This is a genomic window from Streptomyces sp. L500 (assembly GCF_054551825.1).
The window spans coordinates 1-55,399 of the sequence record NZ_JBTOLC010000003.1 but is presented as its reverse complement, the minus strand read 5'-3'; the positions used below and the strand labels follow the sequence as shown (position 1 = coordinate 55,399).

55 protein-coding genes and 1 tRNA gene (1 of these 56 cut by a window edge) are annotated in these 55,399 nt (G+C 71.4%); 38 read left to right on the top strand and 18 right to left on the bottom strand.

Features of this window, described 5'->3' with window-relative positions; translation table 11 throughout:
- Positions 1-144: the 5' portion of a methionine--tRNA ligase gene (metG, locus tag ACX9I7_RS05485; RefSeq protein WP_387577416.1), read on the bottom strand. The gene continues 1,584 nt to the left of window position 1, outside the view; the window shows 144 of its 1,728 coding nt (coding positions 1-144); it begins with the start codon at positions 142-144; its stop codon lies beyond the left edge, outside the window.
- Between the two features lie 127 nt (positions 145-271).
- Positions 272-508, bottom strand: coding sequence for a DUF7848 domain-containing protein (locus tag ACX9I7_RS05480; protein ID WP_387577418.1), 237 nt, complete (start codon positions 506-508; stop codon positions 272-274).
- A 467-nt stretch (positions 509-975) separates the two neighbouring features.
- On the opposite strand from ACX9I7_RS05480, the gene ACX9I7_RS05475 reads away from it, so the two are divergent.
- From ACX9I7_RS05475 to ACX9I7_RS05465, 3 genes are all read left to right on the top strand, one after another.
- Positions 976-1,431 carry a hypothetical protein gene (locus tag ACX9I7_RS05475; RefSeq protein ID WP_459386676.1) on the top strand — a complete coding sequence of 152 codons (456 nt, stop codon included), beginning with the start codon at positions 976-978 and terminating at the stop codon, positions 1,429-1,431.
- A gap of 105 nt (positions 1,432-1,536) precedes the next feature.
- Positions 1,537-2,190: a response regulator transcription factor gene (locus ACX9I7_RS05470; RefSeq protein ID WP_126914959.1), complete on the top strand. Its 654-nt coding sequence runs from the start codon at positions 1,537-1,539 to the stop codon at positions 2,188-2,190.
- On the top strand, positions 2,187-3,284 hold the full coding sequence (locus tag ACX9I7_RS05465; RefSeq protein ID WP_459386675.1) for a sensor histidine kinase: 1,098 nt from the start codon (positions 2,187-2,189) through the stop codon (positions 3,282-3,284). The genes ACX9I7_RS05470 and ACX9I7_RS05465 overlap by 4 nt, the downstream gene beginning before the upstream one ends.
- On the opposite strand, the gene ACX9I7_RS05460 is transcribed toward ACX9I7_RS05465, so the two are convergent.
- Both ACX9I7_RS05460 and ACX9I7_RS05455 read right to left on the bottom strand, forming a co-directional pair.
- Positions 3,226-4,389: a vWA domain-containing protein gene (locus tag ACX9I7_RS05460; protein ID WP_459386674.1), complete on the bottom strand. Its 1,164-nt coding sequence runs from the start codon at positions 4,387-4,389 to the stop codon at positions 3,226-3,228. The genes ACX9I7_RS05465 and ACX9I7_RS05460 overlap by 59 nt on opposite strands.
- A 170-nt stretch (positions 4,390-4,559) precedes the next feature.
- On the bottom strand, positions 4,560-5,912 hold the full coding sequence (locus ACX9I7_RS05455) for a carotenoid oxygenase family protein (protein ID WP_459386673.1): 1,353 nt from the start codon (positions 5,910-5,912) through the stop codon (positions 4,560-4,562).
- Positions 5,913-6,235: 323 nt separating this feature from the next.
- Here ACX9I7_RS05455 and ACX9I7_RS05450 point away from each other — a divergent pair, with 323 nt between their 5' ends.
- Positions 6,236-7,540 carry an alpha/beta hydrolase gene (locus ACX9I7_RS05450; RefSeq protein ID WP_459386672.1) on the top strand — a complete coding sequence of 435 codons (1,305 nt, stop codon included), beginning with the start codon at positions 6,236-6,238 and terminating at the stop codon, positions 7,538-7,540.
- Between the two features lie 7 nt (positions 7,541-7,547).
- Here the strand turns inward: ACX9I7_RS05450 and ACX9I7_RS05445 are convergent, their stop codons facing one another.
- Both ACX9I7_RS05445 and ACX9I7_RS05440 read right to left on the bottom strand, forming a co-directional pair.
- Positions 7,548-8,615 (bottom strand): alpha/beta hydrolase, encoded by a 1,068-nt coding sequence (locus tag ACX9I7_RS05445; protein ID WP_459386671.1) that lies wholly within the window; start codon positions 8,613-8,615, stop codon positions 7,548-7,550.
- An 89-nt stretch (positions 8,616-8,704) separates the two neighbouring features.
- Positions 8,705-9,694, bottom strand: a complete 990-nt coding sequence (locus ACX9I7_RS05440; RefSeq protein ID WP_387577434.1) for a ScbA/BarX family gamma-butyrolactone biosynthesis protein — start codon at positions 9,692-9,694, stop codon at positions 8,705-8,707.
- A gap of 254 nt (positions 9,695-9,948) precedes the next feature.
- On the opposite strand from ACX9I7_RS05440, the gene ACX9I7_RS05435 reads away from it, so the two are divergent.
- From ACX9I7_RS05435 to ACX9I7_RS05425, 3 genes are all read left to right on the top strand, one after another.
- A complete protein-coding gene (locus tag ACX9I7_RS05435; RefSeq protein ID WP_459386670.1) occupies positions 9,949-10,731 on the top strand; it encodes an HAD family phosphatase in 783 nt (260 codons plus the stop codon).
- 17 nt (positions 10,732-10,748) lie between these two features.
- Positions 10,749-11,522 (top strand): SDR family NAD(P)-dependent oxidoreductase, encoded by a 774-nt coding sequence (locus tag ACX9I7_RS05430; protein WP_459386669.1) that lies wholly within the window; start codon positions 10,749-10,751, stop codon positions 11,520-11,522.
- A gap of 198 nt (positions 11,523-11,720) precedes the next feature.
- Positions 11,721-12,395 carry a ScbR family autoregulator-binding transcription factor gene (locus ACX9I7_RS05425; protein ID WP_459386668.1) on the top strand — a complete coding sequence of 225 codons (675 nt, stop codon included), beginning with the start codon at positions 11,721-11,723 and terminating at the stop codon, positions 12,393-12,395.
- Positions 12,396-12,608: 213 nt separating this feature from the next.
- Here ACX9I7_RS05425 and ACX9I7_RS05420 read toward each other — a convergent pair whose 3' ends face one another.
- Positions 12,609-13,208 carry a TetR/AcrR family transcriptional regulator gene (locus ACX9I7_RS05420; protein WP_459386667.1) on the bottom strand — a complete coding sequence of 200 codons (600 nt, stop codon included), beginning with the start codon at positions 13,206-13,208 and terminating at the stop codon, positions 12,609-12,611.
- 262 nt (positions 13,209-13,470) lie between these two features.
- Between ACX9I7_RS05420 and ACX9I7_RS05415 the strand changes: the two genes are divergently transcribed.
- The 3 genes from ACX9I7_RS05415 (at position 13,471) to ACX9I7_RS05405 (ending at position 15,067) form a co-directional block, all read left to right on the top strand.
- Positions 13,471-13,791 (top strand): hypothetical protein, encoded by a 321-nt coding sequence (locus ACX9I7_RS05415; protein ID WP_459386666.1) that lies wholly within the window; start codon positions 13,471-13,473, stop codon positions 13,789-13,791.
- A gap of 160 nt (positions 13,792-13,951) precedes the next feature.
- Positions 13,952-14,389, top strand: coding sequence for a rodlin (locus ACX9I7_RS05410; protein WP_358623773.1), 438 nt, complete (start codon positions 13,952-13,954; stop codon positions 14,387-14,389).
- A gap of 231 nt (positions 14,390-14,620) precedes the next feature.
- Positions 14,621-15,067, top strand: coding sequence for a rodlin (locus ACX9I7_RS05405; RefSeq protein ID WP_387577443.1), 447 nt, complete (start codon positions 14,621-14,623; stop codon positions 15,065-15,067).
- Between the two features lie 69 nt (positions 15,068-15,136).
- Here the strand turns inward: ACX9I7_RS05405 and ACX9I7_RS05400 are convergent, their stop codons facing one another.
- Together ACX9I7_RS05400 and ACX9I7_RS05395 are read right to left on the bottom strand one after the other, a co-directional pair.
- The gene (locus ACX9I7_RS05400) at positions 15,137-15,403 is read right to left on the bottom strand and encodes a hypothetical protein (protein ID WP_358623777.1); all 267 of its coding nucleotides are present in this window, start codon (positions 15,401-15,403) and stop codon (positions 15,137-15,139) included.
- Between the two features lie 154 nt (positions 15,404-15,557).
- Positions 15,558-15,968, bottom strand: a complete 411-nt coding sequence (locus ACX9I7_RS05395; RefSeq protein WP_459386665.1) for a helix-turn-helix domain-containing protein — start codon at positions 15,966-15,968, stop codon at positions 15,558-15,560.
- A gap of 240 nt (positions 15,969-16,208) precedes the next feature.
- Here ACX9I7_RS05395 and ACX9I7_RS05390 point away from each other — a divergent pair, with 240 nt between their 5' ends.
- From ACX9I7_RS05390 to ACX9I7_RS05370, 5 genes are all read left to right on the top strand, one after another.
- On the top strand, positions 16,209-16,424 hold the full coding sequence (locus ACX9I7_RS05390) for a hypothetical protein (RefSeq protein WP_387577447.1): 216 nt from the start codon (positions 16,209-16,211) through the stop codon (positions 16,422-16,424).
- A gap of 67 nt (positions 16,425-16,491) precedes the next feature.
- Positions 16,492-16,710: a hypothetical protein gene (locus ACX9I7_RS05385; RefSeq protein WP_126914943.1), complete on the top strand. Its 219-nt coding sequence runs from the start codon at positions 16,492-16,494 to the stop codon at positions 16,708-16,710.
- A 124-nt stretch (positions 16,711-16,834) separates the two neighbouring features.
- Positions 16,835-18,919, top strand: coding sequence for a hypothetical protein (locus ACX9I7_RS05380; protein WP_459386664.1), 2,085 nt, complete (start codon positions 16,835-16,837; stop codon positions 18,917-18,919).
- Between the two features lie 30 nt (positions 18,920-18,949).
- On the top strand, positions 18,950-19,585 hold the full coding sequence (locus tag ACX9I7_RS05375) for a hypothetical protein (RefSeq protein ID WP_387577451.1): 636 nt from the start codon (positions 18,950-18,952) through the stop codon (positions 19,583-19,585).
- Positions 19,586-19,680: 95 nt separating this feature from the next.
- Entirely contained in the window at positions 19,681-20,400 is a 720-nt protein-coding gene (locus ACX9I7_RS05370) for a nucleotidyl transferase AbiEii/AbiGii toxin family protein (RefSeq protein WP_387577453.1), read from the top strand.
- A 22-nt stretch (positions 20,401-20,422) separates the two neighbouring features.
- Here ACX9I7_RS05370 and ACX9I7_RS05365 read toward each other — a convergent pair whose 3' ends face one another.
- A complete protein-coding gene (locus tag ACX9I7_RS05365; protein ID WP_459386663.1) occupies positions 20,423-22,375 on the bottom strand; it encodes a serine/threonine protein kinase in 1,953 nt (650 codons plus the stop codon).
- A gap of 135 nt (positions 22,376-22,510) precedes the next feature.
- On the opposite strand from ACX9I7_RS05365, the gene ACX9I7_RS05360 reads away from it, so the two are divergent.
- The 15 genes from ACX9I7_RS05360 (at position 22,511) to ACX9I7_RS05290 (ending at position 41,051) form a co-directional block, all read left to right on the top strand.
- Positions 22,511-25,432: an AfsR/SARP family transcriptional regulator gene (locus ACX9I7_RS05360; RefSeq protein WP_459386662.1), complete on the top strand. Its 2,922-nt coding sequence runs from the start codon at positions 22,511-22,513 to the stop codon at positions 25,430-25,432.
- A 154-nt stretch (positions 25,433-25,586) separates the two neighbouring features.
- Positions 25,587-27,407, top strand: a complete 1,821-nt coding sequence (locus ACX9I7_RS05355) for a type IV secretory system conjugative DNA transfer family protein (protein ID WP_358623805.1) — start codon at positions 25,587-25,589, stop codon at positions 27,405-27,407.
- Between the two features lie 15 nt (positions 27,408-27,422).
- Complete coding sequence (locus tag ACX9I7_RS05350; protein ID WP_459386661.1) at positions 27,423-28,451, top strand: hypothetical protein; 1,029 nt, start codon at positions 27,423-27,425, stop codon at positions 28,449-28,451.
- Positions 28,448-29,125 carry a hypothetical protein gene (locus ACX9I7_RS05345; RefSeq protein ID WP_459386660.1) on the top strand — a complete coding sequence of 226 codons (678 nt, stop codon included), beginning with the start codon at positions 28,448-28,450 and terminating at the stop codon, positions 29,123-29,125. Before ACX9I7_RS05350 ends, ACX9I7_RS05345 begins: the two co-directional genes overlap by 4 nt.
- Complete coding sequence (locus tag ACX9I7_RS05340) at positions 29,125-29,619, top strand: hypothetical protein (protein WP_459386659.1); 495 nt, start codon at positions 29,125-29,127, stop codon at positions 29,617-29,619. Before ACX9I7_RS05345 ends, ACX9I7_RS05340 begins: the two co-directional genes overlap by 1 nt.
- Positions 29,616-30,596 carry a hypothetical protein gene (locus tag ACX9I7_RS05335; RefSeq protein ID WP_459386658.1) on the top strand — a complete coding sequence of 327 codons (981 nt, stop codon included), beginning with the start codon at positions 29,616-29,618 and terminating at the stop codon, positions 30,594-30,596. The genes ACX9I7_RS05340 and ACX9I7_RS05335 overlap by 4 nt, the downstream gene beginning before the upstream one ends.
- A 232-nt stretch (positions 30,597-30,828) precedes the next feature.
- On the top strand, positions 30,829-32,052 hold the full coding sequence (locus tag ACX9I7_RS05330; protein WP_459386657.1) for a conjugal transfer protein: 1,224 nt from the start codon (positions 30,829-30,831) through the stop codon (positions 32,050-32,052).
- Positions 32,053-32,160: 108 nt separating this feature from the next.
- Positions 32,161-32,394 (top strand): hypothetical protein, encoded by a 234-nt coding sequence (locus tag ACX9I7_RS05325; protein ID WP_459386656.1) that lies wholly within the window; start codon positions 32,161-32,163, stop codon positions 32,392-32,394.
- Complete coding sequence (locus ACX9I7_RS05320) at positions 32,391-33,044, top strand: hypothetical protein (protein ID WP_459386655.1); 654 nt, start codon at positions 32,391-32,393, stop codon at positions 33,042-33,044. Before ACX9I7_RS05325 ends, ACX9I7_RS05320 begins: the two co-directional genes overlap by 4 nt.
- Positions 33,045-33,056: 12 nt before the next feature.
- Positions 33,057-35,621, top strand: coding sequence for an ATP-binding protein (locus ACX9I7_RS05315; protein ID WP_459386654.1), 2,565 nt, complete (start codon positions 33,057-33,059; stop codon positions 35,619-35,621).
- Positions 35,618-36,166, top strand: a complete 549-nt coding sequence (locus tag ACX9I7_RS05310) for a hypothetical protein (RefSeq protein WP_459386653.1) — start codon at positions 35,618-35,620, stop codon at positions 36,164-36,166. The genes ACX9I7_RS05315 and ACX9I7_RS05310 overlap by 4 nt, the downstream gene beginning before the upstream one ends.
- Before the next feature lie 35 nt (positions 36,167-36,201).
- Positions 36,202-38,277 (top strand): hypothetical protein, encoded by a 2,076-nt coding sequence (locus tag ACX9I7_RS05305; RefSeq protein ID WP_459386652.1) that lies wholly within the window; start codon positions 36,202-36,204, stop codon positions 38,275-38,277.
- Positions 38,274-39,062 carry a hypothetical protein gene (locus ACX9I7_RS05300; RefSeq protein WP_459386651.1) on the top strand — a complete coding sequence of 263 codons (789 nt, stop codon included), beginning with the start codon at positions 38,274-38,276 and terminating at the stop codon, positions 39,060-39,062. The genes ACX9I7_RS05305 and ACX9I7_RS05300 overlap by 4 nt, the downstream gene beginning before the upstream one ends.
- Positions 39,063-39,066: 4 nt before the next feature.
- Positions 39,067-40,278, top strand: a complete 1,212-nt coding sequence (locus tag ACX9I7_RS05295; RefSeq protein ID WP_459386650.1) for a peptidase M23 — start codon at positions 39,067-39,069, stop codon at positions 40,276-40,278.
- Between the two features lie 62 nt (positions 40,279-40,340).
- Complete coding sequence (locus ACX9I7_RS05290; protein ID WP_459386649.1) at positions 40,341-41,051, top strand: hypothetical protein; 711 nt, start codon at positions 40,341-40,343, stop codon at positions 41,049-41,051.
- Between the two features lie 105 nt (positions 41,052-41,156).
- Here the strand turns inward: ACX9I7_RS05290 and ACX9I7_RS05285 are convergent.
- A tRNA-Gly gene (locus ACX9I7_RS05285) sits at positions 41,157-41,227 on the bottom strand.
- A 519-nt stretch (positions 41,228-41,746) separates the two neighbouring features.
- On the opposite strand from ACX9I7_RS05285, the gene dcd reads away from it, so the two are divergent.
- Positions 41,747-42,322 (top strand): dCTP deaminase, encoded by a 576-nt coding sequence (dcd, locus tag ACX9I7_RS05280; RefSeq protein ID WP_189455697.1) that lies wholly within the window; start codon positions 41,747-41,749, stop codon positions 42,320-42,322.
- 44 nt (positions 42,323-42,366) lie between these two features.
- Positions 42,367-42,864 (top strand): phosphoribosyltransferase, encoded by a 498-nt coding sequence (locus tag ACX9I7_RS05275; RefSeq protein WP_358623881.1) that lies wholly within the window; start codon positions 42,367-42,369, stop codon positions 42,862-42,864.
- A 132-nt stretch (positions 42,865-42,996) separates the two neighbouring features.
- Here ACX9I7_RS05275 and ACX9I7_RS05270 read toward each other — a convergent pair whose 3' ends face one another.
- From ACX9I7_RS05270 to ACX9I7_RS05260, 3 genes are all read right to left on the bottom strand, one after another.
- Complete coding sequence (locus tag ACX9I7_RS05270; protein ID WP_459386739.1) at positions 42,997-43,908, bottom strand: Yip1 family protein; 912 nt, start codon at positions 43,906-43,908, stop codon at positions 42,997-42,999.
- A 139-nt stretch (positions 43,909-44,047) separates the two neighbouring features.
- On the bottom strand, positions 44,048-44,560 hold the full coding sequence (locus ACX9I7_RS05265; RefSeq protein ID WP_459386648.1) for a MarR family winged helix-turn-helix transcriptional regulator: 513 nt from the start codon (positions 44,558-44,560) through the stop codon (positions 44,048-44,050).
- Positions 44,561-44,676: 116 nt separating this feature from the next.
- On the bottom strand, positions 44,677-46,947 hold the full coding sequence (locus ACX9I7_RS05260; RefSeq protein WP_459386647.1) for a (Fe-S)-binding protein: 2,271 nt from the start codon (positions 46,945-46,947) through the stop codon (positions 44,677-44,679).
- Positions 46,948-47,236: 289 nt separating this feature from the next.
- On the opposite strand from ACX9I7_RS05260, the gene dnaK reads away from it, so the two are divergent.
- The 4 genes from dnaK to ACX9I7_RS05240 are packed head-to-tail and all read left to right on the top strand — an operon-like array spanning position 47,237 to position 51,414.
- The gene (dnaK, locus tag ACX9I7_RS05255; RefSeq protein ID WP_358623890.1) at positions 47,237-49,087 is read left to right on the top strand and encodes a molecular chaperone DnaK; all 1,851 of its coding nucleotides are present in this window, start codon (positions 47,237-47,239) and stop codon (positions 49,085-49,087) included.
- On the top strand, positions 49,084-49,737 hold the full coding sequence (grpE, locus tag ACX9I7_RS05250) for a nucleotide exchange factor GrpE (protein ID WP_358623892.1): 654 nt from the start codon (positions 49,084-49,086) through the stop codon (positions 49,735-49,737). The genes dnaK and grpE overlap by 4 nt, the downstream gene beginning before the upstream one ends.
- A gap of 33 nt (positions 49,738-49,770) precedes the next feature.
- Complete coding sequence (gene dnaJ, locus ACX9I7_RS05245; protein ID WP_126914929.1) at positions 49,771-50,949, top strand: molecular chaperone DnaJ; 1,179 nt, start codon at positions 49,771-49,773, stop codon at positions 50,947-50,949.
- Between the two features lie 3 nt (positions 50,950-50,952).
- The gene (locus ACX9I7_RS05240; RefSeq protein WP_387577822.1) at positions 50,953-51,414 is read left to right on the top strand and encodes a heat shock protein transcriptional repressor HspR; all 462 of its coding nucleotides are present in this window, start codon (positions 50,953-50,955) and stop codon (positions 51,412-51,414) included.
- Between the two features lie 57 nt (positions 51,415-51,471).
- Here ACX9I7_RS05240 and ACX9I7_RS05235 read toward each other — a convergent pair whose 3' ends face one another.
- On the bottom strand, positions 51,472-51,903 hold the full coding sequence (locus tag ACX9I7_RS05235; RefSeq protein WP_387577820.1) for an ATP-binding protein: 432 nt from the start codon (positions 51,901-51,903) through the stop codon (positions 51,472-51,474).
- Positions 51,904-52,140: 237 nt separating this feature from the next.
- On the opposite strand from ACX9I7_RS05235, the gene ACX9I7_RS05230 reads away from it, so the two are divergent.
- A complete protein-coding gene (locus tag ACX9I7_RS05230; protein ID WP_387577818.1) occupies positions 52,141-52,992 on the top strand; it encodes a helix-turn-helix domain-containing protein in 852 nt (283 codons plus the stop codon).
- Positions 52,993-52,995: 3 nt separating this feature from the next.
- Positions 52,996-53,187 (top strand): DUF397 domain-containing protein, encoded by a 192-nt coding sequence (locus ACX9I7_RS05225; RefSeq protein WP_387577816.1) that lies wholly within the window; start codon positions 52,996-52,998, stop codon positions 53,185-53,187.
- Here ACX9I7_RS05225 and ACX9I7_RS05220 read toward each other — a convergent pair.
- The 3 genes from ACX9I7_RS05220 to ACX9I7_RS05210 form a co-directional block, all read right to left on the bottom strand.
- Positions 53,184-53,711, bottom strand: coding sequence for a putative immunity protein (locus ACX9I7_RS05220; protein ID WP_459386646.1), 528 nt, complete (start codon positions 53,709-53,711; stop codon positions 53,184-53,186). The genes ACX9I7_RS05225 and ACX9I7_RS05220 overlap by 4 nt on opposite strands.
- Before the next feature lie 24 nt (positions 53,712-53,735).
- Positions 53,736-54,140: a pyridoxamine 5'-phosphate oxidase family protein gene (locus ACX9I7_RS05215; protein ID WP_459386645.1), complete on the bottom strand. Its 405-nt coding sequence runs from the start codon at positions 54,138-54,140 to the stop codon at positions 53,736-53,738.
- 62 nt (positions 54,141-54,202) lie between these two features.
- Entirely contained in the window at positions 54,203-55,267 is a 1,065-nt protein-coding gene (locus tag ACX9I7_RS05210; RefSeq protein WP_459386644.1) for a fibronectin type III domain-containing protein, read from the bottom strand.
- Positions 55,268-55,399 lie beyond the last annotated feature (132 nt).

Here is a 55,399-nt window from a genome sequence, read left to right as displayed (position 1 = left end):
GGCGCAGATGTAGAGGGCCTCGCGGCCGGTCTGCCGCAGGAAACGCGCGTACACGTCGGCCGGGAGCATGGACCCCACCATGTTGCCCAGGTGCTTGATCCCGTTGATGTACGGAAGGGCGCTGGTGATGAGGTGTCGAGCCATTGCGGCTGCTCCCTGGTCGCTGTGTGGCTGAGGCTTGGATGCACCTTTAGCGTATCCGAGCGCCGGAGGGGGGCCGCGCTGCTTTTATGACGGCTGTGTCAATGTCGGAAGGCCCCGTTCCTCCTGCTCACGACTCCATCCACGTGCGCCACGGCCTGGTGATCGTCTCCCGGAAGGTGTGGTGCGAGGGGTGCCGTCCCACGTGCTGGAACGTCCACCGCTGCCCCACCGCCGCGTCCTCGCTCGTGTCCGAGCTCGACCCGCACACCGCGCACTGCATCGCGTACGAGATCGGCTCGGCGTCCGGCTCCTGGTCCGGCGCGAGCGTCCAGGTGCCGAAGAGGAACACCGTCCGCGCCGTCACGACCGCCCCTCCTCTCCGCGTCCCTCGCCGCCGCCCCCGGGCGGACCGGCCTCGCTCTCCGTCGCCGGCCGCGCGTGCTCGGGCGGACAGTTCCACTCCAGACCCCCGCGCGGCGGACGTAGCTGTACGTGACCGGCATGGTGGTCCATCACTTCGCCGAGCCGTCCGGTGCGGATGTCGACGGCGTAGGTGCCACAGGGAATCTCATCGTTCACGCCCTTATCCATGCCCACTCGCACGTCCCCTGATCGGTTATTGAATGGTTGCGGAGAGTGACGCGCGGTTCAAGAGGGCGGGGGTGTCAACCGCCGGTGTCGCGGGGGTGATTCCCCGCGTCCGCACGGAAGGTGACGATGAGTGGTCGAGTGACTCCTGACAGGTACACTGAAACGGTCATATCGGGGGGCGTGACGACGCGGGGGTTCGCGCGCCTCCTCCCATGTACCCGTGTGTTGAGGAGCAGAGAAGTGAAGCGCACCATCCTCCGGGCCGCCGTCGTCCCGGTCCTGGCCGCCGTCGCCTTCGGCATCGCCGCCCCGTCGGCCTGCGCCGCGACCGCCCCGACGAAGGCGGCCGACGCGACCTCCGGCCCGTCCGTCACCGTCGGCAAGATCTTCCTCGGCAAGGGCATAGTCGCCTCCGTCGACGTCTCCTTCGACTACGTCTGCACGGACGCCACGGACCACGTGGCGGTCGAGCTCGTCTCCGGGCCGACCACGCTGAAGGCCACCAAGGCCAAGGGCGCGCTGGAGTGCGACGGCGCCAAGCACACGAGCTTCGTCGAGTGGGCGGCCCGCACCGTCGCCACGGACACCCCGGCGAAGGCCACGGCCGGCCTCTACACCAAGCAGGGCGGACTCCAGGCCCGCGTCTCCGAGAAGACGATGAAGCCGGGCTACGGCCTCCCGCCGTTCGGCAACTGACCGCCGGACCCGGCGACGGAGAGGTTTCCGAAACACCCCGTCCGGTAGACCCGCATCCTGGAAGGAAGGGGGCGTACCGGACGAGAGGAACGAGGAGCCACCGTCATGCGAGTGCTCGTCGCCGAGGACGAAGAGGTACTGGCCGAACTCGTGGCCACCGGGCTGCGGAGAGCCGGGTTCGCCGTGGACACCGTCTACAGCGGCGACGCCGCGCTGGCCTACCTCGGGCTGTATGACTACGACGTCGTCGTCCTCGACCGGGACCTGCCCCGGGTGCACGGCGACGACGTCACCCGGCACCTCGTCGCCGCCGGTTCCCGCACCCGCATCCTGATGCTCACCGCCGCCGGCTCCATGGAGGACCGGGTCGCCGGGCTGGACCTGGGAGCCGACGACTATCTCCCCAAGCCGTTCGAGTTTCCCGAGCTGGTCTCCCGCGTACGGGCGCTGCGTCGCCGCAGCGCCCGTCCCGCGCCTCCGCTGCTGCGCAAGGCCGGGCTGAGCATGGACACCGTGCGGCGCACCGCCAGCAGGGAGGGACGGGAGCTCGAACTGTCGCCCAAGGAGTTCGCGCTCCTCCAGATCCTGCTGGAGGCCGACGGTGCCGTCGTCAGCGCCGAGGAACTCCTGGAGCGCGCCTGGGACGCCCATGCCGACCCCTTCACCGGAGCCGTCCGCGTCGCCATGAGCAAGCTGCGCGGCAAACTCGGGGACCCGCCGCTCATCCGCACCGTGCAGGGCGTCGGGTACGCGCTGTGAGGCGGCCCGTCCTCACGGCCCGCGCCCGCATCGCCGTCGCGTTCGGGGCGGTGTTCGCCGTGCTCGGCACCGGCCTGCTGGTCACCGTGAACGTCCTGTCCCGGGCGGGCACGCGGGAGCGGGCCGGCCGCATCGCCCGGCTGGCGGTGCCCGCCGAGAGCGGGCCCTGGCCGGTCCACGGGCAGCCGCGGGAGACGGTGGGCACCGCCACGATCTACCGGCTGTCGGGCGACGTCAGCGAGGCCGCCTCCCACGAACTCGTCCTCTGGTCGGCCGTCGCCCTCCTGCTGACCGCGCTGCTCGCCCTCGGCGTCGGCTGGTGGACGGCCGGGCTGTTCCTGCGGCCCGTCCAGGGGGCGCTCGACGGCCAGCGGCGGTTCATCGCCAACGCCTCGCACGAACTGCGCACCCCGCTGGCCACCCAGCGGGCCGCCGTCCAGGTCGGGCTGGACGGCGATCCGTCCCCGGAGGACCTCGCCCGCACCAGGGCGACGCTCCTGGAGGCCAACCGCCAGTCCGAACGCCTCATCGACGGGCTGCTCCTCCTCGCCCGCAGCGAGCGCGGCCTGGAGAGCCGCGAGCCGCTCGACCTCGCCGAGGTCGTCCGCGAGGAAGCCGCCGCCGTCGCCGGGGAGTCGGCGCGGGCGGGCGTCCGGGTCGCCCTCCACGCCGACGGGCCCGTGCCCGTCTCCGGCAACCGCGTGCTGCTCGGCCGGCTCGCCGGCAATCTGCTGCGCAACGCCGTCGGTTACAACCACCCCGGCGGCAGCGTGGACGTCACCGTCGCCCCGGGCCGGCTGACCGTCGTCAACACCGGGCCGCCCGTGCCCGCCAAGGAGGTACCGGGGCTCTTCGAGCCGTTCCGCCGAGGCCGGGGCCGGGAGCGGCTGGGCGGCGGGTCCGGGCTCGGGCTGTCCATCGTGCGGTCGGTGGCCCGGGCGCACGGCGGTACGGCGAAGGCCGCCCCCAACGCGGGGGGCGGCCTCCGGGTGGTCGTCGACCTGCCGGCCGGGCGGCCCGGCGCGGAGCGAAGGGCTAGCGGACGATTCCGGCGGCGCGTGCTTCCGCCAGCCATTCGGGGAACTCGACCATGAGCTCCGTGTAGAGCTCGTCGTCCTTCAGCAGCCGCGGTTCGAGGCCGGCGTGGAAGAAGCCGGCGTTGTCGACCACCCGGCGCTCCGGCACGGGCAGGTCGTCGAGACGGCGCAGGAAGTCGAAGCCCTTGCCCTCGGGGTCGCCGAAGCCCACGAACTGCCAGAAGATCGGCAGCCCGGCCGCCTCGCACAGCGCCCGCTCGGCGGCGGGCTTGCTGTAGGGCGCGCCGTCGGTCTGGAAGATGACGAACGCGGGGTCGGTGGCGCCGGACGCCTTGTAGTGGCTGATGACGGCCTCGATGGCCCAGTGGTAGTTGGTGCGGCCCATGTGGCCGTAGGACTCGTGGAGTTCCTGGATGCGGCCGCGGTAGTCGCCGAGGTCGAGCTCGGCCGTGCCGTCGACGTCCGTGGAGAAGAAGACGACGGGGACGACGCCGTCGTCGTCGAGGTGGGCCGCCAGGCCCAGCGCCTGCTCGGCGAGGTGCTGGACGGTGCCGTCCTTGTAGTAGCGGCGCATGGAGCCGGAGCGGTCCAGGACGAGGTAGACCGCCGCCCGTTGGCCGGCCAGCCCCTGCTTCCGCAGCGAGACGCCCGCCGACTTGTAGAGGCTGACGAGGCCGGGCGCGGTCTCCTGGACCTTCGTGAGGCTCACGGCCGCCGTCTCCGCGGACACGGCGGGCACGGCGGGCGCCTCCGCCGTCAGCACGGTCGCCTCCGCCGTCAACACGGGCGCCTCCGCCGTCATCGCCGGCGCGGGCTCCGGGTCCGGGCCGGGGGGCGGTTCGGGCACCGGGTGGGGGTCCGGCCGGGGCGTCGGGTCCGGCTCGGGGACGGGCTTGGGCTTCGGCATCGGCGCCGGCGACGGCTCGGGCTCGGGGATCGGCTCCGGCCGGGCGGGCCCGGGGGTGGGGATGGGTCCGAGCGGGCCGGGGTCGGGAACGGTCGAGCCGGCGCGGTCGGCGGTCTCGGCGGTCGGTTGGGCCGGGACGGACACCGGGTTCGCGGTGTGGTCGGGGCCCGCGTTCTGCTGGGGGAGGCTCGGTTCGTCGCGTCCGGCGGCCTTGGCGCGGCCGAACGCGTTCCGCAGCAGACTCCGAATGCCCATGGGGAGATGCCCTTCGTGTGTCTCAGGTCGTGTGTCTCGGGTGCGAGTGGTGCCGGATAGGGGAGATATATGTCCGTACTGCTCGTAAAAGTCCGCATGCTTGACGACTACGTAAGGCTAGCTGTCAAGTCCGGTCCAGTACGTTCACACCCGACACGCCGTGGTACGTGTCATGGGCAGTCCGGGATCCAGCTCCCGTGGAAGCCCAGCGGCACCCGGCCCGGGAGGTGCACCCGGGCCACGGGGCCGGCCGCGAAGTCCTGGGCCGCCAGGACCACCAGCTCGCCTGCCCCGCGTTCCGGGTCGTACGCGTAGGCCAGCACCCATCCCTCGTCCTCCGCCGCCCCGGGCGCGGCCGGGACGAACACGCCCTCGCCCACGTCGCCGCCCGTCGGCACCTCGAACTCCTCGCTCGTGCCGCGCTCCAGGTCGTATTTGATGAGCGCGGTGTCCCGCCCCGCCACCCGCTCCCGCATGACGTAGCCGAAGCGGTGGCGGACGGTGAGCCGCCGGGGGTCGACGCGGGGGTACTCCACCGGCCGGTCGTCCAGCGGGAGTCGGCGCACGGTGCCCGCGACGGGGTCGACGGTCCAGCGCTCCAGGTGGGCGAGGTGATCGCCGGGCAGCGGCCGACGACGGTCGAAGTACCGGTCGTAGACGGCGAGATGGACGGTGATCCGGCCGTCGTCGCGCTGGTACGCGTTCATGGGGTGGAAGACGAAGCACGGCTCGGTCTCCAGCCAGCGCGTCTCCGCGGCCCCGCCGTCGCGCGGCAGGAGCCCGAGCCGGGCCGGCCGGTCCGGGACCCAGCGCGGATGGGCGCCGCCGTCGCGCGGATCCCGCCCGAAGACCACCGGCAGGTCGTACAGCAGCACGTACCGCTCGGTGAGCGAGAAGGCGTGCATCATCGGGGAGCCCTCGACGGGGATCTCGACGTGCCGGCGCACACAGCCGTTCCGCCCGGCGACGACGTACTGCACGTACGGCCAGGCCGGGCAGTACGCCACCGCGTGGAGCTCGCCGTCGCGCGGGTCGGTCACCGGGTGCGCGGAGAAGCCGCCGGGCAGGGTGCCGTGGAAGTCGAACGGGCCGATCGTATGGAGCTCGGGATCGAGCTCGTAGGGGAGCGCCCCGCCCTCGACCAGGGCCAGGCAGTGCCCGGCGAAGGACTGGATGTGGGTGTTGGGCGCGAAGTCCAGGCCCCGGTGGCGCGGCCCGTGCAGCAGCTTCTCACCGAGCCGCCCGGCGACGGCGTCGGAGCGCACCCAGCGGTTGCGGTACCACTCGGCGCGGCCGTCGCGCAGCCGGACGCCGTGGATCATGCCGTCGCCGCCGAACCAGTGGTAGCCGGCCGGATCGTCGACGTGCACGGGGTTGGGGCCGTTGCGCAGATAGCGGCCGCGCAGCGACTCGGGCAGCCGGCCGGTCACGGGCAGGTCGTAGGCGGTCGTCTCGTCCGTCACGGGGGCGTAGAGCCCCCCGAGGTACGGGTTGCCCACCGCGGCGTCCGGATTCCGGTTCATGCCGTCCCACCTCCACCGGCCCGGTCCCCGCCGCCCCCGGGCGGTGCCCCCGTCGCTCGGCCGTGATTCCACCAAACAGCGGAAGGAGGCGTTCGGCCAGTCTCCATCCGACCGTCGATCCGTCTTCACCGGACGCGGGTAACCGCCCGAAGGGGGCTTTCGTTCTCGGGAACGCCCGGGGAAGCCCAGGACAAGGGCAGGGCAAGAGCAGGGCAATAAATGAGGTCAGGGCAACCCTCTCCGCCCGTTCCGGCCTCTTTATCCGTGACTATTACCGGACCGCACATGAGTACCCACCACGGGGGCAGGGAGTTGAGAGGCGCATGGGCCTGACCAGCAGGTCACTCTTGTACACGGTGGTATTCGCCGCCGTGTTGTGCGTGGGGCTCACCGTCTGGATCTGGCCCCGGCTGGCCGGCCGCGGGGTCCGGCCGGTGCTGGGACGGCTGGGGGTCATCGCGACCACCCAGCTGACGATCATGGCGTCGCTGGCGCTGGCCGTGAATTCCTGGGGCGGCTTCTACGGGACCTGGAATCAGCTCCTCGGGCGGGTCGACAAGGCCCCGGTCAATGTGAACGAGATGGGCCGGAACGGGCCGTACGCGACGGTCGGCGCGTCGAAGGACGGGCTCGTGCAGCCGGCCGGGCCGCAGGGGCTCGACAAGGTGGGCGGAATTCCGCGCGGTCCCGCCGACAAGGAGGGGAAGGTCCAGTCGGTCCGTATCGTCGGACAGCGCTCGCGGGCCATCAATCCGGCATTCGTCTATCTCCCGCCGCAGTACTTCCAGAAGCAGTACGAGCGGCACCGCTTTCCCGTCATGGTCGTGATCAGCGGTTATCCCGGCGGGATCATGAATTTGGCCCAGCACCTCCAGGTGCCGCAGACGGCGGGCCGGCTGCTGAAGGAGAACAAGATGCAGCCGACCGTCATCGTGATGCTCCGGCCGACGATCGCCCCGCCGCGCGACACCGAGTGCGTGGACGTGCCCGACGGCCCGCAGGCGGAGACGTTCTTCACCAAGGACCTGCCCGACGCGCTCAAGACCACCTACCGCGTCGGCCACGACCCGAGCGCCTGGGGCGTCCTCGGCTACTCCTCGGGCGGCACCTGCGCGCTGGAGCTCGCGATGCGCCAGCCCGACGTCTACCCCGCGGCCGCCGCGCTCTCCGGCGACTACAAGGTCGGCAACGACCTCACCACCGGCAACCTCTTCGGCTCCGGCCCGGACGCCAAGCGCAAGCAGCAGGAGCACGACCTGATCTGGCGGCTGGGGAACATGCCCGCGCCCCGGGTGAACGTGCTGGTGACCAGCAGCAAGAAGGGCGAGAAGAACTACGCCGAGACCGAGAGGTTCCTGGGGGCCGTCAAGCAGCCGATGACCGCCTCCTCGATCCTCCTCCCGGAGGGCAGCCACCACTTCACGACGTGGCGGCGGGAGATCGGCCCGGTGCTGGAGTGGATGAGCCAGCAGCTGACGTTCCCGCAGGACACGGCGGACAAGGCGAAGCCTTCCGGGAAGCCGGAGCCTTCGCAGACCCCGAAGCCCTCACAGGAGGCCAAGCCCTCGGAGGCTCCCAAGCCTTCCGAGGCGGACAAGCCCTCCGACGGCCCCGAGGCGGCGGAATAGCCCGCCGCTAGCCGCCCGGCCCGCCCCGTAGCTGCGCGCCCAGCCAGGCGAAGGCCGCCGGGTAGAGGTTGATCCAGGTGCCGTAGTTGTGGCCTCCGGACGGCAGCAGCATCGTCCTCAGCCGGACCTTGCCGCCCGCCGCCTCCCGCTGGAACTCCTCGACATAGCGCGGCGGGCTGTCCCGGTCCTGCCGGGACGTCGCCACGAACAGCCCGACGTCGGCGTCGGTGTGCCGCACCAGCCACGTCGGGCTGTTGCGTTTCCGCAGCCCGGGGTCGGGGATCGCGCCGCCGTCGCCGTTGAGCGGGTCCGGGTCCAGGGCCGCGCCCGCCGCGTACGCCCGGGGGTACTGCAGCGGCAGCTTGGCCGCGCAGTAGCCGCCGGTGGAGATGCCCAGCACGCCCCAGGACTCCGGGCTCCGACCGGTGCGGAAGTGGGTGCGCAGCAGCTCGGGCACGTCCTCCGACAGCCAGGTCGCCACCTTGCGGCCGGGCACGTCGGAGCAGTCGGTGTCCACGCCGCCGGGGTTGATGATCGGCACGGCCAGGATGAACGGGCGGGTCGCGCCCTCCCTCAGCAGCCGCTCGTACGCGCCGGGCATCCGGCCCAGCTCCATCCAGGACTGCGGGGAGCCGGGCACCCCGTGCAGCAGCACGACCACGGGAAAGGCGGTGCGGCGGTAGCGCGCCTGTCCGTACTGCGGCGGCGTCCACACCAGGACCTGGCCGGAGAGCTGGGAGCGCGAGCCCCGGAAGTACGTCTCCTGCATGCCGTAGTCGGCCTGGCCGAAGCGCGCGCGGTGGGCGGGCGGGCCGGGCATCGAGACGGGCCCGGTGCTCTTGCGGCCGAGGAGGTCGTCCCAGGAGGCGTAGAGGCCGTAGCTGGAGTTGATCGAGACGGCGACCACGCAGATCGAGGTCGCCTGGCAGAGGCCGATCAGCAGCACCCGGCCCAGCCAGCGCAGCGGCACGGGCCCCGGGACGCGCGACCACAGCAGCAGCGTGGCGACCACGGCGAGCACCGACGCGACGATGAGCAGAACGAGGAACGCGGTGCTGGTGAGACTCAGGCCCATCCCGCGGACGCCCCTTCGGCTCGTCGGTCCCGATGGCGGGACGACCTTAATGGAGCGGCTGGGGGAGCGCCGGAGAAAACGGCGCAGGGTTACTCGGAAGGGTTGACGGCCGTATCGCCGGGCGGAGCGGGGGCGTTCCGCGGGCGTATGGAGGTCAGCGCGCAGGTGAACAGCAGCTCGTCGTCCTGGTGTCCCCGGACGACGGTGGTGGCCGGCCCGTTCCGCCCCCCGGCGGCGGTCTCCCGGGCGGCCTCTATCCAGATGGGGCTGTCCAGCTCCGCGTAGCGGTGGAAGCTGCTGGTGAGTTCGGTGGGGAGGATGACCGGGTCCGGAGAGAGGACGGCGGCGGCCTGACGGGCGGCCTCCAGCAGGACCATCCCGGGGACGTGGTCGACGGGGTGGTCGAAGAGGACGGGATGGCGGCCGTCGGCGCGCAGCCGCCAGCGGGCGGCGCCGGGCGCGTCCTCCTCGGCGAGCACCACGTCGAACGGGGAGCGCCGGCCGACGCGCCGGGGACGCACCGGGGCGCCCAGCACGGGCGGTGTGCCGGGTATCCGGTCGCCGCGCAGCCGGCGGTAGACCTCCGGAGAGGTACAGGTGTACGACGCGCTGCCGGTGGCGGCGACCGCCCCGTCCCGGCGGATGACCACGTCGTACCGCATCCCGCCGAAACTCCGGCCCTTCCTGCGGATTTCCGAGCATTCGACGTCCAGCACCAGTTCGGCGGGGGTGGACTCGAGCGCCGTGTGCCGGGGGCGCAGTGAGTAGTCCAGGTGCCACATCAGGAACTGGAATCCAAGTGGTACGTCGAATTCCGCGTGGGCGAGCAGCGAACCGATCTGCCGTACGGTCTCGGCGACCAGCATGGGATCGTGCTGCACCCCCCGGAGCGGGGAGAAGAAACTGTGGCCGCGCGGCCATTGGGCCCAGACCCGGAACCGGTTCGCCTCGACCTTGCGCCAGCCCGTGAGCAGGACCTCGGCGACCGCCGCGCGGTGGACGTACTCGCGCGGCACGGTGGTGGTCAGCCGTGGCAGGGCCGGGGCGAAGGACGCCGGCGCGGAGGTGGTCTGGGACAAGGTTCCCCCTCGGATCGGCATGCAGCGCCCAGGATCGACTGCGGGTGTGTCAAGGTGCGTGCTCTCAGGGCTCCTCGAGCGGCTGACGGCCCCCCGGTCAACGCCCTTCGGGGGGTCAAGATACAAGGCGGGTGACGGCCTTTCAGCGCCGATGTGATTTACCTCTCTCACCTGGGGCAATCGCGGTGCGTCGCTTTGTAATTCGAGGGCACGTTCCCCCCGTCCGCTCTTTCGTTCGACAATGGAGGCCGATTGTGGTCGAGTCCCTGCGCCGGATACGGCTGGCCGCCGTCAATATCGACGGCGTCCTTCTCAACGACACGTTCAGCCCGGTGATCCACCGGTTCGTCACCGACCGGGGCGGCCGGTACACCGCCGACGTGGAGTACGCCGTCTTCTCCCAGCCCCGGTTCGTGGCGGCCCGCGCGCTCGGCGCGGCTGCCGGGGTGGACTGGGCGCCGGAGAAGGTGCTGGAGGTCTACTTCCGGGAGCGTGCCGCGTATCTGGAGCACGAGCCGGTCCGGCTGCTCGACGGCGCCGTGGAGCTGCTGCGCCGGCTGCGCGCCCTGGGCCTCGCCACCGTCTGCTACGGCGGCCTCGACGCCGCTCACTTCGACCGCCACCTCGGCGCGTACGCGGACCTCTTCGACGGCCCCCGGTACGTCTGCACCAACGATTTCCGGCCGGGCGTCAAGGAGATCACCACGGATATCTTCGGGCTCGGCCTCGACGAGGCGGTGTTCGTCGACGACGTGGCCCGGGTCGCGGAGACGGCGCGTGAGCTCGGCGTCGCGTTCATCGGGCACCCCTCCGGCTTCGCCCACGGCCACCAGGGCGAGTTGATGCGGGCGGCGGGCGTACGGCACCTGGTCGGCTCGCTCGCCGCCATCGACGAGCCGCTGCTGCGCACCGTCGACGCGGAGGCCGCCGCCGGCACGTCGTGGGCGGCCGCCACCGGGCCGGGCGACGCCGAACGGACCGGCATCATGGAGCCGGTTGACGGTGCCGCCCCCGACGGTACCGCTGCCGGAGCGTGAGTGAAGGGGTTCCCTTGATGAAGAGTGACCAGGGATTGCTGCGGGACCGGATCGCCTTGATCACCGGTGCCAGCAGTGGCATCGGCGCGGCGGCCGCACGGGTCTTCGCCCGCGAGGGGGCGACCGTCGTGCTGGCCGCCCGGCGCGAGGACCGGCTGCGCGAGCTGGTCGCGGAGCTGCGCGAGGCGGGGGCCGAGGCGGCGTACGTGGTCACCGACGTGACGCGGCGCGAGGACACCGCCCGTGCGGTCGCCTTCGCCGTGGAGCGTTACGGAAGACTTGACTCCGCTTTCAACAACGCGGGTTGGGGCGCGGGCCGCACTCCGCTCCACCTGATGGACGACGACCTCTACGACGCCGTCATGGACGTCAACGCCCGGGGCACCTGGAACTGCCTGCGGGACGAGATCGCCGCCATGCTGGAGTCCGGCGACGGTGGTTCCATCGTCAACAACAGCAGCGTGGGCGGGCTGTTGGCCACTCCCGTGGCCGCGCCGTACGTGGCCGCCAAGCACGCGGTCATCGGATTCACCCGGGCGGCGGCCGCCGAATACGCGGAGAGCGGCATCCGGGTGAACGCCGTGGCCCCGGGCACCACGCGCACCGAGGTGGTGGCGGAGTGGTTCGAACGGAACCCGGGAATCGAGGCGGCGTTGCACGCGGCGTCCCCGCAGCCCCGTACCGCGGAGCCGGAGGAGATAGCGGAGGCCGCGGCCTGGCTGCTGAGCGACCGATCGTCCTTCGTCACCGGCACCACCGTGCCCGTGGACGGCGGTTTCCACATGGTGTGACACGGGAGTTGGGCGCCCGGCCGTGGCGCCCCGGACGAATTGGTATCGAGTGTATTGCGCCATGTTGCCAGACGGCTCTTGATAGGATACGTACTCGCCGGTTTGATTTCCGGGGCGACCGCGGCACGTATGGCCGGCGACATGTCGCCCTCGCCGCCGGGACGCGGCGGAGCTATCTCATCGATCCGGAGGCAGACCGTGGCAAAGCAGGACCGCGCGATCAGGACTCGCCAGTCCATTCTGGAAGCGGCCGCGGTGGTGTTCGACGAGCGGGGTTACGACGCCGCCACCATTACGGAGATCCTGGCCCGGGCCGAAGTGACCAAGGGGGCGCTGTATTTCCACTTCGCCTCCAAGGAGGAACTGGCGCTCGCCGTGATCGACGCCCAGATGATGACGGACATGCCGGCCGCCGAGCCGGGCCGCGCCTCCAAGATGCAGGAATTGGTCGACATGGGGATGATCTTCGCCCATCGGCTGCTCGTGGACCCGCTGTTGCGCGGCAGCGTCCGGCTCACCCTCGAACACGGTTCGACGAACCTCAACCGCAGCGGCCCCTTCCACGGTTGGACGGAGCTCCACACGCGCGTCCTGGCCGAGGGCAAGGAGCGCGGCGAGGTGCTGCCGCACGTGGTCCCGGCCGATACGGCGGAGCTGATCGTCGGCGCGTACGCCGGCATCAACACCATGTCCCAGGCCATCAACAACCGCGCCGACCTGGAACGTCGCGCCACGATCCTCTATGAGCACGTGATGCCCAGCGTGGCCGTGCCCTCGGTGCTGGCCCGCCTCGACATGGCCCCGGGGCGCGGGGCCCGCGCCCTGGCCGAGGCGGAGGCCGCCCTGGAGGCCGCGCCGGCCGGGGTGGGCTGAAAGCGGTCGTCCCCGGTCTTTTTCACCGGGGTGGAGTGTCTTATTCCGTAAATAGGGTGCCGCAGGGCACCCGTTTCTCTTAAGCTGGCCGGAAAGTGACGGCCGAAATCATTCGTCAGCGGTAGAGCAAACCGACGTGACGGTATTGAACGGTGTATTGGCCAGCCACTTTTCCCAAGCGGCCGGCCCGACTTTTCCCCTCGCCGAGCCGCGTCAGCCCGCGGTGACGGCCGGCGTGGCGGCCTCGCGGGCGGTGGAGTCGAGGATCTCCAGTGCGACCCGCAGGACGGCCTCCCGCTTGTCCTCCCGGTCCCCCGGCAGCGCGTCCATGGTGAGCGCGCCGAAGTGGACGGCCAGCAGGGCGCTGGAGAGGCGCACCCGGGTGTCCAGCGGCGCCTCGCCGTCGTGGAGCAGCCCGGAGACCGCCGTCACCCGCTTCCGCAGCGTCTCGCCGATGGCGAGCTCCCGCAGGGTCGCCTGGTTCTCCTGGAGGATGTGGTAGATCGGCGCCGCCTCGCGCAGGGCCGCGCTGTAACGGCGCAGCAGCTCACGCTTGGTGGCCAGGGTGGCGGGCTGCTCCCGGCCCCAGGCGATCAACTCGTCGACCGGGCGGCCCAGCTGGTCGGAGAGGGCGCCGAGGATGTCCTCCTTGGTCTTGAAGTGGTAGTACAGCGCGGCCTTGGTGACACCGAGCTCCTCGGCGATCTCCCGCAGCGAGGTCTTCTCGTAGCCGCGCGAGACGAAGAGACCGAGGGCCGTCCGCTGGATGCGCTCGCGGGTGTCGCTCTTGCGTGGCTGGGGTGTGCTGCCCATGGGCTCACTCTCCTGCTGGTCCGTGGTGCGCTTTCTTTATGTCCCTAACTAGCCCGTCGGCAAGTAAGTAACGGGTGCCCCGCCTCATCGGTGCCCTTGTGGCGGCCGGGACAGGTGCGACGCAGGGAATCTAGCCGGACGGCAGGCAAGGCGAAACCATACTTGACGCCCGGCTAGGGGCCTCCTACGCTTCCGGCCTAGCTGACTAGCCTGGCGGCAGGTACGTAAATGTGACTGGACCGAGGGGATGGTGCGCGTCGACATGGCACGACATGTTGCTGCCGCGATCGACTACTACGCACACGACTACTACGCGACGGGTCTCGCCGCGGCCGGTGGTACGCGTCATGACGCGCCCGCGCCGGACGACCGGGCTCCGGCCGGCCGTTCCCCGGCGGAGCCCCTGCCCGCGGTATTCGAGGGGCTGAGCGTCCCGGTGCGTACGGCGGCCTCGCTGCTGGGGCTCTCCCCGTGGACCGTGGCCCATCTCATCGAGCGCGGCGAACTGCGCAGCGAACGCGGCGGGCAATACCGGTACGTGACCCTGACCAGCATTTTTTCCTATCGACGAATGACCCGTTGAGGGCCTTTTGGTTTTCGCTATGAACGCCGATGTGAACGCCGATCGGAGCTAGCGCGTCTCCACTGGATCGAACGAGTGAAACCCCGCAACCCAGGGAATGGGCCGGAGTTATTCAGAACGCTTTCTCTGTGGGGGCGCTACTCGATCGAAAGGCATAGACGTGCTCAAGAAGGTTCTCGCCACGGCCGCCCTGTCGGCTTCCGCGGTCGGCGCCGTCGCCTCGCCGGCGATGGCCATCGGAAACGACCAGGATGTGCTCAACGCCAACGGCGCCAGGACGGGTTACGGCAACACGGCCACCGGCGGCAAGGAAAGCCCGCAGATGAGCCTGATCCAGGGCACGCTGAACAAGCCGTGCATCGCCATCGGCAAGCTGGGCATCCAGTCCGTCCTCGCGCTCATCAACATCGGCGTCCAGGACATCCCGATCCTCACCTCGCAGCAGCAGCAGCAGTGCACCGACAACTCGACGATCAACGACGGGGACGACCCGCTGTCGCACATCCTCGACGAGATCCCGATCCTGTCGGGCAACGGCTCGGGCAACAGCGAGGGCGGCGAGGGCGAGGAGTTCGAGTCGCACGAGCACGGTCACTGACCGGACCGTCCGGCCACGGACAAGAGTCCCTCTGCGGCGGGTGTGCGGGACCCGCCGCAGAGGGACTCCCCCTTTTTCCGGGGGAGTCGGAGCCCTCTCGGGGAATTCCGTCCGGTGTGCTGATATACCGTTCCGCGCTGGGCCGAAGGAATGAAGGCCGATAACCTTCGCGATCGCTCCGAGTTAGGCAGTGAGTTCAGGAAGTTCGTCGACCGGAGCTGAGGGAAGAACGTGTTCAAGAAGGTTGTGGCCACGGCCGCGCTCGCGGTTTCCGCGGTCGGCGTGTCGTCGGCCCCCGCGTTCGCGCAAGGCGGGGGTGACGCCAGGGACGTCTACAACGCCAACGGCGCCATGCAGATGTACGGCAACACCTACACCAGCGGCTATATGAGCCCGCAGATGGGTCTGATCAACGGCTCGTTCAACAAGCCGTGCATCGCCATCGGGAAGCTGGGCGCCCAGTCGGTCCTCGGCCTGCTCAACGTCGGGCTCCAGGACGTCCCGATCCTGTCGTCGCAGCAGCAGCAGATGTGCACCGAGAACTCGACGATCAACGACGGGGACGACCCGCTGTCGCACATCCTCGACGACATCCCGATCCTGTCGGGCAACGGCTCCGGCAACGAGGGCGGGCTCTTCGGGGCGCTCGGCGGCCGTGGGCACGGTCACGGCCACTGACGGCCTCGCCTGACCCGCCCGCGCGGGAGCCGCCCTCCGGTCTCGGGGCCGAGGGCGGCTCCCGCCGTTTCAGCTCTCGTGGTAGATCGTCAGCACCGCGCCGCCCACCTCCACCCGGCGGTGCCCCAGCCGTTCCCCCCGGCGCAGCGCGCGCAGGCAGTCGCGGAACATGGCCATCTCCTCGCCGGTCAGCACCGCGGCCGCCAGGTCGAGCAGTTCGGCGACGCTCCGTTCGGTGAGCACTTCGGGCAGTTCACCGGAGAGCAGGACCACGGATTCCCCGCAGCGCCCCCGGACGACGGCGTTGGACGTCGAGGCACCACTGACAACGAGCACACATTCCCCCTGGCTTCGGGCAGACCGAGACGATAGCCCGGTGGGGACGCGCTCCTCGGGCGGATGCGAATATTCGCCGGGTTCCGGTGATCCGGGAACCGGGCGCATCGCGGCCGACGTCCGTATACGGAACTCCCGCTGGCAAACGGGCAGTTCAGCCCCCGTTCGGGTGATCCTTGGGCGCACGTTCGAGCAGCGACTCGACCAGGGCCACCACATGCCGGCGGTCGTCGGAGGACAGCCGCTGGACACTCGCGATCAGCAGATCGACCTCCGGGTCCGCCGGCGCGGTGCGCTCCTTGGTGTCCGGAGCCGGCTCGGGGGTCGGGTAGAGGTGGATCCCGCAGGCCTCGGCCGCCGCGCGGCGCAGGGTGTCCAGGGGGAGCTCCAGACCGCGCGACAGTCCTTCGAGCGTGGCCGGCTGCGGCATCCGCACCAGTCGCTCGGCCGTCGCCAGGTGGTGCACGGTCGAGCGCGGAACGCCGCCCCGGCGGGCGACCTCCCCGTAGGACCACCCCTGCCGGTCCAGGCGCTCTTTGATGATCTGGCTCAGTGCGTTGGTCACTGAAGGTCGCTTCCTGCTCTCGGCTGGCTCGGGCGCGCTCGGGTGAACCGATTCTACGGAGGACGTCCAGAGAGGGATCTCCGGGAACCGCTTGCGCGGCGTCGGCGGACCCCACTACTGTCCAATCTCGTTGGACAGCTTGTCCGACCGCATCGGACGCGGGCCGGGGGGTCCTGCCCGGGTCCGGACGCGACACCTCGGTCCGTCGTCGTACGGACCACCATCCCGAGGGGGACGACCATGCTCGATGTGCACGAGCTCGACGCCGAGTCCGCTGAGCTGCTGCCCGGCCGTGAGGCCCTGGGGAAGCTGAAGTTCAGCTTCTCCCGCACCACGACCGTCACCAAGCACATCGCCAACGTCTCGGCGCACAACACGTCGACGGCGCTGAACGTCTGCTCGCCGGAGGCCGTCGCCCAGTCGGCGGCCACGCAGACCATCGCCATCCAGCAGTAGTCGGCAGCGGTAGTCCAGCAGTAGTACCGCACATCGTTCACACGTCGTGAGAGAGAAAGGCACTGCCATGAGCATGAACGCGCACGAGCTCGAAGCCGAGTCCGCCGAGCTGCTGCCGGGCCGTGAGGCCCTGGGGAAGCTGAAGTTCAGCTTCTCCCGCACCACCAGCGTCACCAAGCACATCGCCAACGTCCACGCGCACAACGAGTCGCTCGCGGTGAACGACAGCTCGCCGTTCGCGGTGGCGCAGTCCGAGGCGGCGCAGTCCATCTCCATCAAGCAGTAGGCCGGTCCGGCCCACGCGCTCGGCGGACCGCGTCCAGGGGAAGCGCGGTCCGCCGATCCCCAGGGGGGGCTTGGGGGTTGGGGACAACGGTGGATCGGTCGGAATTCGTCCAGGGGGAGACAAGATGACGGTGGTCGGGGACCACGAGGCCGGCCGTAGCCGCCATCGCCGTACCACGGGCACGACCACGACGATCCACTTCGACACCGGGGGGACCGAGGTCCGGACAGGGGACAACGGAGCCCCGGTGCCGGGTCCCGGTGGCTTTCCGTACGCCCTGTCACCGGCGTACGAGGAGGGGGAGGCCACCGGGACCCCGCTGCCGCCCCTCGCGGGGCGGCCCGCACCGCCGCCGCCCGAAGCGGGAGCCGTCGTCCCGCGGCTCAGCGCCGGGCTGCGGCTCCACGGCGAGTACCAGGGCTCGGGGTTCACCGAGCCCAAATACATCGCCCGCCGCGGCGACGGCCAGGTGGTGCAGCTCTCCCGGCTGCTCCACCTGGTCGCCTCCGCCGTCGACGGGCGGCGCGACACTTGGGAGATCGCCCGGGAGGTCAGCGCCTCGTTCGGCCGCGAGGTCAGCGCCGAGAACATCGGCTATCTCGTGGAGAACAAGCTCCAGCCGCTCGGCATCACCGTGCCGCCCGGCCAGGAGACCGACGAGGTCGACGGCCCGCGCTCCGACCTGCTGCTGGCCCTCAAGGGCCACCGCGTGATCTTCGACGAGCGGCGGGTCGCCGTCATCGCCCGCTCGCTGGCCTGGCTCCACCGCCCGCCCGTGGTGGCGGTCGTGCTGGTGCTGGCCCTGGCCATGGACACCTGGCTGTTCGGCTTCCACGGTGCGATGACGCCCGTGCTCAACGTCCTCGACCAGCCGCTGCTGCTGCTCGTGGTCTTCGGGCTGACCGTCGCCTCGCTCGTCTTCCACGAGTTCGGCCACGCCTCGGCCTGCAGATACGACGGCGCGACACCCGGCTGCATCGGCTGCGGCCTCTTCCTGATCTGGCCCTCGATGTACACGGACGTCACCGACGTCTACCGCATCGGCCGGGCCGGGCGGATCCGCACCGACCTGGGCGGGGTCTACTTCAACGTCGTCTTCATGCTGCTGCTGACCGGGACGTACTTCGCCACCGGCCAGCCCTTCCTGCTCTGCGCGGTCTACCTCGGCCACTTCGAGGTGCTCGAACAGCTGATGCCGGCCGTCCGGCTCGACGGCTACTTCATCCTCGGCGACCTCGCCGGAGTGCCCGACCTCTACGGCAAGATCAAGCCGATCCTGCTGAGCGCGCTGCCCTGGCGCGGCACCGACCCCGCCGTCGCCGACCTCAAGCCGAGGGCCCGGGCCGTGGTCACCACCTGGGTGCTCACCATGGTCCCGCTGCTGGCCGCCGAGGTCGCCTACGCCCTGTGGAACCTCCCGCGCCTGGTCGCCACGGGCGTCCGCTCCCTCACCCAGCAACTCATCGGCACGTACGAGGCGTTCGCAGACGGGCAGTGGGCCGCCGGGCTCGCCGGTGTGCTGGGCAGCCTGATGCTGATCGTGCCGCTGGCCGGCATGACGTACCTGTCCGTCCGGCTCTCCGGACGGCTCGGCCGCAACGCCCTGCGCGCCACCTCCGACCGCCCCAAGCTGCGCGCCGCGCTCGTCCTGGGCGTCGCCGCCGTGGCCACGACCCTCGCCTTCGCCTGGACCAGCGGCGTCACGCCCAAGCCGCTGCCGCCCAAGCCGCCGATCGCGCCGATCCTCCAGCCCAACGTGCCCACCGTGGCGCCCGTGCCGGAACCGGGCGAGGCCGCCGCGCCGCTCCCCGTCCCCGGGCGCACCCCCGGCGGTGCCGGCCCGGACGCGGCCACCCCCGTGCTCTCCCCGCTGCCCTGGCGCACCCCGCCGGCCGCGCCGGGGCTCCCCTCGCCGCCCCCGTCGGCCTCCCCGGCCCCGGCCGCCCCGGCGGGCCGGCCCGCACCGGCCCCCAAGCCCTCCGCGGTCCCGGGCCCGGTCGTCCTGGCGCCCACCACCGCGCCCCCACTGCCCCCCTCCCCGGCACCCAAGCCGGCGCCCACCCCGGCCGCGACCGCGTCCCCGTCGGCCGCGTCCGTGCCGCCCGCCCCGGCCCCCGCGCCGACGGGCACCCCGGCCCCGGCACCCACCACCGCGGCCCCGGCGACCCCGGCGCCCTCGCCGACGGCGACGCCGGCCGCGACCCACTGATCCACCCGTCACCGTCGCTAGGAGCACTCCATGAACGCCTACCTCTCACGCCACTTTCTGCGGATCGGTCTGCTGGCCGCCGGTCTCGCCGCGGCCGCCACCGGCCCGGCTCAGGCCGCCGAGGCCGTCGTCGTCACCCAGGACGGCGTCCGGACGACCGCGAACCACCGCCACCACGTCGACTACCGCGACAGCTTCACCGTCCACCAGTTCGGCTCGGTCGCGGCGGCCCGCGTCGGCAACCGCGCGGACGCCAAGTCGGTGGGGTGCACCGCCGACGACGCCTGCCGCTCGGTGGCCCTGTCCTTCCAGGTCGTCACCCTTTCGGGGGAGGACGTCCGGCTCACCGCGGTCAACAACGGCCACGCCGTCAACGAGCACTGCGACGGCTGCCAGACCCTCGCGGGCGCCTACCAGTTCGTCGTCTCCACCGCCACGCCCGCCCGGCTCACCGCCGACGCCCAGCACCGGCTCGCCGACATCCACCGCAGGCTGGACGCGCTGGGCGCCTCCCGGCTGCCCGCCGCCGAGCTCAAGCGCCGGGCGGACTCCCTGGCCGACGAGGTCAAGGCCCTGCTGTCCCGGCCCGGCTCGCTGACCGCCGCCCACCCGGCGCGCCCGTCCGTGAAGGTCCACCGGCAGCTGGACGGCTGGCCGCAGCACTGACGTACGCGGGCCACTCGCGGGGCGCGGCACGACCGCGCCCCGCGCGGGCACGCGGAGATCATTCTTTGATCGTTCCCTGGGCGATAATCACGGTCATGGAAGCGGATGGCCGTGCGCCGATCGCCGGGTCCCTCCGGCGGCTGATCGCCGATCTCGTCACGGCGGGGGCGGCGTATCCGCTCGTCCTGACCGGCGGCCTCGCCCTGCGGGCGCTCGGCCTGGTCGACCGGCCCGTGCGCAACGCGACGCTCGCCACCGACAGCCAGGAGCCGCTGCCCGACCTCGTCGTGGCCCTGCGTGCGGCCCTCGCGGAGCGCGGCTGGCGGGTGGGGCACACCGAGGCCGATCCGCTGTCGGCCCGCTTCGCGGTGACCGACCCGGAGACCGGGGAGGAGCGTGCCGTGCTGCTCCTCAAGGAGACGGTCTGGCGCCCGCTCGTCACCACCGGGCTGGGCCCCTGCCTGGCGGCCGAGGACGTCGTCGGCACCAAGGTCCGCGCCCTGGCCGCCCGGGGCTTCGCCCGCGACTTCATCGACGTCCACGCCGCCTCCGCCCACTGGCCGCCCGCCGAACTCGAGGAGTTCGGCAGGCGGCACGCCTGGGACGACGCCTTCGACCCGGCCGACCTCCGGGCCCGGCTCGACGGCGCCGACTGGATCGACGACCGCGAGTTCGCCGCGTACGGGCTCGCGGACGACCGGATCGCCGAACTGCGCGCCTGGGCGCGGGTTTGGTCCGACGACATCGGCGAACGGTTGCTGGAAGAGGCGCCGTACGAGGACGAGGAGCAAGACGAGGGCCAGGACGGGACCTAGCCAGCGGAGGGAGTCGTTCCGCTCACGGGGAAGAGTCCTTCGTCGGGTAGCTGTCGGCGTCCACGGCCGTCCACAGCTGACCGGAGCCGCCGTCGCACGGGCTGATGTAGGTCAGGACGTGCAGGCCGGCGGCGGTCAGGCACTCCTGGTTCTCCACGTTGATCAGCCGGTAGCCGGCGCCCTCGGGGACGACGCGCCACCGCTGGTTCGCCGCGGCGCCCTGGGGCGTTCCCCAGATCTGGGCCATGCGGTTCTCGCGGTTCATGTCCAGCACCTTCCCGTCGGTGGCGACGTTGGTGAAGGAGTAGCTGTCGTCCCCGTACTTGGTCGGCCGCCACTGCTGGGCACGGCTCGCGTTGATGTCCCAGGTGCCGACGTGATTGCCGTCGATGTTCCGGCTGTTGTCGTTGTCGAGAGCCGTGAAGCCGTTGCGCCACTGCACCTTCGCCGGCAGGGCGGCCGTCCCGGGCGGGTCCGGCTTCGCGGGGTCGGGCTTCGAGGGGGCCGGCTTGGCGGGGTCCTTGTCCTTGGCGGGGGCCGGGTCCTTGGAGGGGCCCGGTGCCGGTCGGCCGGCGTCGGGCCGGGAATCCCCGCCCGTGCCGTCGCCCGTCCCCTTCCGATGGGGCTGCGCGGTGGCCGCCGGGTCGGGGACGGTGTAGCCGACGCCCGGCGAGGAGGGCCGCGTCAGGTCGGGCGTCGCGCCGCCGGACGCGGAGGGCGTGCCTCCGGAGGGGGTAGGGCTGCTCCCGGGATGGCCGGAACTCGCGCTCGGCGAGGCGGCGGGGGAGGCGGACGCGCCGGGCCCGCCGGGCGCGGCGAGCGCCCGGGGCGCGGCGGGGGAGACGCCCGGACGGACGCTCCCGGCGTCCTCGGCGGTCGCCCGCGCGCGCCGCTCGCCGCCGTCCCGCAGGACCAGGGGGACGGCGACGGCGGTGGTGCTCGCCGCGATGCCCGCCACCACGAGCGCCCACACGAGGACCCGCCACCGGGCGCCACCGATCCTCGTGGCGGCCACGGTCCCGGAGGTGGACGACTCCGTGACGGAGGACTCCGCGGCGGACGACTCCGCGACGGAGGACTTCGTGGCGGAGGACGGCTTCGAAGCGGGGGCCGCGGCCGAGGAACCGTACGAGGAGAAGACCGCCACCGCGTCCCGCACGGCGGCCAGTTCACCGGCCATCGCGGCAGCGCTCTCCCACCGCTCCTCGGGCGCTTTGGACAGCGCACGTCGCACGACTTCCCGCACCGGGACCGGGATGTCGTCCGGCAGTTCCGGCGGGGGCTCCGTGAGGTGCTTGAGGGTGATCTCGAAGGCGGTCGCGCCGTCGAACGGCACCCGCCCGGCCAGCATCTCGTGGAGGACCACGCCGACCGAGTAGAGGTCGGCGGCGGGGGTGACCCGGCCCCGGGCGGCCTGTTCGGGCGCCTGGTACGGGGCGGTGCCCAGCCGCGTGCCGGAGGCGGTGAGGCGGGGCGAGAAGTCGGGCAGCGCGATGCCGAAGTCCGCGACCAGGACCCGGTCGTCCCGCAGCAGCAGGTTCGACGGCTTGATGTCGCGGTGGACGATCCCGGCCCCGTGGGCGGCGCGCAGGGCCTCCAGGACCTGTACGGCGAGGTCCAGCGCCCGCTCCGGGGCCAGCGCGCCCTCGCGGCGGAGCAGCGCGTCCAGCGACTCGCCGGTGACCAGCTCCATCACCAGGAACGCGGTGGGCTCGCCGGTGCCCCCGGCCTCCGGGGGCTCCTGCCCGTAGTCGTACACCGAGACGATGCCGGGGTGGTTGAGCTTGGCCATGGCCGTCGCCTCGGAGCGGAACCGCTCGGCGAACGTCGTGTCGTCCTCCACCGGCGAGCGGAGCAGCTTCACGGCGACCTGCCGCTCCAGGACGGAGTCCCACCCCGTCCACACCGTCCCCATGGAACCGCTAGCGAGCCGTTCGGCCAGCGTGTACCGCCCGGCAAGGGTTCTACCCCGCACTTTTCCCCACCCTGTACGACCGCGTTCGAAAGTAGCCGAAAAAAGCCAAAGGAAACTGAAAGGAAATGATCGGTGCGGCCGGGGGTGCAGAATACCCTCCACTTACAGGAAATCACGACAGGTATGGCTGAATTCATGGCAATCGGAACGAGCGCGCCGGAAGCGCCCGAGGGGCTGTGCTTCTCCGTTCTGGGCCCGCTGCGGGCCTGGCGGAGCGGGGCCGAACTGCCGCTCGGACCACCGCAGCAGCGCGCCATGCTGGGCATGCTGCTGCTGAGCGGGGGCCGGACGGTCTCGGCCGACCGGCTCATCGACGCCCTGTGGGGCGAGGAGCAGCCGCACTCCGCCCTCGGCACGGTGCGCACCTACGCCTACCGGCTGCGCCGGGTGCTCGGCGCGGACGTCCTGACCTCCGAGTCCGGCGGCTACCGGCTGCGCGTCGCCGCCGACCGCGTGGACGCCACCCGGTGCGAGGAGCTCGCCGCCGAGGCCGCCGCCCGCCGCGCCGACGGCGACGCGGAGGGCGCCCTGCGCCTCCTGGAGCGGGCCCTGGACCTGTGGCGCGGCGACGCGCTGCTCGCCCTGCCCGGCCCGTACGCCGAGCGGCAGCGCACCCGCTGGAACGAGCGCAAGGTCGAACTGCTGGAGAACCGGCTGGAGATCGACCTCGAACAGGGCCGCCACCGCGAGGTCGTCGAGGAGCTCGCCGGGCTCACCGCCGCGTACCCGCTGCGCGAGCGCTTCGCCGAGCTGCGGATGACCGCCCTGTGCCGGTCCGGCCGGCAGGCCGACGCGCTCAAGGCGTACGACGAGGCGCGCCGGGTGCTGGCGGAGGAGGTCGGGGTCGACCCCGGTCCGGCCCTGCGCGAGCTCCACCGGCGCGTGCTCGCCGCCGACCCGGCCCTGGTGCCCGTCGTCCCGGCGCCGCGCACACCTGACACCCGGCCCCTCGACGGCCGGCGGCCGGCCCGCGCGGAGGCGGCACCCGCCCCCTGGCCGCTGGCACCCCGGCAACTGCCCTTCACCGCGTCCGACTTCACCGGCCGCGAGGCCGAGACGGCCACCGTGTCCGAGGCGCTGCTGCGGCCCGACGGCATGCCCGTGGTGGCGATATCCGGCCTCGGCGGCGTCGGCAAGACGGAGCTCGCCGTGCGCACCGCGCACCGGCTGGCCGACGCGTTCCCCGACGGCCAGCTCTACGCCGTCCTGCACGACGACGACGGACGGCCCACCCCGCCCGAGGAGATCCTGGAGGGCTTCCTGCGCGCCCTCGGGGTGCCCGCCCAGGCGGTGCCCGCCGGGCTCACCGAGCGGACGGACCTCTTCCGTTCGGCGGTGGCGGGCCGCCGGGTGCTGATCGTGCTCGACAACGCCCGCAACACCGAGCAGATCCGCCCGCTGCTGCCCGGCGGCCACGGCTGCGCGGTCCTGGTCACCAGCCGCACCCGGCTCGACCCCCTCCCCGGCATGCGCTTCGTCGCCCTCGGCGTGCTCACGCCCGAGGAGTCCCTCGAACTCTTCACCCGCGTCGTCGGCGCGGACCGGGTCGACGCCGAAGCGGAAGCCGCGCGCCGCGGCGTGGCGGCCTGCGGCCACCTCCCGCTCGCCATCCGTCTCCTCGCCTCCCGGCTCGCCTGCCGGCCCGCCTGGCGGATCGGCGGCGTCGTCGAACAGCTGGAGGACGAGCACGACCGGCGCCGCCTGGACGTCCTGCGCTCCGGCACCGTCGACGTGGAGACCGCCTTCCGCTTCAGCTACGAGCAGCTGGACGCCGCGCAGGCCCGCGCCTTCCGCCTGCTGGCCGCGCTCCGGCTCCCGAACCTCCCGCTGGACGCCGTCGCCGCCGTCCTCGAACTGCCCCGCTACGAGGCCGAGGACCTCGCCGAATCACTGGTGGACTGCTCCCTGCTGGAGACGCCCGCCCCCGAGCGCTACGGCTACCACGACCTGCTGTCCGCCTTCGCCCAGAAGCTGTGCGGCCCGGAAGGGGAGCCGGAGCACGTCCGCGCGGCGCTCGGCCGGGTGGTCCGCCGCTACCACGGCGACCCCGGCGCCGACCCCTGCGACGTCGCCGCCGTGCTCCAGCGGTACGCCGAGGGGACGCCCACCGCCGGGCCGGAGCTCGGGCCCGCCGCCGAGCTGCTGCTCGACAGCACCCTCCGGCACGACTGCGGCCACGCCACCCGCCGGCTCGGCCGGGCCGCCCTCGCCCTCCTCGGCGCCGCCCTCGCCGACGGCGACCCGGCCGTCGAGGCGCGCGTCCGCCTCGCCCTCGGCCGGCTGCTCCTGGAGATGGGCACCGCCACCACCCCCGCCCTCGCCGAACTGATCGCCGCCCGCGACCTGTGCGTCCGCCACGCCCTGCCTCCCGTCGTCCACGCCCACGCCCACAGCGCGCTGGGCGCCTGCTTCGCCCGGGCCGGCCGGCACGAGGACGCCGCCGACGCCTTCCGGGCCGCCGCCACCCTCCACGACGCCCTCGGCTCGACCGCCGCCGTCGTCCCCGAACTCCTGGGCCTCGCCCGGTCCCTGGCCACCGGGGGCCGCGCCGACGCCGCCGGGAACGCCGCCGCCACGGCCCGCGCCCTGTGCCGCACCCTGAACGACAGCGGCCTGGAGGCCCTCGCCCTGAGCACCCTCGGCACCCTCGCCGAGGAGCGCGGCGACCTCGACGGGGCCGCCGGCCACTTCCGCGGCGCCCTCGCCCTGCTGCGCCCCGAGGAGCTCCGCCGCACCGGCCGCACCCTGATGAGCCTCACCCGCGTCCTGCGCGCCGTCGGCCGCGCCGCCGAGGCCGCGGACGCCGCCGCGCGCGCCGTGGACGCCTTCACGGCCGACGGCGACCAGTACGGCGCGGGCCTCGCCCTCGCCGAACTCGGCCACGCCACCGCCCGCCTCCCCGAGCCCGAGACCGCCCGGCTGCACTGGTCGGAGGCGCACGCGGTGCTCGCCCGCATCGGGGCCCCGGAGGCCCGCACCCTGCGCGAGCTCAGCGGCGACCTCGACCGCTCGGTGCGCACGGAGCCCTGGCCGTCGTGGACCCCGGTGCGGGGGTGAGCCCCGGGCCCAGGGCTTCCGGGCCAGGGCCGCCGACGTCGCGACAGCGCGGACCCTCGCCCTCCCGCACCCCTGACCAGGGACTTTCGCTGGATTGACGGGTGTTACCGTCTGGGCTCCGATTCAGGACCGCAGGCGAGGACGGGGGTCGCGCGTGGCGAACGCACGGGAAACGGGACGGAAGAGGGAAAAGGGCACCGGACCCCAGGGCGAGATAGCCCTGGTGAAGGGCGTCGCCGTCGTGGCGGGGCTCCTCGCCACCTGGCACCTGGCCCTCGTGACGACCGCCGACGGCATGGCCGTGACGGACGTCGCCGCCACCGTCAAGGCCCTCGCCCTCCACCATCCGCTGGACGGCCTGGCCGAGGACGGCATCCGTGCCGCCTCGCCCGCCGTGACCGTATGCGTCTGGCTGGCCTTCATCGCCCTGCCCATCGCGCTGATCGTGCTGGGCGCGCGAGCCCGCGCCCGCCGCACCCACGGCGCCGGCGGCGAGGGCCTGGCCTCCGCCGTCGAGGCCAGGCGCGACCTCGGTGAGGCCCGTGCCCGGGCCGCCGCCGCGCAGACCCGCGGCTCGACCTTCACCGGCAAGGACGGCCGCCACGACACCAAGGCCGTCGCCCGCGCCGAACTGCGCGAGTTCGGCTGGCGGATGGGCCGGCAGCTCGGCAGCGGACAGCCGCTCGTCGCCACGCCGGAGGACTCCATCGCCGTCATCGCCCCCTCCGGCGGCGGCAAGTCCCGCAACGTCGTCATCCCCGCCTGCCTCGACGCGCCCGGCCCACTCGTCGTCACCTCCACCCGCGCCGACGTCCTCGACGTCATCGCCCAGCCGCGCTCCCGCCAGGGCAAGGTATGGGTCTTCGACCCGCTCGACACGGTCGGCTGGCCCGAGCGCATGGTGTGGGACCCGGTCGCCGGCTGCCAGGACGGCGAGACCGCCACCTCGCGCGCCCTGTCCTTCTCCGTCGGCATGGGCGCCGACGACGGCTCCTCCACCAACGCCGGCTTCTTCCAGCAGACCGCCTCGTCCGCCCTCACCCGCCTGCTCCACGCGGCCGCGCTCGAAGGCCGCACCATCGAGCACGTACTGCGCTGGGCCACCAACCTGGAGAAGGCCAGCGAACCCCGCGCCATCCTCACCGACCACCCCGGTGCCGAGCCCGGCTGGGACGTCCTGCTGCGCTCCGTCTCCACCGGCGCCGACGAGACCGTCGCCTCCACCCGGCAGACACTCGCCGCCCAGCTCGAACCCCTCGCGCTGCGCAAGGTCCTGCGTTGCGTGAGCCCTCAGGAGGGCGTGCCGGTCTTCGACGCGGACCGCTTCGTCGCCTCCCGCGACACGCTCGTCCTCATCAGCGACTCCAACGCCTCCACCAACGTCTCGCCGCTCACCACCATGCTCCTCGGCGAGGTCGTCGACGCCGCCAAGCGCCGCGCGCCCCGGACCCCCTCCGGCCGCCTCGACCCGTTCCTGCGCCTGGTGCTGGACGAGGTCGCCAACGTCGCCCCGCTGCCCAAGCTCCCCGCGCTCGCCTCCGACGCGCGCGGCTACGGCATCCACCTCGTCTACGCCCTCCAGTCCCTCGCCCAGGCGGGGCAGCGCTGGGGCGACAAGGAAGCCGCCACGCTCCTCGACAACGCCGCCGCGACGATGGTGATGGGCGGCCTGAAGGATATCGAGGCCCTGCGCCGCTTCTCCGAGCTCATCGGCGAGACCGAGATGGCCGAGCTCTCCACCTCCCGTGACACCCAGCGCCTCTTCGGCTACAGCACCTCCGAGGTCAAGCGCGAACGCCGCATCCTGCGCCCCGAGGAGATCCGCCAGCTCCCGCACGGCCAGGCTCTCCTCCTCTTCCGCGGCGCCCCGGGCGTCATCGTCGAGCTGGAGCCGTGGGACCGCAGCCGCGACGGCCAGGCGCTGCGCGCCGGCGAGCAGGCGACACGCGCGGCCCGCATCGGCGGACCGCTGTAAGGGGGGGGACGGCACGTGGACGACGCACTGAAGGTCTCTGACTTCGCCGCCTATCGGGCGGATCTGGAAGAGCACATCAAGAAGTTCGCGCAGGGGGTGAAGCGCGAACAGGGCGAGGTCGAGGAGATTCTCGGTGAGATCCTCGACCGTCTGAGCGCGCTGGAGGCGACGGCCACCGGCGCGCCCACCGGCGGCCACCTCCCGTGGTCGCTGCGCGCCACGGAGCGGGACTGGCAGGACCTGGCCGACTGGATCGACTGGCTCGGCCGCCACTACGCACCCCAGCTCCACCTGCGCATCTGGCCCTGTTGGCCGGCGCACGGCGGCGTCGTCGAGGAGCTCGCCGCCCTCCGCGCCGCCTGGTGCGCGGCCGTCGAGGCCGACGCCGACCCGGCCCGCGTCGGCTCCGAGCTCGCCTACTGGCACCAGATGTGGCTGTGGCCCACCGTCGAGCGCATCCGGCACAACTACATGTTCAGCGAGTGCGAGACCGACCACGCCCAGGACCGCCCCGGCCGCCCCACGAACGCGGACGCCCTCCGCGCGCGCGTGGCCGAGGCCGAGACGGAGCGGCTGCGCCTGGAGAACGCCCGGTACGCGTTCTTCGCGGAGGTCCCGCAGGGCTTCACCACGGACCGCCCGGACGGACTGTGGCGCCGCGCGGGGGACGACTGGGAGTTCTTGTCGCTGCTCGACTGGGAGTGGCACGGGGTGGAGAAGCCGCCCGTGAAACGGGAGATCCTGCACCCGCTGCCGACCGAACACGCGCTGGAACTGGCGGCGGACCGCCAGTCCTGGGCCACCTACTGGGCCCACTACACCGACGAGTCCGACTGGCGGGCCGGCGCCCCGCCGACCACGGTCGTCCGGCGCCGGCGCAGCCCGGAGCGCGTCCTCGACGAGGCGTACGGCCCGGACGGCGCCTGGGAGCCCACCGACGCCGTCCACGACTTCCTCAGCGCCCGGCCGTCCGACCCCCCGCACCTGGTGGAGATCGACACGACGGAGGCGGCACGGCTGGCGAACGGGGACCTCGGACTGTGAGCACCGACAAGCCGGTGGGCGCTTGGCAGGACGCCCGCCCCGACGACGCCCGCACCCTGTCCCTGACGGCCGAGGAGAACGCCCTCGTCACGGCCCGATGGGAACGCGCCCGCGCGGTCCACCCCCAGCTCGACGCGGTCCTGGAGGCCCTGGCGGCCCGCCTGGCCGGACCGTACGGCGCCCGCCTGGAGGGAAAGCGGTACCGGCTGAAGTCCCTCCTCGCCTTCCGCCGTCGGGCGGCGGCCCGCAAACGCCTCGGCGTCGACGTCGCCGCCGTCACCCGCAAGGTCACCGACCTCAACCGCTACACCCTCGTCCTCGCAACCGATCACTACACGGCGGGCGTCCAGCAGACATACGCCCTCCTGCACGAACAGGGCTTCGAGCTCGTCCCCGGCTCGGAACGGAACACCTGGGAGGACCCCCTCTACAAGGGATTCCGGGCGGCCTGGCAGCGTCCGGGCGGAGAGCCACGATTCGAGATCCGCTTCCATACGGCGGAGAGTTATTCGGCCCAGTCCGAGAACCAGCTCCTTTACGATCTCTACCGCTCGGGCCGGGTCCGGGACGCGCGCGAGGTGCCCGGACCGGAGTTCTCGAAGGCACGGGAACGGGCGGCGGAGCTGGTGCAGAGCGGGCGTTACGGCATGTCAACCGGAAAGGACGGTCACTGATGGGTGATCAGAGCAATTACGAGTACTTCGTCAAGGCGACGCAGCCGTACACGCCGGAGCGGCCCTCCAGCCTGTGGCGCCGGTCCGGGGACGAGTGGGAATTCCTCTCGCTCCTTGACTGGGGTTGGCACAAGGTCAAGGGCACCATCGAGCATGTGCCGGGGCCGGAGGCGCTGCACCCGGTGACCGCCGAGCGGGCCGCGGAGCTGGAGGCGGACCGGCAGGGCTGGGTCACCTACTGGGCGTTGTACTCGTCCGAGCGCAGGTGGCGTGCCGGCAAGGGCCCCACCACGGTCGTCCGACGTCGGAGGAGCCCCGAGCGCATCTTCGACGAAACGTTCATGCAGGGCGACGTGTGGGAGCCGGACAGCGCGATCTTCGAGGCGTTCGACGCCCGGCAGACGAACCCTCCGCACCTGGAGGAGATCACGGTCGACGAGGCTGAGCGGCTCCTTCAGGAGCTGCGCGGGGTGCTGGGGGCCACCGAGCTGTGAGCGGCTCAGACGTCGGAGCGTGGCAGGGATCGGCGGAAAAGGCCGAGGACCACCTGAAGCTGACGGCCGACCAGAACCGGCTGATCACCGCCCGCTGGGAAGCCGCCAAGGAGGCGCGCGGCCGGCTCGACGGAATCATGCAGGGGATCGAGCACCAATCGGCCGAGCGGGGCGGCAGGCTGGAGGGCCTGGAGCATTCCCTGAAGGGCCTGGACTCCTTCCGGCGGAAGGCCGCCGTCACCGTGAAGCGAAACGGTGGCGACGCGCAGGAAGTCTGCGAGGAAGTCGACGACCTCAACCGCTACACGCTGACTTTCGAGGCGGACGAATACGTCCAGGGCACGAAGCAGGCCTACGCGGAGCTCCGGGAACGCGGCTTCGAGACCGTGTCCGAGTACAACACCTGGGAAGACCCGGTGTACAAGGGCGTGAACACCGCGTGGGAACACCCGGAGACCAAAGAGAAGTTCGAGCTCCAGTTCCATACACCGGAGAGTTTCAAGGCGAAGTCGGACAACCACGAGCTCTATGAGCTGGCCCGCTCGGGGAAGTTCGAGGAATTCAATACCAAGAAGGATCCGAAGCGTTCCGAGGCCTACCAGGAGGCATCGGATCTCCTCCAGAACGAGCGGTACGAGAACGTCCGCATCCCGCCGGGCGTGGAAGAGCTGAACGAGCGCAAGATCCGGGCCACGCTCAATCCGGAGCTGGACCCCGAGGTCATCGAGCACGTCCGGCGCATGGAGGCGGACCTCAAGGCCACGCACGCCGCCGAGGCCGCGGCCAAGGCCCAGCAGCACCAACCGGCGAGCTCCCTCGCCAACGGCCTGGGTGAATCGCTGGACACCGGTGGTCCGGGGCTGCGCGACAGACTGGGCACGAGGGCCGAACAGCCACAACTCCGCACCGAGGCCCGGCCCACCGTCGCCGACCCCGTTCCCACGCAGTCGCGCGGGCGTGGCCGGTCCATGTCGTAGGGCCTGAGCAACAGAATGGCTACAACGTGTCGGCCCCGGCACGCCCGTGGGCGTGAACCGAGGCCGGGCGTTTCCGACACAGTCCATCTTGTCGGAGCTCTGCACCAATCGAATCGGTCAGATTTGGTAACTGTTCTGCTACTACTTGTCAAATGAAGCCATTTGACGATCAGTAATCAGCCAACGTACTGTCCTCGCACTCAGGCGTTGTACGGGGGAAGGGTCGCCAGGGTTGAGCACATTCAAGACGGTCGTGTGGCGAATACTGAATCTGCCGGAGCCGCGCGACAAGGCTCCGGCAGCGCCGACTGATGACATGCTCGCGCCACAGACGACCCCGGCGGCCCAGCCCTCCGCCACACCCGCGCCCACCCCCGCGCCCGCCGGCCTCCAGCAGTGGACGGACGCCGCGGCGCGCCTCCAGTCGCAGACGCCCGGCCCCACCCGTACCGAGCCGGCGGCGCCGGAGAGCGCGCCCAGGACCGCCCCCGGCAGCCAGGTCCCCTGGAAGATCGAGGACGAGAAGAGCGGCTCCAAGTTCGCCGTGAAGGTGGGCCGCGGTGTGCTCTGGGGTGTCGTCGCCCTCGCCGCGATCACCGGCATCCGTTCGTGGTTCTGGACCCCCGCCCCGCCCAAGCCCGCCCCCACCAAGGTCGACAGCGGTCCGCAATACCCCGTCCAGGAGGCCCAGGCGGTCGCCGCGCGCTTCGCGCGCTCGTATCTGACCTGGGACGAGGCCGACCCGCAGGCGCGGGTCGGCGCCCTGGCGCGGGACATGCCCAGGGGGGCCGAGACCGCCGCCGGCTGGAACTCCAAGGGGCACCAGGAGGTACTCGTCGTCCTGCCGAGCACCGTTTCCGTGCTCGGCGACAAGCGTGCCCGCGTCCGGGTGGACCTCCTGGTGAGCGGCCCGGCGCCGACGGACTCCGCCCCGTCCGACAAGGACAAGGGCGACAAGAAGGACGAGCCCAAGAAGGACGACGCCAAGAAGGACGCCAAGCCCGCCTCCGCCACCCGGTGGATGGGTCTGGAGGTTCCCGTCGTCCAGGCGTCCGGCCGCGTCGTCGTCACCGGCGAGCCCGGCATCGTCGGCGTGCCGAACAGCGGCCCGTCCGTACCCGCGCCGGCCGCCAAGAGCAACGACATGGAGTTCAGCGACAAGACCCGCGGTGTGGTCGAGGAGTTCTTCTCGAAGTACGCCGCGGGCGAGTCCGACTCGGTCGCCGCGCCGGGCGCCTCCATCCCCGCCCTGCCGTCCGGCATGACGCTCGGCACGATCCGCAACTGGACCGTGGACGAGGGCAGCGGCACCGACCGCGTCGGTACGGCCGTCGTCATCTGGAACGTCGGCGGGGCCGAGATCGAGCAGACCTACCGGGTCAAGCTCACCCGCGTGGCCTCGGCGCAGGCCGAGCGCTGGCAGGTCGCCGAGGTCCACGGCGGATTCACGCCGTAGCCGGTCCGGCCTGCCGCACCGCCGATACCCCTTTCCTCTTCGCCGGTCCGCCGGCCTTCCATCCATTCACCGCTGCCCGTCTCACCGTCTCATCATGGGGGAATACCGATGCAACTCGCGCTGACCACTGGGGCCGAACTCCAGACCTGGGTGATCATGGTCGCCGGAAACATCTTCCTGATCGTCCTTGCGGTCAGGGCCGTCGGCCACTACGCGAAGCGTGAATGGGGCGAGCTCCTCGGCCACTTCGTGGCCGGAGTGGTCGTGGCCGGCTTCGTCTTCTCGTCGGGAACCGCGAAGACCATGCTCATCGCGATCTGGAACAAAGTGGCCGGTTCATGAGGGTGGGGCACACCTTCACCCGCCACTTCGACCTGGAGACGCGGCAGCACGAGCTGTTCGGCATGGACCTCGGCGAGGGCCCCTCGCGGCGCGTCCTGGTGACCGGTGCCGTGATCTACACGGTGTGGGTGGGTGGGCTGCTGCTCATCCTCGGATTCCCGTCGAAGTTCTTCTTCACTCTCTACTTCGCCCCGCCCGCGCTCATCACCTTCTATGGCGCGCAGCGCTCCCGGCGTAACGAGCGGCGGTGGAACCTGACCCAGTGGGCCCTGGCCGTCCGCTATCTGACGGTGGGCCACCGTCCCGTCATCAACGGCGGCCGTCGCGCGGCCGACCGCAGCGAGTGGCTTCCGCTCCGGGCCCGGCTGGGCGAGCGGACGGACGAGTTCCTGGCCCTCCCCGGCATGGGCGTGTTCGAGGGCGCCCTCGGTGGCGAGGAGCCCAGGCCGACGGCGGGCCGCCCGGCGAAGCTCGACGCCCGGCCCCGGCTCTACGGCCCGGACCACGTCTACCGCGCGCGGATGCGCGGCCTCTCCGCGAAGGAGCGCAAGGCCGCCGAGCGGGCGGCGGCTCAGCAGAACGGCCCGCACGCGGCCCATCAGGCATGGACGGGCAGTGCGGCGCACCGGCCCGGCCCCGAAGGCACGTAAAGGTACCCGACAGTGAAGTTGTTCAAGGGCATCGCCCGTTTCCTCGGCGTCGAGGGTGACCGTTCCGCTCCACCGCCCCGCTACGTCGCCCTCGCGGACGGCCTGATCGTCACCGAGACGCACGCCGAGGCGTGGTTCGTCCTCGCGGGCTCCAACACCGACCTGATGTCGGAGAGCGCCCGGGACGCCGAGCACGACCAGGCCAGCAGCGCGCTCGCCCGCACGCTCTCCGGCTACGACTGCCACCTCAGGGTTCTCTGGGCGCCGCTGAACTCCAACGAGTACCGAGAAGAGGCGGAGAGCCTCTTCTCGGCCGGCGACTACGCGGCCTGGGCGGAGACCCGCATCGAGCGCCTCGACGACCTGGAGCTCCCCACCCGGCTGCTGCTGCTCGGCGTCCGTATCCAGGAGCGCTCCACGCAGGCGAAGGCCCGGGGCAGCCGGGGCGTCCAGGAGGCCATGGGCATCGGCTCCACGTCCGTCTCCCCGAAGGAGCTCGCGCGGCTCGACGCCCTCACCCGGCGCCTGGGCCGCCAGCTGGAGACCACGCCCTGGAAGGCCCAGCCGGCCACCGTCGAGATGCTGGCCTGGATGATCGCGCGCGAGCAGCGCCGTGGCGCCCCGCTGCCGACGCCGGACGGCGACGGCACGATCACCGGCGCCAAGCTGGCCCAGCTCACCCGCGGCCGGGTGCTGCCCTACCCCGACCACCTGCGCATCGTCGACCAGCGCGGTGAGACGTCCGCGTGGACGGCGGTGCTGACCATGGACGGCTTCCCGGAGGAGATGGAGTCCCCGGGTGCCGGCGAATGGCTGCGGGCGGTCGCCGAGATCACGTACGTCCCCGAGTACACGGACGACGACCTCGACCGCGACATCCACGTCAAGCCGGTCAACGCCGAGCCGTCCGTCCGCTTCAAGGTGCTGCACAAGCGGGACGCGCTGAAGCAGATCGACGAGGTCCGCCGGCTCGCCAAGGAGCAGCGGCAGAGCGCCGCCAAGCACTCCGCCGGCGAGACCGCGCAGGAGATCGAGGAGACCGAGGAGACGATGACGGCCCTCTCGCGCGACATGAAGCGCGAGGACGTCACGCTGCTGGAGGACCACCCCCGCCTGATCATCAGCAGTGACGTCTCACTGGAGGACCTGCGCAACCGCTGCGACGCGGTCATCGGCTTCTACGGCGGACTGGGAATCGAGGTCAGCGTCGCCGCCGAGGAGCAGCGCGAGCTGTGGCTGGAGTCCCAGCCCGGCGACATGCTGCGGGTGCCGGACCTGGTGCACACCCGCACGGTCGGCGCGTTCGCCGGCTCCTGGTTCTGGGGCGGCGCGTCGGTGGGTGACGACACCGGCCCGATCATCGGCTATCTGACCGGTTCGACGCCCGGCGTCGTGCGCAACGACCTCACCGGCGGCTCCGAGCGCGGCGACGCCACGACCACGGCCTTCATCGGCCGGAGCGGCCGCGGCAAGACGACCGCCATGATGCTGTCCCTGCTGGACTCGGGCTTCCGCGGCTCCTTCGTCCTGGCCCTGGACTTCAAGGGCGACATGGGCGGCCTCGTCTCGGCCGGCCGGCGCTACGGCCTCAACGCCCACCTCATCGAGACGGGTTCGCAGTTCGCCGGCGTCGCCGACCTGTTCACCCTGCTCTCCGGTGAGAGCGCCGAGCGCGCCCAGACCGAGGTCCCGGCCCAGCTGGGTATCGCGCTGCCGCAGCACCTGCGGATGCGCGGCGCGGAGACCCCGATCCAGAGCGCGGTCAACGAGGTCATCGCCGAGGGCGACCCCGCGACCTGGAAGGTCATCGAGCGGCTGCGGAAGTCGGACGACGAGCTGAGCCGCGAGGCGGGCGACGCGCTCTACGAGCTGTCGCTGACGGGCCTGGGCGCGCCCTTCATGGGGCGGCCGTCCGGCACCACGCTGATCACGCCGACCCCGGGCATCTGGGTCGTCCAGGTCCCCGGCATCACCCTGCCGTCGCCGGACGACGACCGCGACGACTGGTCGGTGCACCAGCGCCTGTCGGTGGCCCTCGTACACTCGCTGCTCGCGTACGGCATCAGCATGGCCGGCCGGAAGGACCTGCGGGGCCTGCGCAAGGTCGTGGCCGTGCCGGAGGTGCACGTCCTGACGGCGACCCGCGAGGGCAGCTCCTTCCTCCAGTACATCGCCCGTGTCGGCCGCGCGCTGCACACCGCGCTCGTCGTCGACACCCAGGACCCGGAGTCGCTGGCGAGCCTGACGGGTCTGGTGGAGCAGATGACCACCGTCTTCGGCTTCCAGCTGACGACGGCCGAACAGCAGGACGCCATGGCCGCCCTCCTCGACCTGCCGAAGGGCGATCACACGCGTCAGCTCATCCAGGCGATCGGCGTCGACGTGACGCAGGAGATCCGCCACGGCCACTGCATCATGCGCGACCGGCGCTTCAGCAGCGCGACGGTGCAGTTCGACGTGCCGTCGCTGGAGATTCTCGAGCTGCTGAACACGACGCCGAAGACGACCGGTATCGGGGCGGAACCGCCGCCCTCCGTGTCCATGAGCAAGTCCGAACCTCAGGAGGCAATCGCATGAAGCGGATGACGGCCGCGGCCGTGGCGGTCGCGTCGGTCCTGGTGATGACCGGGTGCTCGTCGTCCTCGGACGGCGGGAAGGACGGCGGGGACGGCAAGAAGCCCGGCGCGGGGGCGTCCAAGGAGCCGGAGGCCTTCGGCAAGGACGAGGCGGCGATGAAGGCCGTGGCGGTCAAGTACCGGCAGGCCGTGCACCAGCGGGACTGGCGTCAGGCGTGCGAGTTGTCCACCCAGCAGGGCCGGGACGGCAAGTCGGTGGACGACTGCGCGAAGGCCAACATCGCGGGCGATGGTGACGCCAGCCCGGCCACGGTCGTCGTCGAGGGAACCCCCGAGACCGTTCCGGCGATCGACCGCTACCTCGCGGGAACCGGCCTCATGGTGACGACCACGTTCACCAACAGCGAGGGCCGTCACGCCGAACGGGTCGCCCTGCGCATGGTCAAGGAGGGTGCCGCGTGGCTGGTCGAGCAGGACGCGGACATCTATGACTCCGAGATGCGGCATGCCGACCCCGTGCGCGACGCCCTCATGAGGTCGAAGTGAGGATTCCGCGGCTCCGTACCCTCGCCATCCCTCTGGTGGGGACACTCACCACCCTGATGGTGACGGGCGGCGCCGCCTCCGCCAAGGACACGTCCAAGTACAACCCGGCGGGCATGGGCGTACTGCTGCCCTCGCCCAGTACCCGCCCCTCCGGGCAGTCGGGGACGCTGTTCGAGCGCTACAGCGGCAGCGGTCTCTACCAGCTGGATTGCCAGCTGGGCTGGGACGAGATCGGCTACCAGATCCAGCAGGGCATCGCCGTCATCTTCATGGGCCTGACGGTCCTGGTCGGTCTGGCGGCCGTGGTCGTCGTGCAGTGGGCCATCAAGTTCACCTCCGTCAAGGAGCTCCAGGAGGCGATCACCCACGCCATCTCGGGCGCCGCCGGAGCCGTCTCCGAGACACTGCTCCCCACCGCCCTGGCGGTGGGAGCGCTGGTGGCGTGGGTCAATCACAGAAAGGCCGGGGGCAGCGCCCTCAGCCAATTGGGCTGGGTGGCCGCGTCGGGAATCCTGTCGGCGTCACTGCTGACCACGCCACAGGCGTGGGTGGGCGGAATCGACTCCGTGCGCAGCATCGGTAGTTCCGTCGCCATGGAGGCCACCAGCGCCGGTATGGGCAAGGAGACCAAGGAGCCCATCGACATCGGGGGCGATGTGGCCTTCAACGGTTCGACGCAGGACAACATGCTGCGTCAGTCGGCGGACGCCATCTGGCGTTCGTACGTCGTAACGCCCTGGTGTGTTGCCGAGTTCGGAAACATGAACGTGTGCAAGGAGTACGCCCAGAAGCTCTGGGACGAGAAGGGCGATGACACAGGTGCCCGCGAGGATTGGCTGAGTAAACACGTCTGCTCCGACTGCGTCGGAGACCCCGCCGTCAACTGGCGCAAGGGCAAGAACGCCGGCCGCGTCCCCGTCACCATCGCCGCCTTCGTCTGCGTCGTCCTCTTCGCAGCCCTCGCCATCGCGCTCGCCTTCGCCTCCCTCGCCTCGCTCATCGGGGCGCTGATGCTGCTCCTGGCAGGGGTGATCTTCGCCTGTATGTGGGTGATCCCAGGCAGACCGAGACAGTGGGGAATCCGCTGGTTCGACATGCTGCTGGGCTTCACGCTCCAGTCGTTCGTCAGCACGATGGTGCTCGGCTGTGTGCTGATCCTGAACACCGCGAGCGTCTCCATGATCGGCAAATACGGCTGGTTCGCCTCGGCGGGCATCAGCATCACCAGCGCGATCGTGGCGTTCAAGTTCCGCGGCGTCATGGAGAGCATCGTCGGTGTCACCGGCGCCATGAGCCCGGGAGCCTCCGCGTTCGGTTCGGCGATGGCGCGCGGCGCCGGAAGGCTGGCGGGGCGGGCCGGGGGCTGGACGGCCAAGAAGTCCCTGCGCGGCGCCGGAATGGCGGGCAGGGGCGCGGGCCGGATGGCGATGGCCGGTGCGCGGAAGGGCGCCCAGGCCTTCGACGAGAAGGTCTCCCACATAGGCAAGGCCGCGGCCATGGGTTCCTGGATGGCCAAGAACCCCGCCGTGCCGCTCAGCCCCGGCACCGGCGTCAAGTCCCGGGGCGGCGCCGCGCAGGGCGCCTCGGGCGCCGGGCAGGACACCTCCGGTCGGCAGGGCGCGGCCGGTACGGCCGGGCGGCGCGGCTCCGGTGGCGGGTCCGGCGCGGGCACGTACCGCGGCGGTGCCGGCAAGACCGCCGACCTGCCGACGCGGCGCACCACCCCGGTGGGCACCGTACGGCCGCGGTCCGCGGCCGGAGCGGCGGAGCGGGAGAAGGCCCATGGCCGGAACGCGAACGCGTCGGCACAGGCCGGCCGTACGGGGGCCGCGGCGCAGCAGCAGGCCGCGAACCGGCGCCGTCCGTCGCCCGCGCGGCCCGGTGGGGGCAACGGCCAGGACGGCTACCGCTTCCGCTCGGCGCCGCCGCCGCGCAGCGTGCCCCGGCAGCAGCGCATCAGTGACGGTCGCCGCGCGGCGGCCGTGGCCCACCGGAACGGTGCCGCGCAGCAGCGTGACCGCCAGCCGCAGAATCGTTCCTCCTCCGGTGCCGCCACCGCGGCCCGTACTCCGGCCCCCGGCCGCCGTCGCAGGAGGGGGAACGGCTCATGAGCAAGGCGGACAGGTCCAAGGACTCCGCCGAGTGGCGGGAGCTCCTCAAGGCCGGATTCGAGTACGAGTACCCCGAGGAGATCGAGCAGGCCCCCAAGCGCTCCTTGCGCCGGCGGGCCCGCAAGATCTACCGGCAGGACCAGAAGGCCGAGCTCAACCGGCGCATCGCCGAGGAGCGGCGCCGCGAGCCCGTCACGGCCGGTGGCGCGGTCGTCGTGGTGGTCTGCCTGCTGCTCGTCGGCCTGGCCGCCAACCACTGGTGGCCCGATCACGCCGGGGCGCCGTCGACGGTGGTCCAGGCGGGCGGGGACGCGCCGGGCACGGATGCCGCCCCGGGCCGGGGCGTCAGCCCCGGCCCCGTCGCCTCCCCGTCCGCCGCCCTCCCGAAGGCCGACCTCAGCACCCCCGAGAAGACCGCCGAGGGCTGGGCGCGCGCCTATATGACCCGCAACCCGCCCGTGGACAAGGACCAGAAGGTCCCGGTCCGGCGGGCGGCTCCGTGGATGACCGAGGCGCTGGAGAAGAACCTCGAGCAGTTCGACGACAAGGCCTGGTACCAGCTGGTGGCCGACGGCGGCGTGGCCACGGTGGACAAGGTCGCCGTCGGCCCGGCCGACGACGACCGTGTGCGCAAGCAGGCGGACACCCCGACGCGGGTGTGGCGGAGGGTCACTGTCGACACCACCGTCGCCGGCTACCAGAAGCACAACGACACCAAGGTCTTGCTGACCGAGATCACGCGCGGCGACGACGGCTGGCGCGTGGGCAGGGTCCTGGGGGTCTGAGTCGTTGGACGGACGTGAGGCCCTCGCCCTGGCGGCGGGGGGAGCCCGGCGTGCCCTCATGGTCAAGCTGGGGATACCGGTCGCGGCCCTGTTCATGGCCTTCCTGATCCTGCTCGGCGCGTTCGCCGGCATCGGCGGTGGCAGTGCCTCCGCCTCTGCCTGCGGCAAGCCCGGCCAGCCCGCCGACGACGGGGCCAACGGCCGCGGCGGGGACGAGACGGGCGGGGCGGGCAAGGAGCTGCGCAAGCGCCAGGTGGAGAACGCGAAGATCATCGACCAAGTCGCCAAGGACGGGAAGCTGCCCGGCCGGGCCACGCTCATCGCGCTGATGACGGCCCTCGCGGAGTCGCAGCTGGACAACATCAACTACGGCGACCGGGACTCGCTCGGTCTCTTCCAGCAGCAGTGGTCGACGGGCTGGGGCACCAAAGAGCAGATCATGGACCCCAAGTACGCGGCCCACATGTTCTTCTTCGGCGGCGACAGCGGTGACCCGCCGGGGCTGACGAGCTATGCGTGGGAGGGCATGTCGCTCAACGACGCCGCCCAGAAGGTGCAGCGATCCGGTTTCCCCGACGCCTACGGGCCGAAGGAGACCCAGGCCCGCAGCATCGCGAAGGAAGCCGGCATCGATCTGGAGCGCGCGGGCGACAACCACCCGGGCCGGCCGGGGCAGTCCGGTAACAAGCCGGCGCAGGACGGCCACCCGAAGCCTGACGGCGGTCCGGGGAACTGCAACACCACCGGCAATGGCAACGGCACCCCCGCCGCACCCGGCGAACCGTTCCACGACGGCGCCTCGGGATGGCCCGCCAAGGTGGCCAACCGCCGCTCGACCGACGACGCCATCGCGTGGGCCAAGGCCGAGGCGGCCAGCCACCGCGCGGACTGGTACCAGAAGTGTCTGGCCTTCACCTCGATCGCCTACGGCTGGAACTTCTCCGGCACCGATTACGCCATCGACCACTACACGCAGATCATGCCCAAGGACATGCGGCACGACGGCGACCGCAACCCGCCGAAGGGCGCCCTGATGTTCTGGGACACCGGGCACCGGGCCGGACACGTCGCGATCTACGTCGGGGACGGCAACATCGCGTCCAACGACATCGAGGGCAAGGGAGAGATAGCCATCGTCCCGGCCACCGCGATCGAGACGAAGTGGGGCGCCAAGTACCTGGGCTGGTCGCCCCCCTACTACCCCAACGCGGGATGATCCTGATGATGACGGTGCGGCGGAACCGAAGGGGACCGGCGGGAAGTAAGGATTGATTGGCCATGCCTGTTGTGACGGACCTCGACTCGGTCCCCCTGACGCCCGTGTACACGATCGTCATCAGTGCCACGGGGGAAGCCACTGTCGACGGGGAGCAGGTCGAGAACCTGCCCGGGCAGGACGCGCGTACCTCGGCCCTCGCCGACATCCGCGTCCGGGCCGCCCGCCGGGGGCACCCGGTGCGGATCAACGCCAAGGAGCCGGACGGTTCGGTCTGGCCCCTGATCGTCGATCACGACGGCGCGGTGACCCCGCTGGACGCCCCGCACCCGGCGCCCCACCCGGCACCGGCGCCGGAGCCTGCCGCGCCGCTGCCGCCCCGGCCGCTCGAACCGCTCGCCCCCCACCACGCCGCCGTGCTCGGCCGGGTCGTCGCCGCCGAACTGCGCGGCGACCTGGCCGGGGCGGCCGCCGCGGCGGAGGAGCTGGAGACGGCGCTGACCGCCGAACTCGGCCCCCTCCACCCCCACGCCCTCGGCGCGTTGGCCACCCGCGCCTGGCTGTCCCTGCTGCTGCGCGACGACTGGGCCGGTGCCACGCGGCTCCACCTGCTCACCGCCGAGCGCCGCCGTCAGGCCGGCCCCCCGGACGCCGAGACCCGCCGCGCCGCCCGCAACGCCCACGCCGCCTGGGCCCTGCTGCGGACGACCGACCCGTCGGCCGCCGAGGCCCTGCGCCCGGAACTCGCCCGGGTCGCCCACCTGACACCGTGACGGGGGTGGGGCTCCCACGGGAGCCCCACCCCCGTCCCCGTCCCTCCGGAAACCCCGGACAACGCGAAGGACCCCAGGCCATCGGCCTGGGGTCCTTCCGTCAAGAGCGGGCGACGAGAATCGAACTCGCGCTCTGAGCTTGGGAAGCTCATGTTCTACCATTAAACTACGCCCGCGCGAAGGCCCCTCAGGGCCTCGCATCGTCGCACACTCTACCCCATCGAAGGTCTCCGGCGCACTCGCCCGGGGGCCTTCCTGTCGTGTGAGGGCGCTGTGGGGGCGATGGGGACACCGGCGTGGCGGGCGGGAGTTGGGGCGTACCGTGGGGGGATCGGCAAACGGCGAGGGGTGTCGGGGTGCCGCGTTCCGGCCGGTCCGAAACATCCCCTAATGTGGCTTTTGTCGTTCACGTACCTGGGGAAAGGGAGCTCTATGGAGCGCACCGTCGTCCGTTGTGCCGAAGGGCACGTGTTCAGCACCGCTTCGTTCCCGATGCAGAATCTCGGACCCGGCCGGCTGGGCCCCGGACGGCTGCTGCGCTGCCCCCGCTGCGCGCGGCTGCGGCACTCCGTCCCCGTGGCGCCCGAGAAGGGCTGACGTCCGGCGCGGTCTTCGATCACCGGCCCCGGCCCCGGCCCGTCCGGGGCCGGGGCCGCGTTGTCAGGTTGTCCGGCTTCTTTGCGTATCCTCGAGACGTGCTTCTCTCAGACAAGGACATCCGGGCCGAGATCGACGCCGGCCGTGTGCGGATCGACCCGTTCGACGAATCGATGGTGCAGCCGTCGAGCATCGATGTGCGGCTTGACCGCTACTTCCGGGTGTTCGAGAACCACCGGTACCCGCACATCGACCCCGCGGTCGAGCAGGCGGACCTCACGCGTGAGGTGGTGCCGGAGGGCGACGAGGCGTTCATCCTGCATCCGGGCGAGTTCGTGCTGGCCTCGACGTACGAGGTGATCACGCTTCCCAACGACGTCGCCTCGCGGCTCGAGGGCAAGTCCAGCCTCGGCCGTCTCGGTCTGCTGACGCACTCGACGGCCGGCTTCATCGACCCGGGCTTCTCCGGGCACGTGACGCTGGAGCTGTCGAACATGGCCACGCTCCCGATCAAGCTGTGGCCGGGGATGAAGATCGGTCAGCTGTGCATGTTCCGGCTGACGTCACCCGTCGAGCATCCTTACGGGTCCGCGAAGCACGGTTCCCGCTACCAGGGACAGCGTGGGCCCACGCCCTCGCGGTCCTTCCAGAATTTCCACCGCACGCAGGTCTGACCGTCCACAGCCACGACGGTCCAGGGAACAAGGCGAAGAGCAACGTGAGCGAGATCCGCGAGAACCTGACCTACCCGATCTTCGGGCAGGCCATCCGTGAGCTGGCACAGACCATCGCGGACGACGGCTACGAGCCGGACATCATCCTGTCCATCGCCCGTGGCGGCGTCTTCGTCGCCGGCGGTCTGGCCTACGCCCTGGACTGCAAGAACATCCACCTGGTGAACGTCGAGTTCTACACCGGTGTGGGCACCACCCTCGAGATGCCCGTCATGCTCTCGCCCGTCCCGAACGCGATCGACTTCTCGAACAAGAAGGTCCTCATCGCGGACGACGTCGCCGACACCGGCAAGACGCTCAAGCTCGTCCACGACTTCTGCTTGGAGCACGTCGCCGAGGTGCGCAGCGCGGTCGTCTACGAGAAGAGCCACTCGCTCGTGAAGTGCGAGTACGTCTGGAAGAAGACGGACGAGTGGATCAACTTCCCGTGGTCGGTCGAGCCGCCGGTGGTGCGCCGCGAGGGCCAGGTCCTCGACGCGTAAGTCTGTGAGCATGCGAGAAGGGCCCGTCCGGATCCGGACGGGCCCTTCTCACGTCGCGCCCCGCAGGGGCGCGGGGAACTGCGCGACCGGCCACTGACGGCCCGCAGTCGAATGACCGCGCCTCGCGGAGCGCTAAAGCGTGCCGAGCTTGATCAGCGACAGCAGCGCGACCAGCTGGATCGCGGAGGCGCCCAGCGCCCGCGGCCACGGGAGGTCGTGCGACTTGCTCACCATGGACGTCAGCAGCGCGCCGCCCGCCAGCCAGGTGGCCCAGCCGAGCAGCTGGACGAGGGTGCTGTCGCCGCCGAGGAACATCGCGAAGAGCAGCCGGGGCGCGTCCGTGATCGACATGATCAGCATCGACAGGCCGACGGTCGGCTGCCATATGCCGTCGCCGCCCAGCTGCCGGGCGAGGGTGTGGGTGACCGCGCCGAGGATCAGCCCGGCGACGACCATGATCACGCCGGTGATCAGCACGGCGGGCAGCACGTCGGCGAACGAGGCGTGCAGCACGTCCGAGCGGGCCTTGTCGAAGCCGAAGACGGCGAGCAGGCCGTAGACGAACGTGACGATCAGGGCCGGCGCCCACACCTGGTGGTCGCGCATCTGCCAGAAGGTGGCCGACGGACGCAGCACGATGCCGGTCAGCAGGTCCTTCCAGTGCAGCCGGGGGCCGGGCGGCGGCGGGGGCGGGCCGGCGGGCCCGTCGCCGTAGCCTCCGCCGTAACCGTCGCCCGCGCCGTACGCGTCCGGCGCCTCGCCGACGCTGAACTGCTGGGTGCGGCCCGCGTCCTGCCCGTAGTACGGGTCCTGGGGGTAGCCCTGCGGGGCCTGCGGCTGCTGGTAGGGCTGCTGCTGCGGCTGCCCGCTCCCGCCGAAGTACTCCGGCTCCTCGTAGCCGCCCTGCCCCTGCCACTGCCGCTGGTCCCCGTAGCCGCCGCCGGGCGCGCCGGAGTGTCCGGGCGCGCCCTGGCCACCGCCGTACGGAGCCTGCTGTCCTTGCCACGCGGGCCCGGGGCCCTGCGCGTCCCGTCCGCGTCCCATCCTGAATCCAGCCACGCCTTCGAACGTACCCGCTCCGGAGAGCGACCGGAGCCGCCCGCGGGTGAACGGACCGGGCTTTGCGGCCGAGCTGTGACATCCCCTAGGGGAAAACCCAGGGGAGGCCCAGGGGGAGGCCGTCCTACCGCTTGGGCAGCCAGCGGTCGGGCGAGAGCAGCTCGTCGGCGCCCACGTTGCTGATCATGCGGCGCAGGACGGTGAGGGCGGCGACGTACTCCTCGTCCGTGATCCCGGCGTGGATCTCCGCGCGCACCCGGCGCACGACCACGAAGATGCGCTCCTTGGCCTCGCGGCCGGCGTCGGTCAGCACGTAGCGGTCGTCGGTGCCCTCGGCCAACCAGCCACGGGCGACGAGGGCGTACAGGGCCTGGTCGATCTCCTCGGGCCGGTGGTCGAGGTTGACGGTGAGCGCCACGCGCAGCTCCTGCCGCGTCAGCCCGCCCTCGACGAGGTCGGTGCGGTTGAGCACCCACCACTGCGGCTGCGTCACGTCCTGCGTGGCCAGGGCGGCCCGGATGTGTGTGATGACGGCCTTGTGGGCGGCGTACGTCCAGTAGCCGACGGGCTGCCCGGCGAGGTTGCCGTCGTCGGACTTGGGGGTGGTCAGCTGCATGTTCTGCGGCGTCGTCGTCATGTCTTCGACGGTAGGACCTCAAGCATGGTTGAGATCAAGTGTGTTCACCGCCACTGACGAAGGCCGGGCCCCGCGATCGCTCGCGGGGCCCGGCCTCGTACACGGCGCGGAAGCGGTTACTTCACCGGCTCCGGGTCCGGCTCCGGCGCGTCGGCCGGCTCGCCGTCGCCCTCCGGGGCGGCCGGGGTCTTCACGGACTCCAGCAGCAGCTGGGAGACGTCGACGACCTGGATGGACTCCTTGGCCTTGCCGTCGTTCTTCTTGCCGTTGACCGAGTCGGTCAGCATGACGAGGCAGAAGGGGCAGGCCGTGGAGACGATGTCCGGGTTGAGGGACAGCGCCTCGTCCACGCGCTCGTTGTTGATGCGCTTGCCGATCCGCTCTTCCATCCACATGCGCGCGCCGCCGGCGCCGCAGCAGAAGCCGCGCTCCTTGTGGCGGTGCATCTCCTCGTTGCGCAGGCCCGGCACCTTGGCGATGATCTCGCGCGGCGGGGTGTAGACCTTGTTGTGGCGGCCCAGGTAGCAGGGGTCGTGATAGGTGATCAGGCCCTCGACCGGGGTGACGGGGATCAGCTTGCCCTCGTCGATGAGGTGCTGCAGCAGCTGCGTGTGGTGGATGACCTCGTACTCGCCGCCCAGCTGCGGGTACTCGTTCGCGATGGTGTTGAAGCAGTGGGGGCAGGTCGCGACGATCTTCTTCTTCGCCTTCTCGACCTTCACGCCCTCCTCCGCGTCCTCACCGAACGCCATGTTCAGCATCTCGACGTTCTGCTGGCCGAGCTGCTGGAAGAGGAACTCGTTGCCCAGACGGCGGGCGGAGTCACCGGTGCAGTTCTCCTCGCCGCCCATGATGGCGAACTTCACGCCCGCCATGTGCAGCAGCTCCGCGAAGGCCTTGGTGGTCTTCTTGGCGCGGTCCTCCAGGGCGCCGGCGCAGCCGACCCAGTAGAGGTAGTCGACCTCGGTGAGGTCCTCGATGTCCTTGCCGACGACCGGGACCTCGAAGTCGACCTCCTTGGTCCACTGCAGCCGCTGCTTCTTGGCCAGGCCCCAGGGGTTGCCCTTCTTCTCCAGGTTCTTGAGCATCGTGCCCGCCTCGGACGGGAAGGAGCTCTCGATCATCACCTGGTAGCGGCGCATGTCGACGATGTGGTCGACGTGCTCGATGTCGACGGGGCACTGCTCGACGCACGCGCCGCACGTGGTGCAGGACCACAGCACGTCCGGGTCGATGACGCCGTTCTCCGCGAGGGTGCCGATCAGCGGGCGCTCGGCCTCGGCCAGGGCGGCCGCCGGGACGTCCTTCAGCTGCTCCTCGGTGCCCTTCTCCTCGCCCTCGGCGTCCTTGCCGCCACCGGCCAGCAGGTACGGCGCCTTGGCGTGCGCGTGGTCGCGCAGCGTCATGATCAGGAGCTTGGGGGAGAGGGGCTTGCCGGTGTTCCAGGCGGGGCACTGCGACTGGCAGCGGCCGCACTCGGTGCAGGTGGAGAAGTCGAGGATGCCCTTCCAGGAGAACTCCTCGACCTTCGAGACGCCGAAGACGGCGTCCTCCGCCGGGTCCTCGAAGTCGATCGGCTCGCCGCGGCTGGTCATCGGCTGGAGCGCGCCCAGCGCCACGTCACCGCTCGACTCGCGCTTGAACCAGATGTTGGGGAAGGCCAGGAAGCGGTGCCAGGCGACACCCATGTCCGTCTTCAGCGCGACCGTGATCATCCAGATGAAGGACGTCGCGATCTTCAGCCCGGCGAAGAAGTAGGTGAGGTTCTGGAGGGTGGAGACGTCCATCCCCTCCAGCCACGAGACGACCGGGTAGGAGAGGAAGAAGGACGCCTCGTAGCCGTCCACGTGGTGCTGGGCGCCCTCAAGGGCGTGCAGCATGTAGATGCAGACGCCGACGATGAGGATGACGGACTCGACGAAGTACGCCTGGCCGGTGTTGGAGCCGGCGAAGCGGGACTTGCGGCCCGCGCCGCCCGGCCGGTTCAGCTGCCGGATGACGATGAGCGCCAGGATGCCGAGCACGGTCATCGTGCCGATGAACTCGACGAAGACGTTGTAGGGCGTCCAGTCGCCGATGACCGGCAGGAGCCAGTCGGCCTTGAAGAGCTGGCCGATGGCGTTGACGATGGTCAGCAGCAGCGAGAAGAAGCCCACCGCCACGAACCAGTGCGCGACGCCGACGACGCCCCACTTGTTCATCCGGGTGTGGCCGAGGAACTCCTTGGCCACCGTGACCGTGCGCTGTACCGGTTCGTCGGTGCGGGTGCCCGCCGGTACGGGCTGGCCGAGCCGTACGAAGCGGTAGATCTGGAAGAGGGCACGGCCGAACAGCGCTACGCCGACCGCGATGAGGACCAGCGACACGATGATCGCGGCGAGTTGCATGGGAGGGCTCCTCGGACCTGCGGGATAGAGCGGGGATGGAGGATTGGAGCGGGATTACCAATCGGTAACTTATCCAGTCCGTTCGAGACTACTCACTCTCGCGCGCGCGATATACCCGCATCGCCGGTGATCTGCGTCGCGCAGGCGACCCTTCGCAGCGCCCTCGCGGCCCTGGGTGACTGTAAGTCCGACATAAAAGCTGAGCGGGGTTGACTCAGGTCTGTTGACAGGTTCGTCTCCCTGTTGCACCCTTGAGTCTGTTCCACTCAAGTCAGCTGGAGGAATCGACATGGCACGTGCGGTCGGCATCGACCTGGGTACGACGAACTCCGTCGTCAGTGTTCTCGAGGGCGGTGAGCCCACCGTCATCACCAACGCCGAGGGCGCCAGGACCACGCCGTCCGTCGTCGCCTTCGCGAAGAACGGTGAGGTGCTGGTCGGCGAGGTCGCCAAGCGCCAGGCCGTCACCAACGTCGACCGGACGATCCGCTCCGTCAAGCGCCACATGGGCACTGACTGGAAGATCGAGATCGACGGCAAGACCTTCAACCCGCAGCAGATGAGCGCCTTCATCCTGCAGAAGCTGAAGCGCGACGCCGAGGCCTACCTGGGCGAGAAGGTCACCGACGCGGTCATCACCGTTCCGGCGTACTTCAACGACTCCGAGCGTCAGGCCACCAAGGAGGCCGGCGAGATCGCGGGCCTGAACGTCCTGCGCATCGTCAACGAGCCCACCGCGGCCGCCCTGGCCTACGGCCTCGACAAGGACGACCAGACCATCCTGGTCTTCGACCTCGGTGGCGGCACCTTCGACGTCTCGCTGCTGGAGATCGGCGACGGCGTCGTCGAGGTCAAGGCCACCAACGGTGACAACCACCTCGGTGGTGACGACTGGGACCAGCGCGTCGTCGACTACCTGGTCAAGCAGTTCGCCAACGGCCACGGCGTCGACCTGTCCAAGGACAAGATGGCCCTCCAGCGCCTCCGCGAGGCCGCTGAGAAGGCGAAGATCGAGCTGTCCTCGTCCACCGAGACCTCGATCAACCTGCCCTACATCACGGCGTCCGCCGAGGGCCCGCTCCACCTGGACGAGAAGCTCACCCGCGCCCAGTTCCAGCAGCTGACCGCGGACCTGCTGGAGCGCTGCAAGACCCCGTTCCACAACGTCATCAAGGACGCGGGCATCGCCCTGTCCGAGATCGACCACGTGGTCCTGGTCGGCGGTTCCACCCGTATGCCCGCCGTCGCCGAGCTCGTCAAGGAGCTGACCGGCGGCCAGGAGGCCAACAAGGGCGTCAACCCGGACGAGGTCGTCGCCATCGGCGCCGCCCTCCAGGCCGGTGTCCTCAAGGGTGAGGTCAAGGACGTCCTGCTCCTCGACGTGACCCCGCTGTCCCTCGGCATCGAGACCAAGGGCGGCATCATGACCAAGCTGATCGAGCGCAACACCACGATCCCGACCAAGCGCTCCGAGATCTTCACGACGGCCGAGGACAACCAGCCGTCCGTGCAGATCCAGGTCTACCAGGGCGAGCGCGAGATCGCGGCGTACAACAAGAAGCTCGGCATGTTCGAGCTGACGGGCCTGCCGCCGGCCCCGCGCGGCGTCCCGCAGATCGAGGTCGCCTTCGACATCGACGCCAACGGCATCATGCACGTGACCGCCAAGGATCTGGGCACGGGCAAGGAGCAGAAGATGACCGTCACCGGCGGCTCCTCGCTGCCGAAGGACGAGGTCAACCGCATGCGCGAAGAGGCCGAGAAGTACGCGGAGGAGGACCACAAGCGCCGCGAGGCCGCCGAGTCCCGCAACCAGGGCGAGCAGCTCGTCTACCAGACGGAGAAGTTCCTCAAGGACAACGAGGACAAGGTTCCCGCCGAGGTGAAGACCGAGGTCGAGACCGCCGTCGCCGAGCTGAAGGAGAAGCTCAAGGGCGAGGACACGGCCGAGATCCGCACCGCTGCCGAGAAGGTCGCCGCGGTCAGCCAGAAGCTGGGCCAGGCCATGTACGCCGACGCCCAGGGCGCGGCCGGTGCCGCGGGTGCCGCCGGCGGTCAGCAGCAGGCCAAGGCCGAGGACGACGTCGTCGACGCCGAGATCGTCGACGACGAGAAGCCGAAGGGCGGTGCGTCGGCGTGACGGAGGAGACCCCGGGCTTCGACGAGAACGAGAAGCCTGAAGGCACCTCCGACGCCACGACCCCCGACGACGCGGCGAAGGCCGCCGGGTCCGCCGACAAGGCGGCCCCGGCCGGCCCGGCCGCCGGCGAGGAGCTCGTCGAGGTTGGCCTCCAGGCACAGCTGGACCAGGCGCAGGCCGCGCTCGGTGAGCGCACCGCGGACCTCCAGCGGCTCCAGGCCGAGTACCAGAACTACCGTCGCCGGGTGGAGCGGGACCGGGTCGCGGTCAAGGAGGTCGCCGTGGCGAACCTCCTGTCCGAGCTCCTCCCCACCCTCGACGACATCGGTCGCGCCCGCGACCACGGCGAGCTGGTCGGCGGCTTCAAGTCCGTCGCCGAGTCGCTGGAGACGGTCGTCGCCAAGATGGGCCTCCAGCAGTTCGGCAAGGAGGGCGAGCCCTTCGACCCGCTGGTGCACGAGGCGCTGATGCACAGCTACGCGCCCGACGTCACCGAGACCACGTGCGTGCAGATCCTGCAGCCGGGGTATCGGATCGGCGAGCGGACCATCCGCCCCGCGCGCGTCGCGGTGGCCGAGCCGCAGCCGGGCGCCGGCCCCAAGGCCGAAGAGTCGTCCGACGAGGAGAGCGGTGGCCCGGAAGAGGGCTGACGCGATGAGTGACGGGAAGGAGGGACGCCGGGGATGAGCCTCAGCAGGGACTTGCTGGAAAAGGACCTCTACAAGGTCCTCGGCGTCTCCAAGGACGCCACCGAGGCGGAGATCAAGAAGGCGTACCGGAAGCTCGCCCGCGAGTTCCATCCGGACGCCAACAAGGGCGACGCCTCGGCCGAGGAGCGCTTCAAGGAGATCTCCGAGGCGAATGACGTCCTTGCCGACCCCAAGCGTCGCAAGGAGTACGACGAGGCCCGCGCCCTGTTCGGCAACGGAGGCTTCCGTGCCGGGCCGGGTGGCGGCGGCTCGTTCAACTTCGACCTGGGCGACCTCTTCGGGGGCGCCCAGGGCGGCGCCGGAGCCGGCGGCTTCGGCGGCGGCGGGCTCGGCGACGTCTTCGGCGGCCTCTTCAACCGGGGCGGTGGCGGCAGCGCCCGCACCCAGCCCCGGCGCGGCCAGGACATTGAGTCCGAGGTCTCGCTGAACTTCACCGAGGCGGTCGAAGGCGCCACCGTCCCGCTGCGGATGTCCTCCTCGGCGGCGTGCAAGGCGTGCTCCGGCACGGGCGACAAAAACGGTACGCCCAGGGTCTGCCCGACGTGTGTCGGCACCGGCCAGGTGTCGCGCGGCTCGGGCGGCGGCTTCTCGCTGACCGACCCCTGCCCGGACTGCAAGGGCCGCGGGCTCATCCCCGAGAACCCCTGCGACGTCTGCCACGGCAGCGGCCGGGCCAAGTCCTCCCGCACCATGCAGGTCCGCATCCCCGCCGGGGTCTCCGACGGCCAGCGGATCCGCCTGCGCGGCAAGGGCGCCCCGGGCGAGCGCGGCGGCCCCAACGGCGACCTCTACGTCGTCGTCCACGTCGGCACCCACCCGGTCTTCGGGCGCAAGGACGACAACCTCACCATCACCGTGCCCGTCACCTTCACGGAGGCGGCCCTCGGCGGCGAGGTCCGGGTCCCCACCCTCGGCGGCCCGCCCGTCACCCTCAAGCTGCCCGCCGGCACGCCCAACGGCCGGACGATGCGCGCCCGTGGCAAGGGCGCGGTCCGCAAGGACGGCACCCGCGGCGACCTCCTGGTCACCGTCGACGTCGCCGTCCCCACCCAACTCAGCGACAAGGCCCGGGAAGCCCTGGAGACCTACCGCGAGGCCACAGCGGACGATGACCCGCGCGAGGAGCTCTTCCAGGCCGCGAAGGGAGCGTGACCCATGGAAGGAATCGGCCGCCGACGCCATCCGTACGAGCTCACTGATGAGTCGCCGGTCTATGTCATCTCCGTGGCTGCCCAGCTGTCGGGTCTCCACCCGCAGACCCTGCGGCAGTACGACCGCCTCGGCCTGGTCTCCCCCGACCGCACGGCCGGACGCGGCCGCCGCTACTCGGCGCGCGACATCGAACTCCTGCGCCAGGTGCAGCAGCTCAGCCAGGACGAGGGCATCAACCTCGCGGGCATCAAGCGCATCATCGAGCTGGAGAACCAGGTCGCTGCGCTGAGCGCCCGCGTCGCCGAGCTCCAGTCCGTCGTGGACGGCGCGGCTGCGGCGATGCAGCAGCGGGAGGCGCAGGTCCACGCGTCGTACCGCCGGGACCTGGTCCCGTACCAGGACGTTCAGCAGACCAGTGCGCTTGTGGTCTGGCGTCCGAAGCGGGAGCAGAAGAAGCACGGCTGATCTTTTCGGCTCGCGGGCCCGCCCCCCACGTGTGTGGGGTGGCGGGCCCGTGTCGTTTCAGGCCCACGCGGCGGGCACGCGTCGGCTGATCTCGCACCAGACGGTCTTGGACTCCTCGCCGTAGAGGTCGCGGTGCAGCGGGGTGTAACCCCACCGGTCCGCGAGCGTCTGGAGGATGCGGAGGCCGCGCCCGTCGCTGTCGAACGGCCGCGTCGTCGTGCGGATCGCCGGTGTCCGGGCGCCGCTGTCCCGCACGGCCAGCCGGAGGCTCTCCCACTGCGACCAGGCGAGGGTCAGCTCGGCGGTGCCGGCGGTGTGGACGATCGAGTTCGTCAGCATCTCCCCCGCCAACAGCTCGGCCCGGCCGGTGAGTTCGCGGATGCCGTGCGCGGTGAGCGCGGCGCGGATGGACGCGCGGGCGACCTGTACGGCGCGGGCGTCGTGGGGGATGAGGAGTCGGTACTCGAACGTTTCGGCGTGCGGCAGCATGTCGCCTCCTGCGGTGGGGTGTTGGCGGCCGAGCCGCCGGTGTCCTTGTCGCGCATGCGTTCTGGGCATGGCGGTGCGCTTCCGGGGCGGCCGGATTCCGTCGCTGTGTGAGCGGCGGGGCACTCAAAGTAGGGACCTATGTAGCAACTAAGCAAGCGGTTCGCTGAAGTTCGCCCCGCAGGGGTTAGGCGTGGCAAGGTGACGCACCAGGTGCTCTAGATCAGGGAGAGTTGGCGCATGCCGCCCAGGAGTAACCCCACTGCGCGCCAAGTGCGCTTGGGCACTGAGCTGCGCAAGATGCGTGAGCGCACGGGCATGACGGCCCGCGAGGCCGCGCGTCGTTTTGGTATCAGCCCGATGCAGATGAGCCACATCGAAGTCGGTCGAATCGGGATCGGTGAGGAGCGCCTACGTGCGCTGGCTGGCCATTACGGCTGTACAGACGAGGCGTTGGTGGACGCCCTTGTTGCCATGACCGGCAGGCAGGGACGAGGCTGGTGGGAGAAGTACCGAGGTGTCATCGATTCGCTGACCCTGGACGTGGCCGAGCTTGAGCATCATGCTGTGGCGCTGAAGGCGATACAGGTAGTCCACGTTCCCGGGCTCCTGCAGACAGAGCCCTACATGCGCGCCCTATTCACGTACCTGAGCCCGGGCTATGCTCCCGACCGCCTTGAGGCCGTCATCGAATTCCGGATGCGCAGGCGCCAGGTCCTGGAGCGGGCGGACCCGCTTCCGTTCGAGGCGGTGGTGCACGAGGCTGCGCTGCGCATGAAGGTCGACGGGGACAAGGTGGCCCGAGAGCAGCTCGACTTCATCCTCGAGTGCTCGGAGCGTCCTGGGGTCACCATTCGGGTTATCCCATTCGCGGCGGATCGCTTCGCGGGGATGGGCTGCTCGATGCTCTACGCCGAGGGCCTGGTGCCCCAGCTGGACACCGTGCAGATTGATCAGGTGCACGGCAGTGTGTTCATCGACGTTGAGGCGGAACTCGACCACTACCGTGACCGACTGCGCACGATGGAGCGTTCGGCGCTCAGCCCTGCGGCGACGAGGGATTTCATCCAGCGCATCGCACGGGAGATGTGACCTATGCGTCGAACCACGTGGCAGAAGTCTTCGTTCTCCGGAAACGGCCCGGGCAACGAGTGCGTCGAAGTCACTGCGGCCGAAGCCGCAATCGCCCTCCGCGAAAGCGACGAGCCCGGCACGGTCATAGCGACCGAACCGGCCTCGTTCGCGGCACTCATACGCACCGTAAAAGCGGCGGCGCTCCGCGCCTAGGGCGCTTGGCGAAGAGCCGTATCGAGCGCGTGGCGGAACGCGTCGAGGCGGCTGCGGCCGGGGCTGAAGGGCGGCATCTGCCGCACGATCCCGCGCACCGCAGGTGGGGCGTGCTCGATGGCGCGGCGGATCTCCTCGTCGCCGACGCCGGTGTCGCCGCCTGCGGCGAGTTCACGCGCGTGCGCCGCGTACATCGCGGGCGCGAGGGCGTGTTTCGCCTGGTGCGGGGTGGCCAGCGCGTGGATGTAGGGGGCCGCTGCGGAGTAGCCCGCCGCGCGGGCGGCGGCGGTGGCGGCGGGATCGCCGACCTCCCGCGCCGCGGCGAGGGCCGCGAGGGCGAGGGAGCGCAGGGGTCCCTTCCGCAGGTCACCGCGGGCGTAGGCGCGGATGCCGTCGATGGCCTCGCGTGGGCGGGGGTCGGAGGGAGCCCGCGCCTCGAACAGCGGCAGCGCCCGCTCGGCGCGGTCGGCGGCCCAGAGCCCGAGAAGTCGGCGGTCTTCCTCGCTGATGGTCACCTCGGTCACCCGCCCATCCTGCCGCAGGAACCCCTACCCCCGGCCCATCGCCCGCGTGACCGTGATCTCGATGACGACCCGGTCGGGATTGTCGCGCGGCACGCGCTCGTACCGCTCGGCGTACCGCCGCACCGCGTCCGCGACGGCGTCCGCCTCGGTGCGCACGACCGCGCGCCCCTCCAGCGTGGCCCAGCGCTTGCCCTGGTGCTGGGCCACGGCGACGCGGGCGCCCTCGGGGCCGGCCGCCTGGACGTTGGCGACCTTGCGGCCGCTCTTGTCGCAGATGACGCGGGCGATCCGCGCGTCCGGGTCGTACGTGACGCCGACGGGCACGACGTGCGGGGAGCCGTCGGGCCGGAGGGTGGTCAGTGTGCAGACGTGCCGCTCGCGCCAAAAGGCGAGGTAGGCGGGGTCGGGGTCGCGGAGGTCGATCGCCATGTCGGCCAGGTTAGACCCGGGCGGCCGGGCCGCGTGGGCTGCCCGGCCGACCGGGGCGGACGTCAGGCGGTCCAGTACAGGACCGGCGCTGCCGGTGCCGACTCGGTGCCGTCCGCCGTCACCGCCGTCACGGCGTACCAGTACTTGGTGCCGTCCTTGACGCCCGGGTCCTGGAACGTACGGTCCCCGACGGGTGCCTGGTTCAGCTTGGTCGCGCCGCTGCGGTCCGTGGCGTCGGGCCGCTCCTCGGACGTCCAGCGGTAGACGTTGTAGCCCACGATCCGGGGGTCGCCGGGCTTGGCCTTGCCGTCGTCCCAGCTCACCAGGGCGATCTCGCCCTGGTTGCCGGCGCTGCCGACGTTCCACATGACGGGGGCGGCGGGCTGTCCGGGCTTGCGCTCGGCGAGGGTGGGCTTGACCGACTTCGAGTACGCCGACCGGGCCGGCGATATGGCGACGACCGCGTAGTAGTAGTCGTTGCCCTCCTTCTCCGGGACCTGGAGGGTGACGTCGCTTCCGCCGGCCTCGTAAAAGAGCTCGGCGCCGGTCTCGGGGCGTACCGGGGCGGTCTTCGAGCGGTAGATCATCCAGTGGTCGGGGCGGTCGCCCGCCTCCGGCTGCTTCCAGTGGATGTTCAGCGTGCCGTCCGCCAGGGTGGCGGCGACGTCGACCGGGGCCGCGTGCCAGGGGCGGACGATGTCCCGGGGCGTGGAGAAGCCGGATTCCGCGCCGTCCTTGCCGACGGCCGTGATGGCGTAGCTGTAGTGGACACCGCCCTTGTCCAGCTCGGTCTCGTCCACGTGGCGCCCGGCGAAGGGCACCTTTCCGGCGGTGGCGATCACCTGGGCGGTGTCCGGGCCGTCCGCCGTGCGCCAGCGGTAGATCCGGTAGCCGGTGGTGGCCTCGTCCTTGTTGGCGGTCCACGTCAGGACGACGCCGTTCGCGTAGCGGGCCTCGAAGTCCTTGGGCACGGCCGGACCGGAGGCGGCGGCTGCGACGGCCGCGACGGGCGCCGCCTGCGCGGCGGTCGCCGGGACGGCCACGGTGACGGCCGTCGTGGCGAGGACGAGCGCGGTGCCGATGGCCGCGCGGCTCAGGGGGCGCGATCCCCCGTGGAATCGGAACATGGTGAAAGTCCCTGATGTGAGAACGGTTGGCGCCGTTTGGTGGGGGGAACGCCGTAAATGATCTTGGCACAGCTCCGCCCGGAAAGGGGAATGGCTGTACTTTTCGGGCGTGAGGGCTGCGCGGGCAAGGTT

What these genes read in the sequence shown, in the direction of transcription:
- ACX9I7_RS05390 (WP_387577447.1), top strand. Translation starts at nt 16,209, where the DNA reads ATGCTCGATGTGCACGAGCTCGACGCCGAGTCCGCTGAGCTGCTGCCC.
- ACX9I7_RS05430 (WP_459386669.1), top strand. Translation starts at nt 10,749, where the DNA reads ATGAAGAGTGACCAGGGATTGCTGCGGGACCGGATCGCCTTGATCACC.
- ACX9I7_RS05325 (WP_459386656.1), top strand. Translation starts at nt 32,161, where the DNA reads ATGCAACTCGCGCTGACCACTGGGGCCGAACTCCAGACCTGGGTGATC.
- ACX9I7_RS05320 (WP_459386655.1), top strand. Translation starts at nt 32,391, where the DNA reads ATGAGGGTGGGGCACACCTTCACCCGCCACTTCGACCTGGAGACGCGG.
- ACX9I7_RS05260 (WP_459386647.1), bottom strand. Translation starts at nt 46,947, where the DNA reads ATGCAACTCGCCGCGATCATCGTGTCGCTGGTCCTCATCGCGGTCGGC.
- ACX9I7_RS05385 (WP_126914943.1), top strand. Translation starts at nt 16,492, where the DNA reads ATGAGCATGAACGCGCACGAGCTCGAAGCCGAGTCCGCCGAGCTGCTG.
- ACX9I7_RS05470 (WP_126914959.1), top strand. Translation starts at nt 1,537, where the DNA reads ATGCGAGTGCTCGTCGCCGAGGACGAAGAGGTACTGGCCGAACTCGTG.
- ACX9I7_RS05225 (WP_387577816.1), top strand. Translation starts at nt 52,996, where the DNA reads ATGCGTCGAACCACGTGGCAGAAGTCTTCGTTCTCCGGAAACGGCCCG.
- ACX9I7_RS05420 (WP_459386667.1), bottom strand. Translation starts at nt 13,208, where the DNA reads ATGGGCAGCACACCCCAGCCACGCAAGAGCGACACCCGCGAGCGCATC.
- ACX9I7_RS05215 (WP_459386645.1), bottom strand. Translation starts at nt 54,140, where the DNA reads ATGGCGATCGACCTCCGCGACCCCGACCCCGCCTACCTCGCCTTTTGG.
- ACX9I7_RS05450 (WP_459386672.1), top strand. Translation starts at nt 6,236, where the DNA reads ATGGGCCTGACCAGCAGGTCACTCTTGTACACGGTGGTATTCGCCGCC.
- ACX9I7_RS05370 (WP_387577453.1), top strand. Translation starts at nt 19,681, where the DNA reads ATGGAAGCGGATGGCCGTGCGCCGATCGCCGGGTCCCTCCGGCGGCTG.
- ACX9I7_RS05310 (WP_459386653.1), top strand. Translation starts at nt 35,618, where the DNA reads ATGAAGCGGATGACGGCCGCGGCCGTGGCGGTCGCGTCGGTCCTGGTG.
- ACX9I7_RS05230 (WP_387577818.1), top strand. Translation starts at nt 52,141, where the DNA reads ATGCCGCCCAGGAGTAACCCCACTGCGCGCCAAGTGCGCTTGGGCACT.
- dnaJ (WP_126914929.1), top strand. Translation starts at nt 49,771, where the DNA reads ATGAGCCTCAGCAGGGACTTGCTGGAAAAGGACCTCTACAAGGTCCTC.
- ACX9I7_RS05455 (WP_459386673.1), bottom strand. Translation starts at nt 5,912, where the DNA reads ATGAACCGGAATCCGGACGCCGCGGTGGGCAACCCGTACCTCGGGGGG.
- ACX9I7_RS05340 (WP_459386659.1), top strand. Translation starts at nt 29,125, where the DNA reads ATGGGTGATCAGAGCAATTACGAGTACTTCGTCAAGGCGACGCAGCCG.
- ACX9I7_RS05235 (WP_387577820.1), bottom strand. Translation starts at nt 51,903, where the DNA reads ATGCTGCCGCACGCCGAAACGTTCGAGTACCGACTCCTCATCCCCCAC.
- ACX9I7_RS05445 (WP_459386671.1), bottom strand. Translation starts at nt 8,615, where the DNA reads ATGGGCCTGAGTCTCACCAGCACCGCGTTCCTCGTTCTGCTCATCGTC.
- ACX9I7_RS05270 (WP_459386739.1), bottom strand. Translation starts at nt 43,908, where the DNA reads ATGGGACGCGGACGGGACGCGCAGGGCCCCGGGCCCGCGTGGCAAGGA.
- dnaK (WP_358623890.1), top strand. Translation starts at nt 47,237, where the DNA reads ATGGCACGTGCGGTCGGCATCGACCTGGGTACGACGAACTCCGTCGTC.
- ACX9I7_RS05360 (WP_459386662.1), top strand. Translation starts at nt 22,511, where the DNA reads ATGGCAATCGGAACGAGCGCGCCGGAAGCGCCCGAGGGGCTGTGCTTC.
- ACX9I7_RS05380 (WP_459386664.1), top strand. Translation starts at nt 16,835, where the DNA reads ATGACGGTGGTCGGGGACCACGAGGCCGGCCGTAGCCGCCATCGCCGT.
- ACX9I7_RS05290 (WP_459386649.1), top strand. Translation starts at nt 40,341, where the DNA reads ATGCCTGTTGTGACGGACCTCGACTCGGTCCCCCTGACGCCCGTGTAC.
- ACX9I7_RS05240 (WP_387577822.1), top strand. Translation starts at nt 50,953, where the DNA reads ATGGAAGGAATCGGCCGCCGACGCCATCCGTACGAGCTCACTGATGAG.
- ACX9I7_RS05375 (WP_387577451.1), top strand. Translation starts at nt 18,950, where the DNA reads ATGAACGCCTACCTCTCACGCCACTTTCTGCGGATCGGTCTGCTGGCC.
- ACX9I7_RS05265 (WP_459386648.1), bottom strand. Translation starts at nt 44,560, where the DNA reads ATGACGACGACGCCGCAGAACATGCAGCTGACCACCCCCAAGTCCGAC.
- ACX9I7_RS05415 (WP_459386666.1), top strand. Translation starts at nt 13,471, where the DNA reads ATGGCACGACATGTTGCTGCCGCGATCGACTACTACGCACACGACTAC.
- ACX9I7_RS05300 (WP_459386651.1), top strand. Translation starts at nt 38,274, where the DNA reads ATGAGCAAGGCGGACAGGTCCAAGGACTCCGCCGAGTGGCGGGAGCTC.
- ACX9I7_RS05460 (WP_459386674.1), bottom strand. Translation starts at nt 4,389, where the DNA reads ATGGGCATTCGGAGTCTGCTGCGGAACGCGTTCGGCCGCGCCAAGGCC.
- ACX9I7_RS05210 (WP_459386644.1), bottom strand. Translation starts at nt 55,267, where the DNA reads ATGTTCCGATTCCACGGGGGATCGCGCCCCCTGAGCCGCGCGGCCATC.